Here is a 56538-nt window from a genome sequence, read left to right as displayed (position 1 = left end):
CGCGCGCGCGATCGTCGGCGCGATGGACAGCACCGTGATCTTGTCCAGTTCGAGCTCGTTCGGCGTCGGCAGCGTGTTGGTGAACACGAACTCGCTCACCTTGGAGTTCTTCAGCCGGTCCGCCGCGGGACCCGACAGCACACCGTGGGTCGCCGTCACGATCACGTCGTCCGCGCCGTGCGCGAACAGGGCGTCCGCCGCGGCGCAGATGGTGCCACCGGTGTCGATCATGTCGTCCACCAGGACGCAGATACGGCCCTTCACGTCACCGACGACCTCGTGCACGGTGACCTGGTTCGCCACGTCCTTGTCACGCCGCTTGTGCACGATCGCCAGCGGGGCGCCCAGCCGGTCGCACCAGCGGTCGGCCACCCGCACCCGGCCGGCGTCCGGGGACACCACCGTGAGCTTCGTACGGTCCACCTTGTTGCCCACGTAGTCCGCCAGCAGCGGCAGCGCGAACAGGTGGTCCACCGGCCCGTCGAAGAAGCCCTGGATCTGGTCCGTGTGCAGGTCCACGGTCAGGATGCGGTCGGCACCCGCGGTCTTCATCAGATCCGCGATCAGACGGGCCGAGATCGGTTCACGCCCCCGGTGCTTCTTGTCCTGCCGCGCGTAACCGTAGAACGGCACGATGACCGTGATGGAACGGGCCGACGCACGCTTCAGTGCGTCGATCATGATCAGCTGCTCCATGATCCACTTGTTGATCGGAGCGGTGTGGCTCTGGATCAGGAAGCAGTCCGCGCCGCGCGCCGACTCCTGATAACGCACGTAGATCTCGCCGTTCGCGAAGTCGAACGCTTTGGTCGGGACGACCCCGACACCCAGCTCGTGGGCGATTTCCTCGGCAAGCTCGGGGTGGGCGCGGCCGGAGAAGAACATCATCTTCTTCTCGCCGGTCGTCTTGATCCCGGTCACAGCAGTGTCTCCTCAGCGGGTGGTCGCAGCGGAATTGGGGGGCGTGTGCACTTATCACGGTACGCCGTCTTTGGCGTGCCGGTTTCCGGTCAGGCTTCGCCCTTTGGCTGTCCGGATACCGCCTCGGCGGCCTTCGCCGCCGCGCTTCCGGGACGCTTTCGAGCCACCCAGCCCTCGATATTCCGCTGCTGGCCACGGGCCACGGCCAGCGAACCGGGCGGCACGCTCTTGGTGATCACGGACCCGGCGGCGGTGTAGGCGCCGTCCCCGATCGTGACGGGAGCCACAAACATGTTGTCCGAACCGGTCTTGCAGTGCGAGCCGACCGTCGTGTGGTGCTTGCTCTCCCCGTCGTAGTTCACGAACACGCTCGCGGCGCCGATGTTCGTGTACTCGCCGATGGTGGCGTCACCGACGTACGACAGGTGGGGAACCTTGGTCCCCTCGCCGATCGAGGCGTTCTTCGTCTCGACGTACGTACCCACCTTGGACTTCACCCCGAGCCGCGTACCCGGCCGCAGGTACGCGTACGGCCCCACGGAGGCCTGCGGGCCCACCACGGCGCCGTCGGACACCGTGTTGTCCACCCGCGCCCCCGGGCCGACCCGGGTGTTGGTCAGCCGGCTGTTGGGGCCCACCTCGCAGCCCTCGCCGAGCCGGGTGGTCCCGTGGAGCTGCGTGCCCGGGTGCACGACGACGTCCTGCTCGAAGGTCACCGTCACGTCGATCCAGGTGGTCGCCGGGTCGACGACCGTGACACCGGCGAGCATCGCGTTCGTCAGGAGACGGTCGTTGAGGGTCCGCCGCGCCTCGGCCAGCTGCACCCGGTTGTTGATCCCGGCGATCTCCCGGTGGTCGCCGGCCACGCAGGCGCCGACCCGGTGCCCGGCCTCGCGCAGGATCCCGAGCACGTCGGTGAGGTACTCCTCATGCTGGCTGTTGTTCGTACGGACCTGGCCCAGCGCCTCGGCGAGCAGCCGCCCGTCGAACGCGAACACCCCGGAGTTGATCTCCCGGATCGCCCGCTGGTCCTCGGTGGCGTCCTTGTGCTCGACGATCGCGGTCACCGCGCCTGTGCCGGCGTCGCGCACGATCCGGCCGTAACCGGTCGCGTCCGGCACCTCCGCGCTGAGCACCGTGACGGCGTTGCCGTCCTCCTGGTGCGCGGTGGCCAGCCGCTGGAGGGTGTCGCCGGTGAGGAGTGGGGTGTCGCCGCAGACGACGATCACGGTCCCCTCGACGGGCCCGCCGAGCTCCTCCAGGCCCATCCGGACCGCGTGCCCGGTGCCCTTCTGCTTCTCCTGCACGGCGGTGCGGACCTCGGCGTCGACCTCGGCCAGGTGCGCGGTCACCCGCTCCCGCGCGTGCCCGACCACGACGACCAGGTTCTCCGGCTTCAACTCGCGTGCGGCGGCGAGCACATGACCCACCAGTGACCGGCCACAGATCTCATGCAGAACCTTCGGTGTGGCCGACTTCATACGGGTGCCCTCACCCGCTGCGAGAACGACGACGGCTGCCGGGCGAATGGCGCTCACGGGATGCCCTTCGGCTGTGGATGGGTGGGGGTGGACATCCGCAGGATACCGGGGCGGTTGTGGGGGGATATGAGATCGGGTCCCGACCCGTGGGGGCGGGACCCGGAATGAGACCTTCTGCGCCGGAGCTCCCCCGCAAGGATTCGAACCTTGTCCTGCTGGTACCAAAAACCAGTGTGCTGCCAGTTACACCACGGGGGACAGCGCTTCAGACCATACCGGAGACGTGCCCGGCTCAGGGCCACGAATCCGTTCCGCCCGCCCTAGGCGCCCGGGCCGCCGCCCGTAGGCTGGAGCCATGACCACGACGGGGGAAGACCACGAGGCGGTCCTGACCGGGCCGTGGTGGTGGGCGCGATGGCGCAGCGCGGCACTCGACGGGGGACTCGCGCTGGTGTCCGCCCTGGAGTGCGGTGCCGAGGGGGTGCCGTTCGCCCGGGACGCGGGGATTCCGGTGTCCCTGGGGATCGTGTTCGGGGTACTGGCGGGGGCCGTGCTGCTCATCCGGCGGCGGTGGCCGATCGCCGTGGTGCTGGTGGCGATCGCCATCACACCGGCCCAGATGGGCTTTCTGATGGGCATCGTCGGGCTGTACACCCTGGCCTCGTGCGAGCTGCCCCGCAGAGTGATCGCCGCGCTGGCCGGGATGTCCCTGGTCGGGACGATGATCGTGACGTTCGTGCGGGTGCACCAGGACATGGCGCGCGGGGATCTGACCCTCGGCAACTGGTTCGTGCCGTTCGCCGCGGTGACGACCTCGCTCGGGCTGACGGCCCCTCCTCTTCTTCTCGGCCTGTACGTCGGGGCCCGGCGGAGGCTGATGGAGAGCCTGCGGGAGCGCGCGGACAGCCTCGAGCGGGAGTTGCAGCTGCTCGCGGAGCGGGCGGAGGAGCGGGCCGAGTGGGCCCGCAACGAGGAGCGGACCCGGATCGCGCGGGAGATGCACGACGTGGTCGCGCACCGGGTGAGTCTGATGGTGGTCCATGCCGCCGCGCTGCAGGCCGTGGCCCGCAAGGACCCGGAGAAGGCGGTGAAGAACGCGGCCCTGGTGGGGGACATGGGGCGGCAGGCGCTGACCGAGCTGCGGGAGATGCTCGGGGTGCTGCGCAGCACGGAGCCCGCCCAGGCCCAGCCCCCGGTGCAGGGCCGGGTCCCGGAGCAGGGTGTGTCCCGTGCGGCGGACGACGTGCCGCTCGCCGCGGTGGGGGCCGCCGCGGCCGCCGCGGCCTCCCGCGCCGCCGGCGGCGCCCCCGAGGGGCCGTGCCTGAAGGAGCTGGACGAGCTGGTCGGGCAGTCGGCGGCGGCCGGGATGCCCGTGGACCTCTCGGTACAGGGCACGGTCCGCTCGTACGCGGCGGAGGTCGAGCAGACGGCGTACCGCGTGGTGCAGGAGGCACTGACCAACGTCCACAAGCACGCGGCGGGGGCGAAGACGTACGTACGGCTGGCGCACCGCACCGCGGAGATCGCGATGCAGGTGGAGAACGAGCCACCGCCCGAGCCCGCCTCGGCGTCGGCCGCGGGGTTGCCGTCGGGCGGGAACGGGCTGCTCGGGATGCGGGAGCGGGTCGCCGCGCTGGGCGGTGTGTTCGTGTCGGGGCCGACGGACGCGGGGGGCTTCCGGGTGTCGGCGGTGATCCCGGCGTCGTAGCGGCCCTTCCGCGCGTGCTCAGCCCGTGGTGAGCCGTACGGGTTCCGTGCCGGAGATGAGGGCCGACAGGGCCGTGTCGACGTCGGGGCCGAGGTACCAGTCGCCGGTGTGGTCGAGGGCGTAGGCACGGCCTTCGGCGTCGATGGCGAGCAGGGAACGGCTGTCGGTCTCCGTGCCCAGCGGGCAGACCTCGGTGTCCAGGGCGCGGCCGAGGTCGCCGAGGGTGCGGGCCATGTGGAGGCCGTGCAGCGGGTCCAGGTCGAGGACGGCGGGGGCGATCCGGCGGCCGGGTCCTGCGGGCGAGACGCGCAGGCCGCCGAACTCCGCCCAGGCCTCCACGGCGGCGGGGAACACGGCGTGGTGGTGGCCGGCGGGCGAGAGGTGCTCGCGCAGGGCGTCGGCCCACATCTCGGCCTGCTTTATGTCCCAGCGTCCCGGTTGCCAGCCGGCCGCGCGCAGCGCGGTCTCGACGGGCGCGGGGAAGCGTGCGGAGGTTCGCCCCTGTTCGTGGGGAGGAGCCGAGGGATGGGGGAAGGAGGCGCGGTCGGCGTGCATCTGCCCTTCGTTCGTGGATCGTGCCGCGGCGGCCGGCGCCGTGGCGTGGGTGCGGGTGGGGGGTCTCGCGGCGGCTGCGGCCGGCGGTTTCGAGGCCGGCGGGTCAGTTCTTGCCTGCGGTGGGGTCGACGATGCGGACGCCGAAGTGGGCGCTGAGCGCGGTGCAGGCCCGGCAGGGGCCGGCGAAGCTGCCGTGCAGGGGATCGCCGTCCTCACGGATGCGGCGGGTGGTGAGCTTGGCGTGCTTCAGGCTCTTGCGGGCCTCGCCGTTGCTCATGGGTTTGCGGGCGGCACGTTTGCTGCGCGCGGCGTCGGCGGCGGTGATGTGCCGGGAGATCAGGACGGTCTCCGCGCAGCGGCCCGTGAAGCGGTCGCGCTGGGCGCTGGTGAGGGCGTCGAGGAAGTCCTGGACGAGGGGGTGCAGGGCCGGCGGCTCCTCGCCCCGGGCGGCGGTGCCGGTGAGGGTGGCGCCGCGCACGGAGAGGGCGGCGGCGACGGTCGGCAGGATGCCGTCGCGGCGGTGGCGGAGTGCGGGCGCGTGCGGTGTCTCGGCGCTGCTCCAGCCGACTCTCGGGTCTCCGGAAGCGCTCGCATGCGGTCCTGTTTGCGTCGCGTTCATGATCGTCTTTCCCTCCCGTGCATCCCCCCGGAAACTCACAGAGTGCCAAATGGCGTGCCTGCTGCGGAAGCTGGGGCGGTGTGACGCACCCCGTCCGGGGCAGTGCGTCACTGGAGGGTGACGGCTGGTCACGGCATGGCGGGGCCGGTGGGTGGCGGCCCGGTGACCGGGGACGTCGTACCGCATAGGCTGTCGGCACGCCGCGGTGCGCGCGGTGGACGCGTTGGAGAGAAGTAGGGATACGGGCCTCGGCGGGGCGGAGCAGCGAGCCGGTCGCCGTGGGCCGTACAGAGTGCCGCAGGGGGCAACAGCCATGACGACAGGTCGGCTCGGGCTGGGAGTACCACCCGGCCGCCAGGCTGGGGGAGAGGCCGCGCCGCCGAACGCGGCCTATGCCGGGCAGGTCGTGCACTTTCCGGATCCGGTCCGGGCCGCACGTCACCCGAGAGGGGTGCGGGTGGACGACCGCGGTTTCCCCGACTTCTCGCCGTACGCGCGGGCCGCGGTGGAGATCGCGGAGCCGCCGCAGGGGTTCGGGGTCGACGAACTGCGGCTGACGGACTACGTGTCCGCGAACGCGGCGATGGCGGCGTCGGGGCACGAGCTGTGGGACACGGTGCCGAACGTGGCGACCCCGCACGGCTGGACGTGGCACCACGTGGCCGGCTCCCGGCGCCTGGAACTGGTCCCGGTCGAGGTGAAGGCGCTGCTGCGCCACCACGGCGGGATCGCGACCGCGAACGTCGACCAGAACAAGCGGGGCACCCGTCCGCTGCAGGAGACGCGGCCCGCGCACTTCCGGCTGCCGAAGTCGGGTGCCGCGGTGTCGGAGCAGCAGGTGCAGGGCGTCGAGGAGGACCTCGGGTACCGGCTGCCGGGCGCCTACCGCTCGTTCCTGAAGGCGGCGGGCGGCTGCGCGCCGGTCGGGACGGCCCTGGACGCGGAGTTGGGGCTGCTGGTCGACCAGCCGTTCTTCACGGTCCGCGAGGAGGCGGCGGTCAACGACCTGGTGTACGTCAACAAGTGCCTGCGCGACCATCTGACCAAGGACTACCTGGCCGTCGGCTTCGTCCAGGGCGGACTGCTCGCCGTGAAGGTGAAGGGCGAGCGGGCCGGTTCGGTGTGGTTCTGCGCGTACGACGACGCGCGGGACGCGGATCCGTCCTGGTCGCAGGAGGAGCGGGTGCAGCGGCTGCTGCTGCCGTGCGGTGAGGACTTCGACACGTTCCTGTCCCGGCTGGCGGGTTCGCCGCCGGAGCTGGAGACGGTGGCGAACCTGATGGTGGACGGCGGTTTCGCCCGTGCCGCGGCCGTCTCGTCGGTGGGGGAGTGAGTCGATCGATGGTGACGTTCGCGCAGGCGCAGGAGCGCGCGGAAGAGTGGATCAACGGTGACGTGCCCGCGTACCAGCACCGCGAGGTGCGGGTACGGGAGTTCGAGCTGGGCTTCGTCGTGTGGGCCGAGGACCGCGAGGACGGCCCGCGTCTGGACGGGGGCGCGCAGCGGCTGGTGATCGCCCGGGACAGCGGGGAGGCCACACTGTGGCCCGCGCTGCCGGTGGGCGAGCTGGTCCGCCGGTACGAGGAGGAGTACGGCCGGGTCGAGCCGGCCGCCGACACTCCCCCGCCGCCGGCGCGGGTGGACCTGAACCAGACGTCCTTCCTGCTGACCCCGCCGGAGTGGCTTCAGGAGGCGGCGGACCGGATGGGCATTCCGGACCGGCGCGGCGAGTCGGGCACGGGTGGCGGCGCGGGCGCCGCAGCCGCGTCGGCGGAGGCGGCCGGGAGTGGTCCGCTTCCCCGGACGCAGGCAGGGGTGCCGTTGGGTGCGCCGGGTGCGCCGGGTGCGCCGGCGGGGGCGACCCCGTGGGCCGGTACGGACACCAACGCCGACACCGGGGACGACCGTTCCGTGCCGCTGCCGGCGACCGTGTTCGCGCCGCCGCTGAGCGGCTCCGACGACGACACCCCGCCCCCCGTCGCTCCGCCGGACGCCAAGACGGCGCTGATGGCGGGCGGCAGCGCACTCCCGCACACGGCCGTCGCACCGGCGGTCGGCGGCCCCGACGGGCCGGTCCCGCCGGGCGGTTCGCCCGCGCCGGGCGGGCCGCAGGGCAGTACGCCGCCTCCGCCGGTTCCGGGCACTCCGCCGCCTCCGCCGGGTGGTACGCCGCCGTCCGGGGCCGTGGGCGGGGCGGACTACGGGTATCCGCAGGCGCCGGGCGTCCCGGCGGCTCCGGGTACTCCGCCGCCTCCGCCGGGTGGTACGCCGGCGCCGTCCGGGGCGGTCGGTGGCGCGGGCTACGGGTATCCGCAGGGGCCCGGCGGACCGGGCACGCCGCCTCCGCCGCCAATTCCGGGTGCGCAGGCGCCGGGTGGCGGTGCCTCTCACGGGCGGCCGCCGCTCGCGCCCGACGCCGGTGACATCGCCGACGCCGCGACCAGCAAGGCGGCGCCTCCGCCTCGCCGTGGGGGCGGTGCGTCCATGCCTCCGCCGCCGGGTGCTCCGGGCACGCCGGGTGCGCGGCCGGGCGGCCCGTCCATGCCTCCGCCGCCGGGTGCTCCGGGCACGCCGGGTGCGCGGCCGGGCGGCCCGTCCACGCCGCCCCCGCCGGGCGCCGGCGGGTACGTGCCGACCCAGATGGTGTCGTCGCTCGGCCCCGACGGCCCCGAGGGCCTCAACGGTCCGGGCGCGCCCGGCGGTACGCCCCCGGGCGGCGTCCACCACGCCGCCACGATGCTCGCCGACCCCGGGCAGAGCGGCGGTGGCGTCCCGCACCCGCCGGCCCCGCCCGGTGCTCCGGGCGCCTCCGGCGCGCCGCAGCCGCCGACGCCGCCGCCCGGCGCTCCCACGGCCCCGGGTGCCCCCGGTGTGCCGCCGGGTGCCCCGGGCATGCCCGCCGCCCCCGGCGCGCCGGGAGCCGTGCACCACGCGGAGACGATGCTGGCCGCGCCGCCCCCGGGCGGTCCCCACCCGCCTGTGCCGCCCCCGGGCGCCCCCGGCGTGCCGGGAGTGCCTCCGGGCACACCGCCGCCGATGCCACCGGGCGCGGTACCGCCGCCGGGCGCACCGCCCGTGCCCGGTCAGGCCGTACCTGGTCAGCCGCCCGTGCCGGGTCAGGCCATGCCCGGTCAGCCGCCCGCTCCCGGGCAGCATCCGCCGGCCTACGGCTACCCCCAGCAGGGCCTGCCGACCGTGGGGCCCGGTTACCAGGCCGTGTTGCGCTACCGCGCGCACGACGGTTCCGAGCAGCAGCTGATCCGGCGCTCCGCGCCCGGCACGCCGCACCCGGAGTGGCAGATCTTCCACGAGCTGCGGGCCATGAACGTGCCGCCGGACCGGGTCCTGGAGCTGCACACGGAGCTGGAGTCCTGCCAGTTGCCGGGCGCGTACTGCGCGCGGATGATTCGTGAGCAGTGGCCGCAGGCCCGCATCGCGTCCATCGCGCCGTACGGCACCGACCATGCCAGCCGCCAGCAGGGGATGCAGCAACTGCTCGCGCACCAGGGCGAGTTGCACCAGGTGGCGGACGGCCCGGCCCGTCCGGGACCGGTCCGCGCGCCGCTGCCGCCGGTGCAGCCGATGCCGCCGATCCCCCCGGAGGGGATCGCGCAGGAGCTCGCGGCGGCGTTCGGTCCCGGTGTCTTCCGGTTCGAGCAGGCGGCGGTCTCCCGGCAGGGCGTACCGCCGGTCGTGGCGCACACCCTGGTGGTGGCCGGTCTGCCCATGGAGATGGGCCCCTTCTTCTGGGCGCAGGCCCAACCGGGGCGCCCGGTGCCGACGCTGGCCGAACTGGCGGCCGAGCGCGGGGTGCAGCCGGCGTCGGACGCGGGCTCCTACCTCGTGATGGGCAGCGACTTCGGCAAGGCGGTCTGCGTGCAGTACGGCACGGCCAACATCGTGGCGGTGCCCGTTGAGGCGGGTCCCGGCGGTGTGCCCGTGGCGCCGCAGTTCGTGAACACCGGCCTGCCGGAGTTCGCGCGCTGCCTGGCGCTGCTCGGCCGGATGTGGCGGCTGCGGTTCGGCCTGAACCAGGAGCAGGCGGGCCGCTGGACCGTCGACTTCCAGTCGCAGTTGGCCGCACTCGACCCGGCGGCGCTCGGTTCGCCCGAGAGCTGGTGGTCGGTGCTGCTGGAGCAGATGTGGGACGGACTGCTTTGAGCGTGTGAACGCTCGCCTCAGGGGCCGGACCCGGTCGTGCGACCGGGTCCGGCCCTTTTGCGTTCGAGGTGGACCATCGGTTGTGCCCGGAGTGTCGCGTTATGAACATTTCCGCCCAATCCCCGAAGATGTGCGCGAAATCACCGTCGGCGAAGAGGGGTCCAGGATGGGCAGCGCACCGATGTCGCTCCACGGCTTCGTGGTCGTACGGGGACGCGGCTACCGCCCCGATCAGGTGAAGGCCTTCGCGGACGCCCTCTCCGACGACCGGGACGCCGCCTGGGAACGGGCCGCGCGGCTCACCGTCCTGGCCAGGAACATGGAGGGGGAACTCGCGTCCCTGCGCGAGAGGCTCGCCGGGCTCGGCGAGCAGTCCTACGAGTCGCTGGGCGAGAGCGCACGGCGGCTGTACGAACTGGGACTCGAGGAGGCGCGGACGGTCCGGGAGCGGGCCCGGCAGGAGGCGGACGAACTGCTGGAGGCGGCGCGGACGCACGCCGACGGTGTGCTCCAGGACGCGCGGGCGTACGCCGACGCCGTACGCGCCGAGGCCGACGAACGGGCCCGGCTGCGACTCCTGGCGGCGCAGGCGGCGGCCGAGGACATCCGGATCTCGGTGCGGCGCGAGGTGAAGGAGTCCCGAGGCGAGGCGCTGGCGGCCCTGCGGGAGATGCGGCAGCGCGCCTCCGGGATGCTCACCGAGCAGTCCCGCGAGCAGGCGGACGCGCTGGTCGACGCGGAGCGGGAGGCGGCCGGGCGTCAGGCCGAGCTGGAGGTGGAGCACACCGAACGGGTGGCGGCCGCCGGGAGAGCACTGTCCGAGGCGGAGCAGGCCCTCGTGGAGGCGCGAGAGGCGGCGCGGCGGGACCCGGAGGTGGCGCGCGTGCGGGCGGCGGAGCTGCTGGCCGAGGCGCGGCTGCGGGCCGACCGGATCGCCCACGAGACCGAGCAGGTGCTGCGGGAGCACGGCGAGGTGTGGGACGCGGTACGGGTCCAGATGGACACCGTGCAGGACAGCATCACGGCCCTGAAGGAAGGAGCGTGGGCCGAGTAGCGCGGCGCGGCCGGCCCTACTCCTACAGCACGGGGAAGCGGCGCGGCGCCAGGACCAGCAGCACAACGAACGCCAGCGCCGCCGCGCACCCCGCGCCCATGTACACCGCGTGGACCGCGTCCGCGATGGCCCGCCGGGTGGCCTCCGGGGCCGTGCCCGAACTCAGCGCCCGCGTCACCGAGTCCAGGTCGCCCGCGCCGCCGAGGCGGGTGGCCAGCACCCCGTTGGCGACCGCGCCGAAGACGGCGGCGCCGAGCGTCTGGCCGGTCTGGCGGCAGAAGAGGACGGAGGCGGTGGCGGTGCCCCGTTCCGACCACCCCACCGTCGACTGGACGCCCACGACGAGGGGGAGCTGGAACAGGCCGAGGGCCGCGCCCAGCACCAGCATCAGCGCGGTCGGCTGCCAGGCCGCGCCGGGATAGGGCAGCAAGGGGAAGGCGAACAGGGTCAGGGCCGCCGCGCCGATGCCGAGCATGGAGGTGTTGCGGAAGCCGATCCGCCGGTAGACGTGCTGGCTGAGCGCCGCCGACACCGGCCAGCTCAGCGTCCAGACCGACAGGACGAATCCGGCCGCCACCGGCGCCAGGCCGAGCACCGACTGGGCGTACGTCGGCAGGAAGACCGTGGGCGCGACCATCAGCAGGCCCAGGGCGCCCAGGGCGAGGTTCACCGCGGCGATCGTACGGCGGCGCCACACCCAGCCCGGCAGGATCGGCTCGGCCGCCCGCCGTTCGATGACGACCACGGCGGCGGCCAGCGCGAGCCCCGTACCGAACAGGGCGAGCGACGGCGCCGACAGCCACGGCCACGCCACCCCGCCCTGCACCACCGCGGTGAGCAGGGCGCCCGCGCACGCGAACACCGCCAGCGCGCCCGCCCAGTCGACGCGCGGGCGCCGCCGCCGCTCCCGCTCGGGCTCGCGGAGGTGGCGGACGATCAGCCACAGGGCGGCGGCGCCGATCGGCAGGTTGACCAGGAAGATCCAGCGCCAGTCGGCGTAGGCGGCCAGGACCCCGCCCAGCGCCGGTCCGGCGATCGCCGACACCGCCCACACCGTGGAGAGCTTCGCCTGGATCTTCGGGCGCTGCTCCAGCGGGTACAGGTCGGCGGCGAGCGTCTGGACCGTGCCCTGCAACGCCCCGCCGCCCAGGCCCTGGACGACGCGGAAGGCGATCAGCGCGCCCATGTTCCAGGCGCCGGCGCACAGCAGGGAGCCGAGGAGGAAGACGACCGCGCCCGCGACCAGCACCGGTTTGCGGCCGAAGGTGTCGGACAGCTTCCCGTAGACGGGCAGGCTCACCGTCACGGCCAGCAGATAGCCGGAGAACAGCCAGGAGAACACGGAGAAGCCGCCGAGGTCCCCGACGATCTGCGGCACGGCCGTCGACACGATCGTCGAGTCGAGCGCGGCCAGCGCCATGGCCAGCATGAGCGCGGCGACGACCGCGCCCCGCCGGTCGGCCGCGCCGGGTCGAGCCGCCTGCCGTGTCATGGGTTCGGTGGTGCCCACCCCGGATCCTTTCCCCCTGCATCCATCTGCCGCCGGACAGCTTCCCACTCGGCCACCGCCCGGCGGGAGGGTGGAGACCCAGGGGGCCGTGAGGTGGAGACAACCCTGAGAACGGCTCCTCCCGCGGACGGAGGCCCCCTAGGGGAAGCTCCGTACCCGGGGTCGGGGAGGGTTCGTACCGACGGAGGACGAGCCGCGAGGGGGCCGCTCCTTAACCTGGTCTTACGCCGCGGGGGGCGGTACACCACAGCGGCGGGGGTGGGGTTTTCCCCCGGAGAAGACTGCGCTGAGCACCAGCGCGCCGGACACCCCCCGTCGAGCAGACTCATCGGCGTAGCGCGGCGCACGACGCACATACCCACTTCGCACGTGACGCACCACCGGACGCTTCACCACCTGACCGACATAGGAGACTTGACGTGACAACGGCTGTGACCATTCCCAGGCACGGGGGTACTGGAGGGACTACGGCCGTCGCCGCGCGGGCGCGGCAGGTCGTGAAGGCGTACGGGGCCGGGGAGACCCGTGTCGTCGCCCTGGACCACGTCGACGTGGACATCGCCCGTGGCCGGTTCACCGCGATCATGGGGCCCTCGGGCTCCGGCAAGTCCACGCTGATGCACTGCCTCGCCGGTCTCGACACCGTGACGAGCGGCCAGATCTACCTGGACGAGACCGAGATCACCGGGCTGAAGGACAAGAAGCTCACGCAGCTGCGCCGGGACCGGATCGGCTTCATCTTCCAGGCGTTCAACCTGCTGCCCACGCTGAACGCACTGGAGAACATCACCCTGCCCATGGACATCGCCGGCCGCAAGCCCGACCGGAAGTGGCTGGACCAGGTGGTGGAGACCGTCGGTCTCGCGGGGCGGCTCAAGCACCGGCCCAACCAGCTCTCCGGCGGCCAGCAGCAGCGTGTCGCCGTGGCCCGGGCCCTGGCCGCCCGGCCCGAGATCATCTTCGGTGACGAGCCCACCGGAAACCTGGACTCCCGCGCGGGCGCCGAGGTGCTGGGCTTCCTGCGCCGGTCCGTGGACGACCTGGGCCAGACGATCGTGATGGTCACGCACGACCCGGTGGCCGCCTCCTACGCCGACCGCGTGCTGTACCTCGCCGACGGCCGGATCGTCGACGAGATGCACCAGCCGACGGCCGATCAGGTCCTGGACCGCATGAAGGACTTCGACGCCCGGGGGCGTACGTCATGACCGTCCTGAAGACCTCTCTGCGCAACTTCTTCGCGCACAAGGGACGCATGGCGCTGTCGGCCGTGGCGGTGCTGCTGTCGGTGGCCTTCGTGTGCGGCACGCTGGTGTTCACCGACACCATGAACACGACGTTCGACAAGCTGTTCCAGGCGACGTCCTCCGACGTGACGGTCAGCACCAAGGCCTCGTCCGACACCGGTGAGACCACCTCCCGCACCGGCAAGCCGCCGGTCCTGCCGGGCTCCGTGGTCGGCGAGGTGCGCCGGGCCGAGGGCGTGCGGGCGGCCGAGGGGACGGTGTTCTCCACCTCCGTGACCGTCGTCGACGCCGACAAGGACAAGCTGTCGCCCAGCAGCGGCGCTCCCACCATCGTCGGCAACTGGAACGACAACGACGCCCGCACCATGAAGATCACCTCCGGTGCGGCGCCCAAGGGCGCGGACCAGGTGATGGTCGACGCCGACACCGCCGACAAGCACCACCTGAAGCTCGGCGACGAGATCGGTCTGATCACCGCGGTCGGCACCCACCGCGCGCATGTGTCCGGCATCGCCGCCTTCACCGTCACCAACCCCGGTGCGGCGATCTTCTACCTGGACACCCCGACCGCCCAGCGGACCCTGGTCGGCCGGACCGGTGTGTACACGAACGTCAACGTCACCGCCGCCAAGGGCGTCACCGACGAGCAGCTGAAGAAGAACGTGTCCGCCGCGCTCGGCGCCGGCTACAAGGTGCAGACGGCCAAGGAGGTCGCCGACGCCAACCAGAAGGACATCGAGAGCTTCCTGAACGTCATGAAGTACGGGATGCTCGGCTTCGCCGGAATCGCCTTCCTCGTCGGCATCTTCCTGATCATCAACACCTTCTCGATGCTGGTCGCCCAGCGCACCCGGGAGATCGGCCTGATGCGCGCCATCGGCTCCTCCCGCCGCCAGGTCAACCGGTCGGTGCTGGTCGAGGCGCTGTTCCTCGGCGTGGTCGGCTCCGTGCTCGGCGTCGGGGCGGGCGTCGGCATCGCGGTCGGCCTGATGAAGCTCATGGGCCAGGCGGGCATGCACCTGTCCACGGACGATCTCACGGTCGCCTGGACCACCCCGGTGATCGGCCTGGTCCTCGGCGTGGTCGTCACCGTCCTCGCCGCCTACCTGCCCGCCCGGCGGGCCGGCAAGGTCTCCCCGATGGCCGCCCTGCGCGACGCGGGCACCCCGGCCGACGGCAGGGCGGGGACGATCCGCGCCGTCGTCGGCCTGGTCCTCACCGGCGCCGGCGCCGCGAGCCTGTACACCGCCGCCGAGGCCACGAAGGCCACTCAGGGCTCGGCGTGGCTGGGCCTGGGCGTGGTGCTCACCCTGATCGGCCTCGTCGTCGTCGGCCCGCTGCTCGTGGGCGGCCTGGTCCGCGTCCTCAGCGTGGTTCTGCTGCGGATCTTCGGCCCGATCGGGCGGATGGCCGAGCGCAACGCGCTGCGCAACCCGCGCCGCACCGGCGCCACCGGCGCCGCGCTGATGATCGGCCTGGCCCTGGTGGCCTGCCTGTCGGTGGTCGGCTCCTCGATGGTGGCCTCCGCCACCGACCAGCTCGAGAAGACCGTCGGCACGGACTTCATCATCCAGAGCGACAACGGCGAGGTCATCACCCCGCAGGCGGTGAAGGCCGTGAAGGGCGTGCCGGGTCTTGAGCGGATCACCGAGTACAAGCTCGTGGACGTCTCCCTGACGACGCCGGACGGCCGTACGTCCAAGAACGAGATGATCAACGCGGCCGACCCGACGTACGCCGAGGACCTGCGCGTCAAGACGGTCGACGGCACGCTCGCCGACGCCTACAGGGCCGACTCGATGTCGCTCCCCGAGGGCTTCGCCAAGAAGCACGGCGTCAAGCAGGGGTCCAAGGTCGAGGTCGGGTTCAAGGACGGCAGGACCGCACAGCTCACGGTCCGCGCGATCACCAGCGACGACGTCATGATCGACAACGGCGCGATGTACTTCTCGATCGCCACGGTCGCCAAGTACCTGCCCGCCGACCGTATGCCGCTCGACCAGCTCCTCTTCGCCACCGCCGAGGACGGCCAAGAGACCGCCGCGTACCAGGCGCTCAAGTCCGCGCTGCACGACTACCCGCAGTACAGCGTGCGCGACCAGACCGACTACAAGAAGGAGCTGGAGAACCAGATCGGCCAGCTGCTCGACATGGTCTACGGCCTGCTGGCCCTGGCGATCATCGTCGCCGTCCTGGGTGTGGTGAACACGTTGGCGCTGTCGGTGGTCGAGCGGACGAGGGAGATCGGCCTGATGCGGGCGATCGGCCTCTCCCGCCGCCAGCTGCGCCGCATGATCCGCCTGGAGTCCGTGGTGATCGCCCTGTTCGGCGCGCTGCTGGGGCTGGGGCTCGGCATGGGCTGGGGCGCGACCGCCCAGAAGCTCCTCGCCCTGGAGGGCCTGAACGTCCTGGAGATCCCCTGGGGCACGATCATCGGGGTCTTCGTCGGCTCGGCCTTCGTGGGCCTGTTCGCCGCCCTGATCCCGGCCTTCCGGGCAGGCCGGATGAACGTCCTGAACGCGATCGCGACCGAGTAGCGAGCGCGGCGTGATCCCTCCGCGGACGGGGGTCGCGGAGGAGCCCGGTGCCGGGAAGTCAGGGGGACTACCCGGCACCGGGCTTGTGCCGCAAGGGGCGGCTGGGGCGCGGCCGGGGTTGTCCACAGCCTCCGCGGACCGACTGCCCGGCGGCGTACGCTGAAGGAATCCCCGGCCCGCCGCACGAGTCGGGTCCTTCGCGTTGCCCACCCTCGGACGGATTCGGACGGAAAGCCCCCCATGAGCCTGCACGGTCTGCTCGACGCCGTCGTCAAGGACCCCGCCCTCGCGGAAGCGATCACCGCGGCGGCGGACGGCAACCGCATGCACGTGGACCTCGTCGGTCCCCCCGCCGCCCGTCCCTTCGCCGTCGCCGCGCTGGCGCGTGAGTCCGCCCGTCCCGTGCTCGCGGTGACGGCGACCGGCCGCGAGGCCGAGGACCTGGTCGCGGCCTTGCGTTCGCTGCTGCCCGCCGAGGGCGTCGTGGAGTACCCCTCCTGGGAGACGCTGCCGCACGAGCGGCTCAGCCCGCGCAGCGACACCGTCGGCCGCCGCCTCGCCGTGCTGCGCCGCCTGGCCCACCCGAGCCCCGACGATCCGGAGACCGGACCGGTCTCCGTCGTCGTCGCCCCCGTGCGCTCGGTGCTCCAGCCGCAGGTCAAGGGGTTGGGCGATCTGGTGCCCGTGGCCCTGCGGGCGGGGCAGACCGCCGATCTGAACAACGTGGTGGACGCCCTCGCCGCCGCCGCGTACTCCCGGGTGGAGCTGGTGGAGAAGCGCGGCGAGTTCGCCGTGCGCGGCGGCATCCTCGACGTCTTCCCGCCCACCGAGGAACACCCCCTGCGCATCGAGTTCTGGGGCGACGACGTCGAGGAGATCCGGTACTTCAAGGTCGCCGACCAGCGCTCCCTTGAGGTCGCCGAGCACGGGCTGTGGGCGCCGCCCTGCCGTGAGCTGCTGCTCACCGAGGACGTGCGCACGCGTGCGCACGTCCTGGCCGAGCGGCACCCGGAGCTCGGCGAACTGCTGGGCAGGATCGCCGAGGGCATCGCGGTGGAGGGCATGGAGTCCCTGGCCCCGGTCCTGGTCGACGACATGGAACTGCTGCTCGACGTGCTGCCCAAGGGCGCCATGACCGTGGTGTGCGACCCGGAGCGGGTGCGCACGCGCGCGGCGGACCTGGTGGCGACCTCCCAGGAGTTCCTCCAGGCGTCCTGGGCGGCGTCGGCCGGCGGGGGAGAGGCGCCCATCGACCTCGGCGCGGCCTCACTGTGGTCGATCGCCGACGTCCGGGACCGGGCGCGCGAGCTGGACATGATGTGGTGGTCGGTGTCGCCGTTCGCCGCGGACGAGACGGCGTACGACGGGGACGGGGACACGCTCAAGCTGGGCATGCACGCGCCCGAGACGTACCGCGGGGACATCGCCAAGGCGCTCGCCGACACCAAGGGCTGGCTCGCGGACGGCTGGCGCGCGGTCTACGTCACCGAGGGCCACGGCCCGGCCTCCCGCACCGTCGAGGTGCTGGGCGGGGAGGGCGTCGCGGCCCGCCTCGACGTGGACCTCGGCCGGCTGTCCCCGTCGGTCGTGCACGTGGCCTGCGGCGGCATCGACCACGGCTTCGTCGACGCCGCCCTGAAGCTGGCCGTGCTCACCGAGACCGACCTGACCGGCCAGCGGACGGCCGGCCGGGACGGCACGCGGATGCCGGTGCGGCGGCGCAAGACCATCGACCCGCTGACCCTGGAGGCGGGCGACTACATCGTCCACGAACAGCACGGCGTGGGCCGCTACATCGAGATGGTGCAGCGCACGGTGCAGGGCGCGACCCGCGAGTACCTGGTGGTGGAGTACGCCCCGGCCAAGCGCGGCCAGCCCGGCGACCGGCTGTACATCCCCACCGACCAGCTCGAACAGATCACCAAGTACGTCGGCGGCGAGGCGCCCACCCTGCACCGGCTCGGCGGCGCCGACTGGACGAAGACCAAGGCGCGGGCGAAGAAGGCGGTCAAGGAGATCGCCGCCGACCTGATCAAGCTCTACAGCGCGCGGATGGCGGCGCCCGGTCACGCCTTCGGCACGGACACCCCGTGGCAGCGCGAGCTGGAGGACGCCTTCCCGTACGTGGAGACCCCGGACCAGCTCACCACGATCGCCGAGGTCAAGGAGGACATGGAGAAGTCGGTCCCGATGGACCGCCTGATCTGCGGCGACGTCGGCTACGGCAAGACCGAGATCGCGGTCCGCGCCGCCTTCAAGGCCGTCCAGGACGGCAAGCAGGTCGCCGTCCTGGTCCCGACGACGCTGCTGGTGCAGCAGCACTTCGGCACGTTCTCCGAGCGGTACGCGCAGTTCCCGGTGAACGTCAGGGCGCTCTCCCGCTTCCAGACCGACACCGAGGCCAAGGCGGTCCTGGAGGGTCTCGGGGACGGCGCGGTGGACATCGTCATCGGCACCCACCGCCTGTTCTCCTCGGAGACGAAGTTCAAGGACCTCGGCCTGGTCGTCGTCGACGAGGAGCAGCGCTTCGGCGTCGAGCACAAGGAGCAGCTCAAGAAGCTCCGCGCGAACGTCGACGTCCTGACGATGTCGGCGACCCCGATCCCGCGCACGCTGGAGATGGCGGTGACCGGTATCCGGGAGATGTCGACGATCACCACGCCGCCCGAGGAGCGGCACCCGGTGCTGACGTTCGTCGGCCCGTACGAGGAGAAGCAGATCGGCGCGGCGATCCGCCGCGAACTGCTGCGCGAGGGCCAGGTCTTCTACATCCACAACCGGGTGGAGTCCATCGACCGCGCCGCGGCCCGGCTGCGGGAGATCGTCCCCGAGGCCCGCATCGCCACCGCTCACGGCCAGATGTCGGAGGCGGCCCTGGAGCAGGTCGTCGTCGACTTCTGGGAGAAGAAGTTCGACGTGCTGGTCTCGACGACGATCGTCGAGTCCGGCATCGACATCTCCAACGCCAACACCCTGATCGTGGAGCGCGGCGACAACTTCGGCCTGTCCCAGCTCCACCAGTTGCGCGGCCGGGTGGGCCGTGGCCGAGAACGCGGCTACGCCTACTTCCTGTACCCGCCGGAGAAGCCGCTCACGGAGACGGCCCACGAGCGCCTGGCGACCATCGCGCAGCACACCGAGATGGGCGCGGGCATGTACGTGGCGATGAAGGACCTGGAGATCCGCGGCGCCGGAAACCTGCTGGGCGGCGAGCAGTCCGGGCACATCGCGGGCGTCGGCTTCGACCTGTACGTGCGGATGGTGGGCGAGGCGGTCGCGGACTACCGGCGGCAGCTGGAGACGGGGGAGATCCAGGAGGAGCCGCCGCTCGAGGTCAAGATCGAGCTGCCGGTCGACGCGCACGTCCCGCACGACTACGCGCCCGGCGAGCGGCTGCGCCTCCAGGCCTACCGGTCCATCGCCTCCGCCGACTCCGAGGAGGACATCAAGGCCGTCCGCGAGGAACTCACCGACCGCTACGGCAAGGTGCCCGAGCCGGTGGAGAACCTGCTGCTGGTGGCCGGGCTGCGCATGCTCGCCCGCGCCTGCGGCGTCGGCGAGATCGTCCTCCAGGGCAACAACATCCGCTTCGCCCCGGTGGAACTGCGCGAGTCGCAGGAGCTGCGCGTCAAGCGCCTCTACCCGGGCTCGGTGATCAAGCCGGCCGTCCACCAGGTCCTCGTGCCCCGCCCCAAGACCGCGAAGATCGGCGGCAAGCCGCTGGTCGGGCGTGAACTGCTGGGCTGGGTCGGGGAGTTCCTGGCGTCCATCCTGGGGTCGTAGCCCGCGCGTTCCAGCGGGCCGCGGAGCGTCCGCGGTCCGCGTGTTCCCGCCCTGCGACCCCTGTACCCCCGTGTGGCCTGCGCATATCGCCCCGCTACGGTGGGCAGCAGGTGAAGGACGCCCGAACCGGGGGCGGGACCAGGCAGGTTAGGGGAGGGGCGCAGCGTGACGCGTCTGAGGGGCGGGGCGGTTGCGGCTGCCGTCGTGGCACTGTTGGCGACCGGATGCACGGAGCAGTTGGACGGGGGCGCGAGCGGACCCGAGCCGGTGAAGACCGGAGGCGAGGCCCTCGCCGCCGCCGAGTCACTGACCGTCAAGGCGCGTTCGCCGAAGACCGGTTACGTCCGGGAGAAGTTCGGCACCGCCTGGGCGGACACCGACTCCAACGGCTGTCCCACGCGCGACGACATCCTCAAGCGGGACCTGAAGCAGGTGCGGTTCACCGACGGGAACTGCAAGGTGTCGTACGGCGTGCTGGAGCGGGACCCGTACTCCGGCAAGGAGATCGTCTACCGGCGGGGGCGCAGCCTGGTCGACATCGACCATGTCGTCGCCCTCTCGGACGCCTGGCAGAAGGGCGCCGCGTACTGGGACGCCAGCAAGCGGATAGCGCTGGCCAACGACCCGCTCAACCTGATAGCCGTGGACGCGAGCGCCAACCGCTCCAAGGGCGACGGCGACGCGGCGACGTGGCTGCCGCCCGCCAAGGGCTACCGGTGCGCGTACGTCGCCGCGCAGGTCGCGGTGAAGAAGAAGTACCAGCTGTGGGTCACCGGGGCCGAGAAGGCGGCGATGAAGAAGGTCCTGTCCACCTGCCCCGGCCAGAAGCTCCCCGCGGGCGGCAACCCGACGAAGGCACCGGAGCGCTTCCACGCCCGCTGAGCGCGGTGGGCGGTAGGGCGTCACCGCCGGGCCGGCCCGGGCCCGTTGGGGAGGCGGACGGGCGGTGACGGGCGACGACAACGGTTCGGTACATCCCAGGCCGGTTGTCCGGGTTGACCGATACCCTCGGAACACGCTCGGAGCACCCTGGTTCCGCACCGTACCCACCGTCCCCGCAGACGCCCCACCGGGGCCTCGCCACTAGGAGCAGTCATGCACGGCCCCGGCTACGCGCCGCCGCAGCCTCCGCGCCCCTCGACCGCGCTGGTGGTCGGCCTCAGGGTGCTGTTCGTGGCCCTCTCGGTGCTGAGCATCGGCTTCCTGGCCTGGGGCACCATGCTGCGCGTCGCCTGCCTGACCCGTGCCCGGCGCGACTGGGTCCTGTTCGTGCTGTCGCTCGTCGTCCTGTTCACGGGCTGTGTGTTCATCGGCGTCGGCGGCACCGGCGAGGGCGCCCCGCAGACCTGGCACAGCGACGTCGGCGTGTCCCTGCTCCTGCTGTCCGCGTTCGGCAGCGTCGGCTATTTCCTGTACCGGGACCTCCGCCACCACGAGGCCCCCCTGACCGGCCAGGTCGCCCCGGGGCCCGCGGCCGCCACCGTGGCGTACGGCTACCCGCCGCCGCCCGCCCCGCACAGCTACGGCCCGCCGCCCGCCGCGTACGGCCCGCCGCAGCCCGCGCCCTACTCCCCGCCGCGCCCGGGCCCCTACTCCCCGCCGCAGCCGGCCTCCTACCCGTCCGCGCCGAACCCGGCGCCCGTGCCCGTCCCCGACGCGACGCCCCCGCAGCCGCAGCGTCCCGCGCCCGCCCGGATCGACCAGGTCCGCGCCGAACTGGACGAGCTGAGCGACTTCCTGCGCGGCCAGGACACCGGGCCCGATCACGGGGGCCGGTCCCGCCATGACGGCCGGTCCGGTCACGGCGGAGCCCCCGGCACCGGTGACGCCGGGTTCACCACGAGCTGGGGCCCGGAGGGCGGCCGGTGAGCGCACGCGTCGTCGCCGGACGCTACGAACTGTCCACGCTCATCGGCCAGGGCGGCATGGGTCAGGTGTGGACGGCCTACGACCAGCGGCTCGACCGCCGCGTCGCCGTCAAACTGCTGCGCCCCGACAAGGTCGCGGGATCCCACAGCCAGGACGCCGCCGACCTGCGCCGCCGCTTCGTCCGCGAGTGCCGCGTCACCGCGCAGGTCGACCACCCCGGCCTGGTGACCGTGCACGACGCGGGCAGCGAGGCCGAGAACCTGTACCTCGTCATGCAGTACGTCGACGGCGCTGACCTCGGCGACCACCTCGCCGAGAACGAGCCGTACCCCTGGCAGTGGGCGGTCGCCGTCGCCGCCCAGCTCTGCGCCGTGCTGTCCGCCGTGCACGCCGTACCGATCGTCCACCGCGACCTCAAACCGAGGAACGTGATGGTGAAGCCGGACGGCACCGTCACCGTCCTCGACCTCGGCGTCGCCTCCGTCCTCAACACCGAGACGACCCGGCTCACCCGCACCGGCTCACCCGTCGGCAGCCCCGCCTACATGGCCCCCGAACAGGCCATGGGCGGCGCCGTCGGCCCGTACACCGACCTGTACGCGCTCGGCGTGGTGCTGCACGAACTCCTCAGCGGGAACGTCCCGTTCGCCGCCTCCACCGCGGTCGGCGTGCTGCACCGCCACCTCCACGAGCCGCCGGTGCCCGTGCGCCGGCTGCGCCCCGAGGTCCCCGACGCCCTCGAATCCCTCGTGCTGCGGCTGCTCGCCAAGGACCCCCAGCACAGACCGGCCAGCGCCCAGGCGGTGTACGAGGACCTGCTGCCGCTGCTGCCGCCGCGCGGCCCGCACACCGGCGGTCCCCTCGACCCCACGCGCCCCTTCCTGCGCCCGCACGCCCCCTGGCCCGACCGCGCCGTCACACCCGCGCCGCGCCCCGAACCGTCCACCGCCGGGTCCGGCGGCCTGAGCGACGTCGCCACCGCCGTCGACGAGGTCAAGCGACTGCTCGGCGAGGGCCGCATCACCCAGGCCGTCGACATCCTCGGTGCGATCCTCCCGGCCGCCGCCGCCCAGCACGGCGAGCACTCCCCGGTGGTGCGCACCCTGCGCAAGCAGTACGCGGCCACGCTGATGGACGACGGCCAGTACCGGCGCGCCCTGCCCGAACTGCGGCGCCTCGCCGACGAACGGGCCACCGAGGCGGGCCCCGCCGACCCGCAGTCCCTCCGGTTCCGCCACGACGCGGCGCAGTGCCTCGAACAGCTCGGTGAACCGGCCGCGGCGCTCGCCGAGTACCGGGCCCTGCTGCCCTACTTCGAGCACCGGCTCGCGGAGAACCCGTACGCGGCCGCGGACCCCGACCTGCCCTTCGAGATCCGCCGCCGGATCGGGCACCTGCTGCTCGCCCTGGGCGACCGGACCGCCGCCCACGACACCCTGCTGCGCCTGCTGCACGACGCGGAGCGCCGGCACGGCCCCGCGCATCCCCTCCCGGCCGAGATCCAGCGCACCCTGCAGTGGCTGGGCCAGGTGCACGGCCGACCGGCGGGGCCGAGCAGGCCGTAGGGGGCGCGGTTCAGCGCCCGTACGGGTAGCCGTAGGGGCCCTGCTGCACCGTGGCCGCGGACGGGGCCGCGCCGTACCCGGCCGCCGCCATCGCCTGCGGCGTCCGCCGGTCGAACACGGCGAACAGCAGCATCCCCGTCGCCGCCAGCAGGCTCAGGAGCATCACCAGGCCGAGCACCGCGGAGCCGTCGCTGTCGTCGGGCACGAGGAACAGTCCCGGCATCACGGTGCACTCGTACACGACGAAGGCGGCGAAGGCGCCCCAGTCCGACCCGCGTCCGCGGCGGATCGCCACGTACAGGAACGGCACCCACACCAGCATGCCCAGCGAACCCCAGGCCAGGACGGACCAGACGATCCGCTGGAACCAGCCGGCCTCCAGCCGCTTGTCCATCTCCACCCCCAAGCGCTCCGCCATTCGGGGGACGGAGTCGTCAGGCAAGGTTAGGGCACCGGGCGGTGCGGACGGATCCCGTCAGGAACTCCGCTTCAAGGCCGTGACGATCCGCTCCGTCAGCTTCTTCGCCGTCGCCGCCCCGTTGTCGTGCCCGTCCGTCGACATGACGCTGACGACGTTCGTGCCGACGCGGGCCGCGATGAGGGTCGTGCCGTTCTCCCAGGCCGAGTCGGTGAGGGTGAGGGTGTAGGCGCCGTCGCCCAGGCCGGGCGTGGCGCGGCCGGTGACCTTGACCTTGGTGTGGGTCTGCGAGTCGGTGAAGCCCGTGCAGACCGTGGCCGCCTTCTCCACGGCCTCCAGGACGCGCTCCGCCGTGGTGCCCCGGTAGGCGTCGATCTCCTGGCCGATGTCCTCGGAGGTGTTCTTGTTGACGTAGTCGTTCTGCGCGAAGGACACGCCGGTGATCCCGGTGATGTCTATCCAGGCGGTGCCGCCGAGCCTGGCGCAGTCCGGCTTGGCCGCCGGGGCGGTCGACGGGGGCGTGTAGGTGTCGCCGGAGTCCCTGGCCCCGCTCGGGTCGACGGCGAAACCGGAGGCGAAGAACGACGCCGGGGCGAGTGCCTTCTTCAGCTGGGCGCCCGTCAGCAGACCGGCGTTGGGGTCGCCCGCGGACGCCGAGGGCGCGTGACCGGAGGAGCCGGAGGAACCGGAGCCGGAAGAACCGCCGCAGGCCGTCAGGGTCAGGGGGAGCGTGGCCAGGGCGAGGACACGGGCGGCGCGGAACGCGAAGTGCATGTGAGGTGCTTTCTCGGGCTGGGCCACAGAGTCGTGGCGAGCGGACCATATGACGCCCGAGGAGGCCGGACTGGTTGCCGTCGTGGACAACACGCACGATTTTGCAGTGCCTTGTGTGATTCTTGTGTCCTGCGAGGCGATCACTTTTCGGGCGGGAGGGGTTCCGTCGGCTAGCGTGCCTCCGCACACGCGCAACACGCGCGTACACGACAACAGGGGTGGGGATGGCCGAGCACCGGCAGTCGAAGAAGCGCAGGTACATCACATGGGCGGCGGCCGGAGCCGTCGTCGTCGCCGGCGCCGGGATCGCGGCCCAGACGTCCATGGCGGCCACCGCCTGGCCGGCCCAGAAGACCTTCACGGGCCGGGCCTTCGACACCTGCACGGCGCCTTCGCTGACCGCCATGAAGGCCTGGCGCGCCGACAAGTACTACGGCGCCGCGGCCGTCTACATCGGCGGCAAGAACCGTGGCTGCGCCCAGCCCAACCTGACCGCCTCCTGGGTGAAGTCCGTCAGCTCCCAGGGCTGGAAGCTCATCCCGCTGTACGTCGGCGCCCAGCCGCCCTGCCAGAAGAGCGCCAACCCCGAGCGGCTCACCGCCGCCACGGCCGCCTCCCTCGGCACCGCCGACGCCAAGGACGCGGTCGCCAAGGCCTCGGCGCTCGGCATGAAGGCGGGCAGCCCGGTCTACCTCGACATGGAGCCGTACGACATCACCGACAAGGCGTGCAACGACGCCGTGCTCACCTATGTCCGCGCCTTCGACAAGGTGCTGCGCGACAAGACCTACCGTGCCGGCTACTACGGCTTCACCAGCTCCAGCGCCAAGGCCATCGCCACCGCGACCAACAAGACCGACCTGCCGGGCAACCTCTGGTACGCCCTGTGGGACGGCAAGGAGACCACCACCACCGACTGGCCCTGGGGCGCGAGCCAGTTCACCGACCACAGCCGCGCCCACCAGTACATGGTCAACAGCAAGGAGACGCGCGGCGGCGTCACCATCACCGTCGACCGCGACTGGTGGGACGCCCCGGTGGCGATCACCGGCTGAGCCGGAACCGGGCGGTCCCGGTGGGCGACGGTGCCCGAAGTCGTGATGAATCGTTGGTCGAATGGGTTGGCCGGAGCCCGGCCGCTGCCTAATATCGATCACCGCAAGACTTTGTGCACCATCGCACAATCTCCACCCCGGGAGGTTTCCTTGCACCGCCGCCGTCGCACCGCGCTCGTCCTGTCCGCCACGATCCTCGCGGCGGCACCCCTGCTCACCGCCTGTGGAAGCGACGCGCATCCTGGCGCGGCGGCCGTGGTCGGCGGCCAGCGGATCACCTTCGGGCAGTTGCAGGGCCGGGTCGGCGAGGTGCGCGAGGCGCAGCGGGCCGCCGTGGCCGACGAGGCGCAGTACCAGCAGGCCGTCGCCTCGACCGGCACCCTCACCCGGGACACGCTGCACCAGATGGTGCTCGACCGCGTGCTGGACCGCGCCGCCCGGGACGCCGGACTCAGCGTCAGCCGCAGCGAGGTCCAGAAGCTGCGCACCGGTCTCGAGCAGCAGGCGGGCGGCGCCAAGGCGCTCGAGGACACGTGGCTCCAGCGGTACGGGGTGCCGCCGCAGCGCCTCGACGACAACCTCCGCCTCCAGGTGAAGGCGCAGAAACTCGCGGCCCATCTGCACACCGACGCCGGCCAGCCGGCCTTCTGGAAGGCGCTGTCCGAGGCCTCCGCCGACCTCCACGTCGACCTCAACCCGCGCTACGGCACGTGGGACGTCGAGAAGAGCACCCTCGTGAACGCCAGGACACCGTGGCTGCGGAACGTCTCGGCGTCACAGGAGCAGCAGCCGGCCTGACCGGACGCTCGGAGTGACCTGGACGGCGTGCGTTACGTTCGGAGCGTGAACCCCACCAGCGCGACCACCTCCGCAGCGGCCCCCGGCCGGATCGTTCTCCTCACCACCAGCCACCGGGTCGCCCCCGGACTGCTGTCCTGGCCCGCCTGGCAGGCGCTGCGGGCGGCCGACCGGGTGCTGTGCGCGGACGGCGCCCATCCGCAGTTGCCGTATCTGCGGGAGGCGGGCACAGCCGTGGACGAGGCGGCGCCGAGCGCCGAGGAACTGGTGGACGCGTGCGCCGGCGGGCGCACCGTCGTCGTCGTGGCCACCGGCGAGGGCGAGCCCGCCCTGACCGACGGCCTGGCCCGCCTGGCCGGGTCCGGCCGGGTGCGGATGCCGGAGCTGGAGCTGCTGCCCGCCTCCTACGACCTGCCCGGCGCCCGCCTGCTCGACCTCGTCCAGGTCATGGACCGCATCCGCGCCGAGTGCCCCTGGTCGTCCCGGCAGACCCACAAGGGCCTGGCCAAGTACGGCATCGAGGAGGCGTACGAGCTGGTCGAGGCGATCGAGGACGGCGACCGCGAGGAACTGCGCGAGGAACTGGGCGACGTCCTGCTCCAGGTGGTCTTCCACGCCCGTATCGCCGAGGAGGACCCCGAGGAGCCGTTCTCCATCGACGACGTGGCCGGCACCATCGTCGCCAAGCTGATCCACCGCCACCCGCACGTCTTCGGCGACGAGACCGCCACCACCCCGGAGGAGGTCAAGGCGCACTGGCTGCGCACCAAGGCCGAGGAGAAGCAGCGCACCTCCGTGACCGAGGGCGTCCCCCTCGGCCAGCCCGGTCTCGCCCTCGCCGCCAAGCTGGCCTCCCGGGTCCGCACGGCGGGCCTGGAGGTCCCCCTCCCGGCGGGCGAGGGCTTCGGGTACGAGCTGCTGGCCCTGGCCGCCCGTGCCGAGGCGGAGGGCGTCGACCCGGAGGCGGCCCTGCGCGCGGCGGCGCGCGCGTACCGGGACGTGATCATAAAGACGGAGCGCGACTGAAGGCCTGAGGGACGGCGCGCTACGCGACTCCACCTCGCGGACGCCCCGGCGCTAGGGTCGGCCCCATGCACGACCAGCCACCCACCCTGTTCACCTGGGAGTTCGCGAGCGACCCCTACCCGGCCTACGCCTGGCTGCGCGAGCACGCTCCCGTGCACAGGACCCGCCTCCCCAGCGGAGTCGAGGCCTGGCTGGTCACCCGGTACGCCGACGCCCGGCAGGCCCTGGCCGACCAGCGGCTGAGCAAGAACCCGGCGCACCACGCCGAGCCCGCGCACGCCAAGGGCAAGACCGGCATCCCCGGCGAGCGCAAGGCCGAGCTGATGACCCACCTGCTGAACATCGACCCGCCGGACCACACCCGGCTGCGCCGGCTGGTCAGCAAGGCGTTCACCCCGCGCCGCGTCGCCGAGTTCGCCCCGCGGGTGCAGGAACTGGCCGACGGACTCATCGACGGGTTCGCCGGGCGCGGTAGCGCCGACCTCATCCACGAGTTCGCCTTCCCGCTGCCCATTTACGCCATCTGCGACCTGCTCGGCGTCCCCCGCGAGGACCAGGACGACTTCCGGGACTGGGCGGCGATGATGATCCGGCACGGCAAGGGCCCCCGCGGCGGAGTCGCCCGCTCGGTGAAGAAGATGCGCGGCTATCTCGCGGAGCTCATCCACCGCAAGCGCGAGGCGCTGCCGGCCGAGCCCGGCCCCGGCGAGGACCTCATCTCCGCTCTGATCCGCGCCTCCGACCACGGCGAGCACCTCACCGAGAACGAGGCCGCCGCCATGGCCTTCATCCTCCTGTTCGCCGGTTTCGAGACCACCGTCAACCTCATCGGCAACGGCACCTTTGCGCTGCTCACCCACCCCGAGCAGCGGGACCGGCTCCAGCGGTCCCTCGCCGAGGGCGACGGCGGCCTGCTGGAGACGGGGGTGGAGGAACTCCTGCGCTACGACGGGCCGGTGGAACTGGCCACCTGGCGCTACGCCACCGAGCCGCTCACCATCGGCGGCCAGGACATCGCCCCCGGCGACCCGGTCCTCGTCGTGCTCGCCGCCGCCGACCGGGATCCGGAGAAGTTCGAAGGCCCCGACGTCCTCGATCTCGGCCGACGTGACAATCAACACCTCGGCTACGGACACGGCATCCACTACTGCCTCGGCGCGCCGCTCGCCCGTCTGGAGGGCCAGACCGCGCTCGCCACCCTGCTCACCCGGCTTCCGGACCTGCAACTGGGTGCGGATCCAGCCGACTTGCGCTGGCGCGGCGGGCTCATCATGCGCGGACTGCGGACGCTGCCGGTGCGGTTCACTCCCGGTCGGTAAGTCGGAGGGAAGCCGGACAAGGCCGGAAAAGGTGCCTGCCGCCGCATCACCCCTACCCACTGACCGCCTCGAAGATGACAGAGTCTCAACTGTGTGATCTTCACGTGATCTGTGCGGCATGAACTTGTGACAAGCGATCGTCAGCGGATACTTTCACCCATCAGCGTGGCGCCGAGTCGCGGTCGTCACGCCGGTCAGCGTTGTCGCACGAAAGGTCTCCGTATGCTCTCCGGGAACGGCCGTCACCGTCGGCCCCGTCAGGCTCCGGCCCTCCTCGTCGCCGCCGGAGTGACCGGATCCGCCATCGCCATTCCGCTGATGGCCGCCGGCGGCGCCAGCGCGGCCGACGGCAACACCTGGGACAAGGTGGCCAAGTGCGAGAGCGGCGGCGCCTGGAGCGCCAACGCCGGCAACGGCTACTACGGCGGCTTGCAGTTGACGCAGGACGACTGGGAGAAGTACGGCGGTCTCGACTACGCGTTGAGCGCCGACCAGGCGAGCCGGTCCCAGCAGATAGCCGTGGCCGAGAAGGTGCTCGCCGACAAGGGTCCCGGCGCCTGGCCGACGTGCGGGCTGCTCTCCGGTCTCGGCGAGAAGTCCGAGGCGGCGAAGGTCGACACCGGTGTGGGTGATACGTCCGGATCCTCCAACTCCTCCGGAAAGTCCCTCACCGACGACCTCGGTCTGTCGAACTCGTCACAGACGCCGTCCGATTCATCCGGCTCATCCGGCTCGTCGGACGCCGCACCCGGTTCGGCCGACTCCTCCGAGCCCTCCGACTCCGTGAGCACGCCCCCCGGCACGTCCACACCCTCGCCGTCCTCGCCCGCAAAGAAGGGCAAGCCCGGTAAGTCCGACACGTCCCCCGATGTCGCCGCGAGCGGGTCCCAGTCGCCCGACACCTCGCCCTCGGCCGCGCCGGAGTCCGGTGACACGGACAAGTCGTGGCAGGTCGGCGGCACTTCGGCCCTGGTCGACACCGGGGCGCTCGGCGGCGGACGCCACCGCGGCGGCAGCGCCGTCGAGGATCTGGCCGACCACCACACGGCCGCCTCCGCCGGCCGCCACGCCGCGCGCGCCGCCGACTCCTACACCGTCCGTGCCGGCGACTCCCTCGAGTCCATCGCCGACTCCCTTGACGTCCCCGGCGGATGGGACGCGCTGTATGCCGCGAACAAGGGGGCCATCGGGTCCGACCCGAACCACATCTCCGCCGGTCAGACCCTGAATGTCCCGACCGAAACGCCCCAAAAGTAGCGGGAGTTCACGTCACACTTCGCGCCGAATGTCCCATTCGGCCAAAGTGTGGGATGAGTCTCAGAAGCCCTGATCGTCTTTGGAATTCGGCGGAGCGCATGCCTACGGTCATGACTGCTCGTCACCGCGAGCCCCGGCTGCCGCAACGCCGAATCCTGCCAGCGGCCGTACGGGAACAGTCGTCGCGTCAAGCGCCGTGGGCAGGAGCGGGGGACCCAAGGTAAGTGCCGTGCCCGGCAGTTGACCGGAGCGGCTAGGGGTGGAGCCGTGCCTCATGCGTGAGGCACGGCCGGGCAACTCAACCGGCCCGAACCCGACAGCTCACCTCGCAGGCGTCGGTGAGGGGATCCTTCCATGCTGTTCTCCAGCAAGGGCAAGCACCGTCGTACGTCCAGGACCACCCGGGTCATCGCGCTCGCCGGTGTCGCCTCCGCCGCGGTCGCCGCCCCGCTGATGGCGGTCGGCGACGCCTCCGCCGCCACCGCCTCCCAGTGGGACGCGGTCGCGCAGTGCGAGTCCGGTGGCAACTGGTCCATCAACACTGGCAACGGCTTCTACGGCGGCCTCCAGTTCACCAACTCCACCTGGGCCGGCTATGGCGGCACCGCCTACGCGTCGCGCGCCGACCTGGCCTCCAAGTCGCAGCAGATAGCCGTCGCCGAGAAGGTCCTCGCGGGCCAGGGCAAGGGTGCCTGGCCGGTCTGCGGCAAGGGTCTGTCCGGCGCCGCCTACACCGGCAGCGCCCCCGCGTCGTCGTCTGCGTCCTCGTCGAACGGTGGCTCCGCCAAGAGCACCACCACCCGCTCGACCGAGCGGCAGGCCGCCAACCGCTCCGCGACGCGTCCGGCCCCGAGCAGGACCGTCACCACGCCGACCGGCAAGAAGGTCAAGAAGGGCGACGGCGAGTACAAGGTGGTCTCCGGCGACACCCTCAGCTCCATCGCCGCCCGGCACGGCGTCCAGGGCGGCTGGCAGAAGCTGTTCGAGCTGAACAAGGACATCGTCGACAACGCCGACCTCATCTACCCGGGCCAGCAGCTCCACCTGAAGTAAAGGCCCGTCCCCGCCCTCCCTGGGCTCCCCGCCCCGGCGCGTTCCCCCCTACGCGTCGGGGCGGGGTTTTTTCGCCTCGCGCACGCCGGGGCGTTCCCGAACCTTCCCCTCCCCTTTGTTCCGGACGGGAACAATGGATACCGTCATCCTGTCCACGAGGCGGTCGGTCGGCCGGTCGCCACCGCGGGACGGTTAGGCTCTAGTCGCAGGGCTCACGCCCCGCACTTTCAGCGTCACATCCCAGAAGGAGATGCTCGTGCCGTCCATCGACGTCGTCGTAGCCCGGGAAATCCTGGACTCCCGAGGCAACCCCACGGTCGAGGTCGAGGTCGGCCTCGACGACGGCAGCACCGGTCGTGCCGCCGTCCCCTCCGGCGCCTCCACCGGCGCCTTCGAGGCCATCGAGCTCCGTGACGGCGACCCCAACCGCTACCAGGGCAAGGGCGTCGAGAAGGCCGTCCTCGCCGTGATCGAGCAGATCGGCCCGGAGCTCGTCGGTTACGACGCCACCGAGCAGCGTCTGATCGACCAGGCCATGTTCGACCTGGACGCCACCGACAACAAGGGCTCGCTGGGCGCCAACGCCATCCTCGGTGTCTCCCTCGCCGTCGCGCACGCCGCCTCCGAGGCCTCGGACCTCCCCCTCTTCCGCTACCTGGGCGGTCCGAACGCGCACCTGCTGCCGGTGCCGATGATGAACATCCTGAACGGCGGCTCGCACGCCGACTCCAACGTGGACATCCAGGAGTTCATGATCGCCCCGATCGGCGCGGAGTCCTTCTCCGAGGCCCTGCGCTGGGGCACCGAGGTCTACCACACCCTGAAGAAGGTCCTGAAGAGCAAGGGCCTGTCCACCGGCCTCGGCGACGAGGGCGGCTTCGCCCCGAACCTCGGCTCCAACCGCGAGGCCCTCGACCTCATCCTCGAAGCGATCAAGGAAGCCGGCTACGCGCCCGGCGAGCAGATCGCCCTCGCGCTCGACGTCGCCGCCTCCGAGTTCTACAAGGACGGCAAGTACCTCTTCGAGGGCAAGGACCGCTCCGCGGCGGAGATGACCGAGTACTACGAGGAGCTGGTGGCCGCCTACCCGCTCGTCTCCATCGAGGACCCGCTGTTCGAGGACGACTGGGCCGGCTGGAAGGTCATCACCGACAAGCTCGGCGACAAGGTCCAGCTCGTCGGCGACGACCTGTTCGTCACCAACCCCGAGCGCCTCGCCCGCGGCATCGAGGACGGCGCCGCCAACGCGCTGCTCGTGAAGGTGAACCAGATCGGTTCGCTCACCGAGACCCTGGACGCCGTCGAGCTGGCCCAGCGCAACGGCTTCAAGTGCATGATGTCCCACCGTTCCGGCGAGACCGAGGACGTCACCATCGCCGACCTGGCCGTCGCCACCAACTGCGGCCAGATCAAGACCGGCGCCCCGGCCCGCTCCGAGCGCGTCGCCAAGTACAACCAGCTGCTGCGCATCGAGGAGATCCTCGACGACGCCGCGGTGTACGCCGGCCGCTCGGCCTTCCCGCGGTTCCGCTCCGCGAACCAGTAGGCACGGCAGGGGCTCGGCCGCCACGGCGGCTGAGCCGCACAGCGTACGGCTTCGCCCGTCGCACGTACGTCCCCGTACCCGGTCCCGTACCGTGTCCGGGGACGTACGCACGTGTGTGCGCGGGCACGAACGGGAGGCGGGACGATGGCCGTCAAGGACCGGGACCGGTTCTCCACCACGACCAGGCTCAGGCTGCTCGGTGAGCAGACCGCGGCCCGTGTCTACCGTTCGCAGACCCGGCGCCAGGCCCGCCGCTCCCGCCTCACCGGCCGCGCGGCGCTGCTCGCGCTGGTGCTGTGCTCGATGGTGGTCGCCCTCGCGTACCCGATGCGGCAGTACGTCTCCCAGCGCGCCGACATCGCCGACCTGCAACGGCAGAAGCGGCAGGCCCAGCAGCGGGTGGAACAACTGCGCGACCTCAAGGCACGCTGGCAGGACGACACCTACGCCGAACAGCAGATCCGGCGGCGGCTGCACTACGTGAAGCCCGGGGAGACCGGCTACGTCGTGGTCGAACCGGGCCGGGCCGAGCGGTCCCGCGCCGAGCGGGGGACGGCCCGCCGCCCCTGGTACGCCAACGTCTGGGACGGGGTCGACAAGTCCGACGCCTCCGACCAGTGAACTGACAGAGAGATGTACGCAAGGCATGGAAACCCCACCGCCGTCCACTGAGCGCACCGAGCCCACCGAGGCGGACATCGAGGCCTTCGAGCAGCAGCTCGGGCGGCCGCCGCGCGGGCTGCGCGCGATCGCGCACCGCTGCCCCTGCGGGCAGCCCGACGTCGTGGAGACGGCCCCGCGGCTGCCCGACGGCACGCCCTTCCCCACGCTGTACTACCTGACGTGCCCGCGCGCCGCCTCGGCCATCGGCACGCTGGAGGCCGACGGCGTGATGAAGGAGATGACGGAGCGGCTGGCCACCGACCCGGAGCTCGCGGCCGCGTACCGGGCCGCGCACGAGGACTACATCCGGCGCCGGGACGAGATCGAGGAGCTGACGGGCTTCCCCAGCGCGGGCGGCATGCCGGACCGGGTGAAGTGCCTGCACGTCCTGGTCGCCCACTCGCTGGCCGCGGGTCCCGGGGTGAACCCGCTCGGCGACGAGGCGATCGCGATGCTGCCCGAGTGGTGGCGCAAGGGCCCGTGCGTGACGCCCGCGGGGCCCGTCGGCATCGAGGAGGGCGGCGCATGACCCGGGTCGCCGCCGTCGACTGCGGTACGAACTCCATCCGTCTGCTGGTCGCGGACGCCGACCCGGCGACGGGCGAACTGCGCGAGCTGGACCGGCGCATGACCATCGTGCGGCTCGGCCAGGGCGTGGACCGCACCGGCCGGCTCGCCCCCGAGGCCCTGGAGCGGACCTTCGCGGCCTGCCGGGAGTACGCCGGGGCCATCAAGGAGCACGGCGCCGAGCGGCTGCGTTTCGTGGCCACCTCCGCCTCCCGGGACGCCGAGAACCGGGACGAGTTCGTGCGCGGGGTGATGGACATCCTCGGCGTCGAGCCCGAGGTGATCTCCGGTGACCAGGAGGCGGAGTTCTCCTTCACCGGCGCGACGAAGGAGCTGACGGGCCGTACGGACCTCGCCCGGCCCTTCCTGGTGGTGGACATCGGCGGCGGCTCGACGGAGTTCGTCGTGGGCGACGACCACGTCCGCGCGGCCCGCTCGGTGGACGTGGGCTGCGTCCGCATGACGGAACGTCACCTGGTGCGGGACGGAGTCGTCACGGACCCGCCGACCGAGGAGCAGATCGCCGCCGTACGGGCCGACATCGAGACCGCGCTCGACCTCGCCGAGAAGACGGTCCCGCTGCGCGAGGCGCGCACCCTGGTGGGCCTGGCCGGCTCGGTGACGACGGTGTCGGCGATCGCGCAGGAACTGCCCGCCTACGACTCGGCGGCCATCCACCACTCCCGGGTCTCCCGCGAGCGCGTCCGCGAGATCAGCGACCGCCTGCTGCGCTCCACGCACGCCGAGCGCGCGGCGATCCCCTCCATGCACCCGGGCCGCGTCGACGTCATCGGCGCGGGCGCCCTGGTCCTGCTGGCCGTCATGGAGCGGATCGGCGCGAAGGAGGTCGTCGTCAGCGAGCACGACATCCTGGACGGGATCGGATGGTCTTTGGCCTGACCGCCTACAGGTTGCGGTACACGTCCCGGCGGTCGCCCACCTTGACGACGAGGATGACGAGTTCACCATCGTTGATCTGGTAGGCGACCCGGTAGCTTCCGACCCGGAGCCGGTAGAGCCCGGACGGGCCGGTGAGCTTCTTGACGTCGGCGTCCTCGCGGTACGGGTCGTCACCGAGCGCGGTCAGCGCGGTCAGGATGCGCATGGCGTCGGGCCGACTGATGGCCCGGAGTTGCCGCTGCGCCGCCGTGGTGAACCGGAAGGCGTACTTCACGCCGCCTGGCCGTCCTGCTCGGTGAACAGGTCCGCCAGCAGTTCCGCCATCGTCACTGTGGGGCCGCCCTCGGCCAGGACCGCTTCGGCTTCGCGCGCCAGCATGACGTCGGCCGCTTCCTCCAGCGCTTCGAAGTCCGCGATCGGGACCACGGCTGCCACCGGAGCGCCGTTGCGCGTGATGACGGTCGGAACGCCTTCCTCGGCCCGGTTGATGTGGTCGGCGAGGTGCGCGCGGGCTTCCCGTACGGTCACGATGTTCTCAGTCATGAGATTAGTGTACGCGCTCGCGTGTACACGCGCCCGGTTCGGGAGTCGCGTTCGTGAGCGATGCTCGACGGCATCGCGTGGTCGGTGGCGTAGGCTCGTTCGGCCTGGATCTTACTGGCCAGTAGTATCCCGTTGAGCAGTCCGTATGCCGTGTGAGCGCGTTCGGGGGGCCGTTGGGGGTCCCTCGGTGACGCTCCGCCAGGAAAACTTCGTGAAGTTCTTCACAAGGAATTGGGCCATGTCAAGGGCCGAACGGGCCTCCGGGGGCCTTTTTGGGGTCTCAGCAGGCAGGAAACGGTGCTCGGGTGAGCGTCGGGAAGTGCTTCTGGAAGGGCCGCACGGCCCCTCCGCGGAGGACCTTCTTCGGTCAGAGGAGCAGCTCACGCGGCCTTGACAACGGTCCGAACCGGACGGCGGCCGCCTGCTGCCGCCAGGGACCGCCGAATAGGGGGCGCGGAGTCTAGCACAGGGGGTGCCCAACCTTGTGAAGGGGCGCACGAGCGACCCCCCTGGGGCAGGTGGATACTCGATGCCATGAGCACCACGGAGCGTCCCAGGATCCTCGTAGTAGGCGGTGGGTACGTAGGCCTGTACGCAGCTCGGCGCATCCTCAAGAAGATGCGCTACGGAGAGGCGACCGTCACGGTCGTCGACCCCCGTTCGTACATGACCTACCAGCCCTTCCTCCCCGAAGCCGCAGCCGGCAGCATCTCCCCCCGGCACGTCGTCGTCCCGCTGCGACGCGTGCTGCCGAAGGCGGAGGTCCTCACCGGCCGGGTCACCACCATCGACCAGGACCGCAAGGTCGCCACGGTCGCCCCGCTGGTCGGCGAGGCGTACGAGCTGCCCTTCGACTACCTGGTCATCGCGATGGGCGCGGTGTCCCGCACCTTCCCGATCCCCGGCCTCGCCGAGCAGGGCATCGGCATGAAGGGCATCGAGGAGTCCATCGGACTGCGCAACCACGTCCTGGAGCAGCTCGACAAGGCCGACTCCACCACCGACGAGGAGATCCGCCGCAAGGCGCTCACCTTCGTCTTCATCGGCGGTGGCTTCGCCGGCGCCGAGACCATCGGTGAGGTCGAGGACATGGCCCGGGATGCGGCCAAGTACTACAACAACGTGTCCCGCGAGGACATGCGCTTCATCCTCGTCGACGCCGCCGACAAGATCCTCCCCGAGGTAGGCCCTAAGCTCGGCCAGTACGGCAGGGAGCACCTCGAGGGCCGCGGTGTGGAGGTCTACCTCTCCACCTCCATGGACTCCTGCGTCGACGGCCACGTGGTGCTCAAGAACGGCCTCGAGGTCGACTCCAACACCATCGTGTGGACCGCGGGCGTCAAGCCCAACCCCGTGCTGTCCCGCTTCGGCCTGCCGCTCGGCCCGCGCGGTCACGTCGACTGCGCGCCCACCCTCCAGGTGCAGGGCACGGACTACATTTGGGCCGCCGGTGACAACGCGCAGGTGCCCGACCTCGTCGGCCGCCGGGCGGGCAACGAGAACGCCTGGTGCCCGCCGAACGCCCAGCACGCGCTGCGCCAGGCCAAGGTGCTCGGCGACAACGTGATCTCCCAGATGCGGGGCTTCCCGCAGAAGGACTACGAGCACGCCAACAAGGGCGCGGTAGCGGGTCTCGGCCTGCACAAGGGCGTCGCGATGATCGTCATGGGCAAGATGAAGATCAAGCTCAAGGGACGCCTCGCCTGGTACATGCACCGCGGCTACCACGGTATGGCCATGCCGACCTGGAACCGGAAGATCCGCATCTTCGCCGACTGGACCCTCGGCATGTTCCTCAAGCGCGAGGTCGTCTCCCTCGGCGCCATGGAGAACCCCCGCGAGGAGTTCTACGAGGCCGCCAAGCCCGCGCCGGTGCCCGCCGCGAGCAAGACCGAGGAGAAGGCCAAGGCCTCCTGACCCGGGCCTCCTGACCCGGAACTCCGGGCGTTGTGGCCTCCCGGTCCGACGAACGAACCGAAGGACCTCCCGCCATCCGTGGTGCGGGAGGTCCTTCGGCGTTCCGCGGGGCGTGACGCGGAGCCGTTGCGGTGGAACGGTGGTATTTGCCCAGTCGTAACTCCATTGCGGGACTGCGCCCGGCGCGTCCCGGTGTTTACGTGGTGGATGACATTCCGGCGTTCGTCGTCATGGAGGTGTGCACCATGCCCGATGCCGCGCTGCGGCTCACACGACTCCTCGAACAACTGGTGGGAACCCCGCTTCCCGTGCGCGTCCGCGCCTGGGACGATTCCGAGGCGGGGCCGCCGGGCGCACCGATGCTCGTCGTACGCAACCGCCGGGCCCTGCGGCGGCTGCTGTTCAAGCCGGGTGAACTCGGCCTGGCCCGTGCGTGGGTGGCCGGTGACCTCACCGTCGAGGGCGATCTCTACACCGCCCTGGAACTGCTTTCGGGCCTGATCTGGGAGCGCGGCGAGGACGCCCGCGGGCTCGCCGAGACGCTGCGCGACCCGGAGGCCCGCGCCGCCGTCCGCGGCCTGGTAAGGCTGAGCGGCCCGCCCCTCCCGCCGGCTCCGCCCCGCGAGGAGGTCCGCAGGCGCCGCGGCCACCTGCACACCAAGCGCAGCGACAAGCGCGCCATCAGCCACCACTACGACGTCGGCAACGACTTCTACGAGCTCGTCCTCGGCCCCTCCATGGTGTACTCCTGCGCCTACTGGCCGGCCCCCGAACCCCGCGCCACCCTCGAACAGGCCCAGCACGACAAGCTCGAACTGATCTCCCGCAAGCTGGACCTGAGGCCCGGTCAGCGCCTCCTCGACGTCGGCTGCGGCTGGGGGTCCATGGCGGTCCACGCGGCCCGCGAGCACGGTGTGGCCGTCGTCGGCGTCACGCTGTCCCAGGAGCAGGCGGCGTACGCCCGCAAGCGCGTCGCCGAAGAGGGGCTCACCGACCGGGTGGAGATCCGCGTCCAGGACTACCGGGACGTGGACGACGGCCCCTATGACGCGATCTCCTCCATCGGCATGGCCGAACACGTCGGCGCCGCACGCTACCTGGACTACGCGCGTGATCTGCACGCCCTGCTGAAGCCGGGCGGGCGGCTGCTCAACCACCAGATCGGACGCCGGCCGCAGCGGGACGAATCGGCGTACCACGTGAACGAGTTCATCGACGCCTACGTCTTCCCGGACGGCGAACTCGCGCCCCTCGGGACCACGGTCACCCAGTTGGAGCGGGCCGGCTTCGAGGTGCGCGACGTGGAGTCGATCCGCGAGCACTACGCGCTCACCCTGCGCCGCTGGGTGGCCAACCTGGAGGCGGACTGGGCCCGGGCGGTGCGCCTCACCAGTCCCGGACGCGCCCGCGTCTGGCTCCTGTACATGGCGGCCTCCGCGCTCGCCTTCGAACGCAACCGCATCGGGGTCAACCAGGTGCTGGCCGTGCGGACCCCCGTGTCCGGTGACTCGGGGATGCCGCTGCGGTCCCGCACCTGGGGGGCGCCGCAGCACTAGCGCCCACCGCCTGGCGCATACGCCGGAGGGGCCCGTTCCGTGACGGAACGGGCCCCTCCGGCGTGCAGGTCGCAGCGGTGCCGCTACTCCGACTTGATGGCCTGGAGCATGTTCAGCCGTGCCGCGCGCCGGGCCGGCCACAGGGCCGCCAGCACGCCGACCGCCGCCGCGAGCAGCAGGAAGACGACCAGCCGCGACCAGGGCAGGATCAGCTCGTACGTCGACAGGCTGGATCCCAGCAGCTCACCGGCCGCCCAGCCGAAGAAGACGCCGAGCCCGATGCCGAGGACTCCGCCGAACAGGGAGATCACCAGGGACTCCAGGCGGACCATCCGCTTGATGCCCTTGCGGTCCAGGCCGATGGCGCGGAGCATGCCGATCTCCTGGGAGCGCTCGAACACCGACATCGCCAGGGTGTTGATGACTCCGAGGACCGCGACGATCACCGCCATGGCGAGCAGGCCGTAGAGCAGGTTCAGCATCAGGGTGAACACCTGCGCGATGCCGTTGGAGATGTCCTTCTTGTCCTGGATCTTGATCGCCGGGTTGGAGCCGAGGGCCTTCACCAGCCGGTCCTTGGTCGCGTCGGACGCCCCGTCGGAGGTCTTGACCATGACCTGCATGTCGTTCGGGCGGGACTGGTGCGGCGTGAGGGTGGCGTTGTCCAGCATGATCCCGCGGATCATCTCGTTGCCCTCGTAGATCCCGGCGACGGTCAGACGCTGCTTCTTGCCGTCCTCGAAGGAGGCGGTGAAGACCGAACCGGTCTTCCAGTCGTGCGACTTGGCGGTCTTGTCGTCCACGACGACCTTCGTGCCGGCGACCGTGAAGGAGCCGTGGTCGACCCTGAGGTCGGTGAGTTCGCCGATCGCCTTGCCGTTCACCCCGGTGAGGAACTCGGTCTCGCCGTCGATGCGGGAGGGCGCGTTGCGCAGCGGGCTGGTGGCCGTCACGCCCTCGGTGTCGCGCAGCCTGCTGTCGACGTCCGGGGAGAGGAAGTTGCCGTTCGCCATCGACACCACGTAGTCGGCGCGGATCGCGGACGAGGCCATCTTGTCGATCGCGTGCTGGAGGCTGCCCGCCATCACGGTCATGCCGGTGATGAGGGTCAGGCCGATCATCAGCGCGGACGCGGTGGCCGCCGTGCGGCGCGGGTTGCGCACCGAGTTCTGCCGGGCGAGCTTGCCGGAGACGCCGAAGGCGCGCAATACGGGGGCCGCGGCGGCGATCAGCGGACGGGACAGCAGCGGGGTCAGGATGAACACGCCGATGATCAGCAGTACCGCGCCGATGCCCATGGGCGCCTGGGCGGACTCGACGTCGTCCATCGTCGTGGCCACCAGGACCGTGGCGACACCGGCGGCCGAGAACAGGGCGCCGATGGTGTTGCGCAGGACCAGCGACTTGGTGGTGGCCTGCGCGTGCAGGCTGCTCATCGCCGCCACCGGCGGGATCTTGGCGGCCCGGCGGCCGGGCAGCCACGCGGCCAGCATGGTCACCAGGACACCGACCACGAGGGCGGCGGCGACGGTGCCGGGCGTGACGACCAGCGGCCCGTCGGGCACGGTGGCGCCCATCGAGCCCAGCAGGGACTTCAGTCCTGCGCCGATGCCGATGCCCGCGACCAGACCGGTCACGGCGGCCACCGTGCCCACCAGGAACGCCTCGATCAGCACGGACCGGGTGACCTGACGGCGGGAGGCGCCGACCGCGCGGAGCAGCGCCAACTCCTTGGTGCGCTGGGCGACCAGCATGGTGAAGGTGTTGGCGATGATGAAGGTGCCCACGAACAGCGCGATGCCGGCGAAGACCAGCAGGCCCTGACGCAGTCCGCTCATCGAGTCCGAGATCATCCGCGCCTGGTCGTCGGCGAGCTTCGCGGCGGTGGTCGTCTCGGTCTTCCCCTTCGGCAGCACCCGGTCGAGCTGCGACTTCAGCGCCGCCTGGCTGGTGCCCGCCTTCGCCCGCACGTCGATCTCGTCGTACGTGCCCGGCTTGCCGAACAGCTTCTGGGCGGTCGCCGTGTCGAACAGGGCGAGGCTGCCACCGGCGGCGACGTTGCCGTCGTCGGTGGTGAAGATGCCGCTCACGGTGGGCTTCAGGACGGGGCCGTCGACGGAGACGCGGATGGTGTCGCCGACCTTGTACCCGGCGCGCCGGGCGGTCTCGGCGTCGATGAGGACCTGGTTCTCGCCGTGCGGGGCGGCACCGGACTTCAGCGGGTACCGGGGGTCCTTCGTGCCCCAGTAGTTGCCGCCCTGGGACTGGAAGCCGCCGCCGATCAGCTTGCCGTCCTTGTCGGCGATCGCGGTGAAGCCGTGCACGACGCCGATGACGGAGCCGGCGCCGGGGACGCGGGCGCTCTCGTCCAGCAGCGCCTGGGTCAGTTCGGGCCGCTTGCCGACCTGGTCGCCCTTGCTCTGCTGGAACTTGGACCGCACGGCCACGTCGACATGGTCGAAGCCCTTGGCGGAACTCTTCTGGAACGCGTCCGAGATGGTGTTGGTGAAGACCAGGGTCCCCGACACGAAGGCGACGCCGAGCATCACGGCGAGCACAGTCATGAGGAGCCGGGCCTTGTGCGCGAGTACGTTGCGCAAGGCTGTGCGGAACATGGGTTCGTCTCAGTCCAGGGTGTACGAGGGGGCGGGGGGAGGGAGGCGGGAGGTCAGCTGGTGCGGCCCTTGCCGTCGAACTGCTTCATACGGTCGAGGACCGAGTCCGCCGTGGGGTCGTACACCTCGTCCACGATCCGCCCGTCCGCGAGGAACACCACACGGTCCGCGTACGCCGCGGCCACCGGGTCGTGGGTCACCATCACCACCGTCTGGCCCAGATCGCGCACAGAGTTGCGCAGGAAGCCGAGCACCTCGGCGCCGGAGCGCGAGTCGAGGTTTCCGGTGGGCTCGTCACCGAAGATGATCTCCGGCTTGGCGGCCAGCGCCCGGGCGACGGCGACGCGCTGCTGCTGACCGCCGGAGAGCTGGGAGGGCCGGTGGCCCAGCCGGTCGGCGAGCCCGATCATCTGGATCACGGAGTCGAGCCACTCCCGGTCCGGCTTGCGGCCGGCGATGTCCATCGGAAGCGTGATGTTCTCCAGGGCCGTGAGCGTCGGCAGCAGGTTGAACGCCTGGAAGATGAAGCCGATCTTGTCCCGGCGCAACCGGGTGAGCTGCTTGTCCTTCAGCGAGCCGAGCTCGGTGTCGCCGATGCGCACCGAACCGGAGGAGAACGTGTCCAGGCCCGCGACGCAGTGCATCAGGGTGGACTTGCCGGACCCGGAGGGGCCCATGATCGCGGTGAACTCGGCCTGACGGAAGTCGACGGAGACCCGGTCGAGGGCGACCACCTGGGTCTCGCCCTGTCCGTAGATCTTCGACAGATCCGTGGCACGCGCGGCCACGGCGGTGGTCCGGCCGGCGATGGAAGAGGTGGTCACGGGTGGGTGCTCCTGACGGGGACGACGACGTTCGCGGGACGTGGACCATCGTCTCGGCCGATCGGGCCCGTGCAGTCAGCCGCTGTTCCCGTTCCGGGGGCCGACTGGGGTCGGAGGGAGGCCGGGCACGTCATACCTGGGGATGAGGGCCGTCCCTGACACCTGGGGATGAGCTGCGTCTTTCCGGACGGCCGTGAAGAACAGGGGGAGCGCCCCGGTTCGGACGGTGAAATTCCGTCATTCCCTGTGCACGTCCGGTCCTCGCCCGCAAGGCTGCTGGCAAGTGCCGATGGCCACCCCCGAGCGCTGATGCTCCCTCAGTTGCCAATAAAATCAGACAACATGAGTCCACCCGGCCGCTGTTCGGGGAAGTGGCCCCGATAGGGTCGGAGCCGCAGCGCGGAGCCCATGGCCTGCCCGGATGGTGGAAAGCAGACACGGCGAGCTTAAACCTCGCTGCCCCTTCGCGGGCGTGCCGGTTCAAGTCCGGCTCCGGGCACCACCACGTCGCAGACGGCGACACCGGCATGCCGTGCCGTGCGGCACGAGAGCGGGTCCGAGCAGGTCTCCCCGCGCCCGCGCGCCCCTCACCTCACCCGTCCCGCCTGCTCCGGCGTCGGCGCGCGGTGACGCGAACCCCCGTTGACGCGGACAACCATTGACATCGGACGGGCCCCGACGGAGACTCAGGGGCGCATCAAAGTGAAAGAAACTTCACCAGGCGAACCCCCTGTGGTGGCGACGCCCGTCCGAAGGGAACGACCGATGCGCACCACCGTCGGCATCATCGGAGCCGGACCGGCCGGCCTGCTCCTCGCCCGGCTGCTCCACAACGCCGGGATCGACTCGGTCGTCCTGGAGAGCCGCGACCGCGCCTACGTCGAGCACCGGCAGCGGGCCGGGATCCTGGAACAGGGCACCGTGGACGTGCTGCGCGCGGCCGGGGCCGGGGAGCGGATGGACCGCGAGGGGCTGCGGCACGACGGGATCGAGCTGCGCTTCGACCGGCGCCGGCACCGTGTCGACTTCCCCGCGCTCACCGGCGGCCGGTCGGTGACGGTCTACGCCCAGACCGAGGTCTGCAAGGACCTCATCGCCCTCCAGCTCGCCGACGGCGGCCCGCTGCTCTTCGAGGCGGAGGCGCTGGCCGTGGAGGGGGCGGAGAGCGACCGCCCCGCCGTGCGGTTCCGCCACCAGGGGCGCGAGGACGTCCTCCGGTGCGACTACGTCGTCGGCTGCGACGGCTTCTGGGGCGTGGCCCGCAAGGCCGTCCCGGCCCCGCTCTCCCAGGTGTTCGAGCGGACGTACCCCTTCGGCTGGCTCGGCATCCTCGCCGACGTGGCACCCTCGCACGACGAACTGGTCTACGCCCGCCACGACCGCGGTTTCGCCCTGCTGTCCATGCGCTCCCCGTCCGTCTCCCGCCTCTACCTCCAGGTGCCCGCGGACACCGACGCCGGGGCATGGAGCGACGAGGGGATCTGGGACGAGCTCGAACGGCGGCTGGAGACCGCCGACGACTGGACCCTGCGCCGCGGCCCGATCACCCAGAAGTCGGTGACCCCGATGCGCTCCTACGTCCACGAGCCCATGCGCCACGGCCGCCTGTTCCTGGCCGGGGACGCCGCCCACATCGTGCCGCCGACCGGGGCCAAGGGACTGAACCTCGCCGTCGGCGACGTCGTCACCTTCGCGCGGGCCCTCGTCCACGAGAAGTACACGGGGTCCGCCGCACTCCTCGACGCCTACTCGGAGACCTGCCTGCGGCGCGTCTGGCAGGCCGAGCGCTTCAGCTACGACATGACGACGATGCTGCACCGCGACCCGGACGCCATCGCCTTCGAGGGACGCCTGCAACGGGCCCGCCTGGACCGGATCAGCTCCTGCCGGGCCGCCGAGACCGACCTCGCCGAGGGCTACACCGGGTTCCCGATCGGCTGACCGGCACCCGGGCGGTCTCCGGCCGGTTCCGGACGTGTTCCGTATCGGTCATGATCGGGGCCCTCCCTGGCCGGGAATCAGTCGGCGACGTAGCGTGTTCCGCAGCAGGCGAGGGAAAGATCCTTCCGAGGTACGAGGGTCAGTCCTTTGCCTTTCCATTACTCTTGAGGCCAAGGCCGCGCCGCGCGGCCATGGAGGAGTGAGATGAGGAGCAGAAACCCGGTCTTCTCGCGACGGGGGTTCAGCCGCGACAACGGCTACGCGGGCAACGCCGCGCCGCAGGCCGGGGGTCCCGCTGTCGGCACGCAGGGCAATCCGTACGCGCAGGGCAATCCGTACGCCCAGCCGAGCGGCAACCCCTACGCGCAGAACCCTTACGCTCAGAACGCCTACACCCAGCAGGACCTTCAGCAGGGCGCGCCGCCGCAGGCCCCGGCCACCACCGGCCGGATGACGATGGACGACGTCGTCCTGCGCACCGCGTCCACGCTCGGCACGCTGGTCGTGACGGCCGCGCTCGCCTGGGCGCTGCTGCCGGTCGACAGCGCCAACATCAACCGTTCCTACGGGATCGGCATCGGCGCCATGGTGATCGGCATGGTCCTGGCCCTGGTGCAGTCCTTCAAGCGCAAGGCCTCGCCCGCGCTGATCCTGACCTACGCCGCGGTCGAGGGCGTGTTCCTCGGCGTCGTCTCCAACATCGTCGACACCCATGTCGCCAGCGGCGCGGCCATGCAGGCCGTGATCGGCACCATGGCCGTCTTCGTCGGCGTCCTGCTGGCGTACAAGGCGGGCTGGATCCGCGTCACCCGCCGGTTCTACGGCTTCGTGATGGCGGCGGCGCTCGGCTTCGTGCTGCTGATGATGGTCAACCTGCTGTTCGCGGTGTTCGGCGGCGGTGACGGCCTCGGCTTCCGCAGCGGACCGCTCGGCATCCTCTTCGGCGTCATCGGCATCATCCTCGGCGCCTGCTTCCTCGCCCTGGACTTCAAGCAGGTCGAGGACGGCATCGCCTACGGCGCGCCCCGCGAGGAGGCCTGGCTCGCGGCTTTCGGCCTCACGTTGACGCTGGTGTGGATCTACATGGAGTTCCTGCGCCTCATCGCGATCCTCAACCAGAGCGACTAGCCCACAGGGCAGGACACCCACAGCACAGGACAAGGGCCCCGGGTCTTCCCGGGGCCCTTCGTCGTTCCGGCACCGTGTCCGCCCGGCGCCGGCGTGCGCGCCGCGTGCCTAGAGCAGCTTGCGCGCGGCCCTCCTCAGGTCGTACTCGTGGATGAGCGCCTTGGCGTGGCCGTACGCGAGGTCGTGTTCGTGGCGGAGCCAGCTGACCTTCTCCTCGAAGCAGAGCGCGGGGCCATCTTCGACGGTGCGCAGCCAGTCGGAGATATCACGACCGGTGCAGTGGGGGATGCGGGCGAGCAGGTTGCGATGGGTCTCTTCGGAGAAGACTTGGGACATCGGCGCCTCCGGACGCACTCGAAGCCGGTCCTTCACGTCACCGTGCCTGAGGGTTCGCGTATTGGCAACAGTCGTGCCGCGACGCGTACTCTCGCGGCGTGGTTGACACGACATCTCTGACCAAGGCAGTGGATCACTTCGCCGACCGCCTCAGGGCGGCGCCGCAGAGCCGGCTGCAACGGGCGGGCGCGGCGGAGGCGCTGGCGCTGGCCAGGGAGTTCGCCCGGCGGGCCCAGCTCGCCGAAAGCCCCGGGTGCGAGCCGCGACAGATGCCGGACGCGGGGATGTTCGCCGCCGCCGACCAGGTCACGGTCGCGGGGCACGACCTGGCGCTCGTACTCAAGAGCGACGCCGAGGTCGAGGAGGCCGTCGGTCTGGTCCAGGAGGCACTGAAACGCGCCGGGGTCTGAGACGCGGACCGGCTCGGGGCCGGCGCGTTCGCTACAGCGACGCGATGACCCGGTCGGCCAGGATGTACACCTGCTCCGTGCCGCAGGTGAAGGTGAGGGTGTAGGCGCCGGAGACGCCGGAACCGCCGAGCAGTACCGGGGTCTCGCCCGCGCGCAGCGCGTCGGCCAGGCGTTCCGCGGTCTCGCGGTGCCCCGGGGTCATGCACAGGGTCGTGCCGTCGGCGAAGACGTAGACGTCGAGGGTGCCCAGCGGGCCCGGGCGGACGTCGGCGAGTTCCACGCCGGCCTCGGCCAGGTCCTCCAGCGTGGCGAGCGTCTGCTCGTGGTCGCCGCCGACGGGCGAGGGGTGCGGGGTGAAGTCCGGGTGCGAGGGGTGCCTGCGGCGGGCCGCGGCCAGCTCGGGGGACTCACCGGAGGCGCCGCCCTGGACGCAGTCCTTGCCGGAGAGCTCGTCGGCCTCCTGGCCGGACTCGGTCACCGGCTCCAGGTGTTCGAGGCCGGTCAGATCGGCCTGGCGGGGCAGGAACAGCTCGCTGTCGGGCAGCCCCAGCAGGGAGGGCGCGTCGGCGGCGTCCCGGGCCTCCTGCGCGGCCCAGAAGGCGCGCGCCTCGGCCAGCTCCCGCTCCCGCTCCTCGGCGAGCGCCTCCACCACGGCGGCACGTATCTGCTCCGTGTCCGCGTGACCGCGGGCGGCGGGCAGCAGTGCGCGCGCGGTGGCCGCGTGGTTCTCCGCGAGCTGCGTGTGCAGCGCCGCAACCTGGCGGCGCAGCACCCACAGCACACGCAGGACGGCGACGCCCACGGCGCCGGTGGCGGCCGTGGTGAGCAGCAAGGCGATGGGCATGGCGCTCACTGACGTACTCCCGGGTTCAAGGTCGACCCCCGACTTCCTACATCAGCTTGAAGGGCGGACTATCCAAGTGTCAGTGCGTAATGTCACGAAACGGACAGAATTATGGCCCGATGCAGCCCCAGAACCCCCAGAGGTGAAGCGCTGACCTGCGTAAACCTCTCCGCCAAGGGAGATAGGTCACATCCTGAGGGAGATTGGATCACAAAACGGCCCGGAACCAAGGGGTTTCTTGGATTCCGGGCCATTCGGTCACAGCGGGTGGTAAGGCGGCCACTGACGGTCTCTCATGAGGCCGTTGTGACGCGGTGATTCAGCTGAGGCGTTCGAGGACCATCGCCATTCCCTGACCGCCGCCGACACACATCGTCTCCAGGCCGAACTGCTTGTCGTGGAACTGGAGGGAGTTGACGAGCGTGCCGGTGATGCGCGCGCCGGTCATACCGAAGGGGTGGCCCACGGCGATCGCGCCGCCGTTGACGTTCAGCCGGTCCAGGTCGATGCCGAGGTCGCGGTAGGACGGGATCACCTGGGCGGCGAAGGCCTCGTTGATCTCGACCAGGTCGATGTCGCCGACGGTCAGCCCGGCCCGCTTCAGGGCCTGCCGGGACGCCTCGACCGGACCGAGCCCCATGATCTCCGGGGACAGGGCGGACACGCCGGTGGAGACGATCCGGGCGAGCGGGGTGAGGCCCAGCTCGCGGGCCTTGGTGTCGGACATGATGACGACCGCGGCGGCGCCGTCGTTGAGCGGGCAGCAGTTGCCGGCCGTGACCAGGCCGTCCGGGCGGAAGACGGGCTTGAGGCCGGCCACGCCCTCCATGGTCACGCCGGGGCGCGGGCCGTCGTCCTTGCCGACCACCGTGCCGTCGGGCAGCGTCACCGGGGTGATCTCCCGCTCCCAGAAGCCGTTCTTGAGGGCCTGCTCGGCGAGGTTCTGCGAACGCACGCCGAACTCGTCCATCTCCTGGCGGGTGACGCCCTTGAGGCGGGCCAGGTTCTCCGCGGTCTGGCCCATCGCGATGTAGGCGTCCGGGACCAGGCCGTCCTCGCGCGGGTCGTGCCAGGACGAGCCGCCCTGCTCGGCCCGGGCCGCGGTGCGGGCCTCCGCCTCGGCGAACAGCGGGTTGTGCGTGTCCGGCAGGCTGTCGGAGTTGCCCTTGGTGAACCGGGAGACCATCTCGACGCCGGCCGAGACGAACACGTCGCCCTCGCCGGCCCTGATCGCGTGCAGGGCCATCCGGGAGGTCTGGAGCGAGGAGGAGCAGTAGCGGGTGATCGTGCAGCCGGGCAGGTGGTCCATGCCCATCTGCACGGCGACGATCCGGCCGAGGTTGTTGCCCTGCTCGCCGCCGGGCAGTCCGCAGCCGAGCATCAGGTCGTCGATGTCCCGGGGGTCCAGCTCGGGGATCTTCGCGAGCGCCGCCTGGACGATCGTGGCGGTGAGGTCGTCGGGGCGCAGGTCCTTGAGGGAGCCCTTGAAGGCGCGGCCGATGGGGGAGCGGGCAGTCGAGACGATGACGGCTTCGGGCATCACGACTCCATGTCGATAGGGCGGCGCGCTGCGCTCGTGGAGGGCGGTGGTCGGGCGACCGGGCGGCCGTGTGGTCGATTGCGTGCGGCTGCTTGGAAGTTACCCGCCCGTACGGCCAGGGTCACTCCTGCCGCGGTGTGACCCTGACCGCACTTCTCTAAGCGCTTGCTTTTCCAGCTCGGCCGGGGTGGCTCTCAGACCGCCCGGAGACCGCCGCCGGGCTCCTCCCAGCCCGTCCGGGTGAGGGGCTCGTCGGACGGGCCGGAAGAGGCCGGCTCGGGCTCGGGTACCCGGCGCCGCCGGCGCCGCTTGAGCAGGGCCCAGGGGCCCCGCGGACCGGTCGGCAGGGCCGCCGTGACCTCGGTGCCCGCCTGCGACGCGGCCTCGGCCGCCGCACGGGCCACCGGCAGGAAGCCCTCGCTCCGCGACACGTCCGGACGCTCTTCTTCAGCCGGCCACAGGCCCAGCGCCGCGCACACCGTCGGCAGCACCGCCATCGCCGCCGTCGCGTACCCCTCCGCCGAGGGGTGGTAGTTGTCCGGACCGAACAGCTCCCGCGGGTTCGCCGCGAACTCCGGACCCAGCAGGTCGCCCAGCGACACGGTCCGGCCCCCCTGCTCCACCGCCCCGATCGTCTGCGCCGCCGCGAGCTGGCGCGAGGCCCGCCGGGCCAGCCACCGCAGCGGCTGCTGGACCGGCTCGATCGTGCCGAGGTCCGGGCAGGTGCCCACGACGACCTCCGCGCCCGCCGTGCGCAGCCGCCGCACCGCCGCCGACAGATGGCGCACCGAGCGCGTCGGCGGCATCCGGTGGGTCACGTCGTTCGCACCGACCATGATCACGCAGATGTCCGGCACCCGCTCCGGGTCGCCGAGCAGCAGCGTCACCTGGCGGTCCAGGTCGTCCGACCGGGCACCGGGCAGCGCCACGTTGCGCAACCGCACCGGGCGCTCCGCCACCGCCGCCAGACCCGACGCCAGCAGCGCGCCCGGCGTCTGCCCGGCCCGGTGCACTCCCTGCCCCGCGGCCGTGGAGTCGCCGAGCATGACCAGACTCAGGGGCGGTTCGCCGGGCGTGTCGTAGCCGCGGCCGTACAGGCCGTCCGCGACCGGCACGTGGTTGTCCGTGCCGTTGCCCACGTGGCGCTTGGCCATCTGCACCTCGGCCAGCAGCAGGCCGACGGCCGCGGCACCGACCAGACCGAGTCCGCCGCCGCCGTACGCGGCGCCGGCCGCGATCCGCCGGGCCACTCTCGCCCTCGACATGTTCGTCATGCCCGCCGACACCTCCTCGTAGCCGTACATCCACTCCTTGCCCCGTACGGACCGTCGTCCAATCTCGACGGGGAGTGAACGCCCACCCCCGGGCAGTCCCCCTGGCCTTAGGCTGGCGGCACACTACGACCACATCTTTTGCAGCAACCGGAGACAACGGTGCAATTCCACGACTCGATGATCAGCCTCGTCGGCAACACCCCGCTGGTTCGGCTCAACAACGTCACCCAGGGGATCAAGGCGACCGTCCTGGCGAAGGTCGAGTACTTCAACCCCGGCGGCTCCGTGAAGGACCGCATCGCCCTGCGCATGATCGAGGCGGCCGAGCAGAGCGGGGAGCTCAAGCCCGGTGGCACGATCGTCGAGCCGACCAGTGGGAACACCGGCGTGGGACTGGCCATCGTGGCCCAGCAGAAGGGCTACAAGTGCATCTTCGTGTGCCCCGACAAGGTCTCCATGGACAAGATCAACGTGCTGCGCGCGTACGGCGCCGAAGTCGTCGTGTGCCCGACGGCCGTCGCGCCGGAGCACCCCGACTCGTACTACAACGTCTCCGACCGGCTGGTCCGTGAGACCCCCGGAGCCTGGAAGCCCGACCAGTACTCGAACCCGAACAACCCGCTGTCGCACTACCACTCCACCGGTCCCGAGGTGTGGGAGCAGACCGAGGGCAGGATCACGCACTTCGTGGCCGGCGTCGGCACCGGCGGCACCATCTCCGGCACCGGGCGCTATCTGAAGGACGCCAGCGACGGCAAGGTCCAGGTCGTCGGCGCCGACCCGGAGGGCTCGGTGTACTCCGGCGGCTCGGGGCGGCCCTACCTCGTCGAGGGCGTCGGTGAGGACTTCTGGCCGACCGCCTACGACCGGTCCGTGGCCGACGAGATCGTCGCCGTCTCCGACAAGGACTCCTTCCAGATGACCCGCCGCCTCGCCAAGGAGGAGGGCCTGCTGGTCGGCGGCTCCTGCGGCATGGCCGTCGTCGCCGCGCTGCGCGTGGCCGAGCGGCTCGGCCCGGACGACGTCGTGGTGGTCCTGCTGCCGGACAGCGGGCGCGGGTACCTGTCGAAGATCTTCAACGACGAGTGGATGGCCGACTACGGCTTCCTGGACGACGAGGGCCCGAACGCCCGCGTCGGCGACGTGCTGAGCGACAAGGCGGGCGGCTCCATCCCCTCCCTGGTCCACATGCACCCGGACGAGACCGTCGGCGAGGCCATCGAGGTGCTGCGCGAGTACGGCGTCTCGCAGATGCCGATCGTGAAGCCGGGCGCCGGCCACCCGGACGTCATGGCGGCCGAGGTGGTCGGCTCGGTGGTGGAGCGGGAACTGCTGGACGCGCTGTTCACCAAGCGGGCCGCGCTGGAGGACCCGCTGGAGAAGCACATGTCGGCCCCGCTGCCCCAGGTCGGTTCCGGCGAGCCGGTCGCCGACCTGATGTCGGTGCTGGGCTCGGCGGACGCGGCGATCGTGCTGGTGGAGGGCAAGCCGACCGGCGTCGTCAGCCGTCAGGACCTGCTCTCCTTCCTGGCCAAGGGCGGAAAGCACTGACGCTCCCGCGCCGCGGCCGGTGTGCCGGCGCGCCGGCGGGGAACGTGCGGTGACCCGCGGCTGAGGGGCAGTCGTGGAAACGGTACGCGCGTGTCACGTGCACGCAGCACCCGCTTAACACGCGTCCGGCACATTGGTGGGCGTCGGAAGGGGCGGGGACCGCCTCCCGGGCGCCGGGCGCCCGGGGGAGGCCGTCTGCCCCGGCCGGCGCCGTGCGGCGTCGCGGACCTCCGGAGCGGCTCCCGGACCTCCATGGACGCCACGGACGCGAAGCCCGGGTCCTGACCCGGCTCGCGTCCCTCGCGGGGACCGCCGTCGTCCCGCCCCCCGTTCGACGGGGGTGCGGCGGTCCCCGCGCATGACGCTTCGGCCCCGCGCGGCCATCCATGGACGGCGGAAGCCGCGGGAGTCGAACGGCCCCGGGTGTCGTCCTCCGCGCGGCGGCTCAGTCCTGCCAGGTGTCGTCCTCGGCGTGGTCGTGGCGCCGGGCGGTGAACAGGCCCGGGGTGGTGCGGGCGGCCTGGACGACGTTGACGCCCACGATCCCGATCCAGGCGACGATCAGGCCGGGCAGGTTCGCGACCGCACCGCCGATCGCGGACAGCGGCACCGCCAGGACCAGCGAGACGATGCCGAAGCCGAAGCGCTCGCCCCAGGAGTCGGTGGCCTTCGGCGAGCGGGAGCCCCGCGCCGCCGTCATCTGCTGCTCGGCGAACTGCCGGCGCATCCGGCGCTCGACGGCCCCGTCGATGCGCTGGTCGACCTTCTCCAGGAACGAGTCGACCAGCGCCGACTCGTACTCCTCGCCCAGCTCCCTGCGGGCTTGCAGGGAGGCGTTGAGGTCCTTCTTCAGGTCCGTGTCCCGCGCGTCCATTCCGCTCATGCGGACCAGGCTAGGGAGCCGGGCCGCCCACCGCACTGGGGATAGCCCCCCTCTCGGGGCGGGGGAGGGCCGCCGTCGGCGTCACCGGGGCTGCGGCCGGCGACACCGACGGGGCCTGCTCACACTAAGCACGAGGATTGTCACGTTCTGCGCATTTATGGCCGGGTTTAATGACACTTGGCCGTTCCCTTGCCCTGGCTGTATGGCCTCATGCAGAGTTCTTGGTGTCTGAATAGAAACTGGTCGGGGAGATACCCTCCCGGGGCGTCGACGACATCTGGAGGGGGAGCACGTCATGAGCGTGACCGACAGCCCTGCCGCACGGCTGCAGGCGCTCTTCGAGGGGCACCGGCTCACACCGACCCAGCGGCGCATCGCGCACAGCATGGTGCGGAGGGCCGCCGACGTGCCCTTCCTCTCCAGCGTCGAACTGGCCGAACTCGCCGGGGTCAGCCAGCCGTCGGTGACCCGCTTCGCGGTCGCCCTGGGCTTCGACGGCTATCCGGCGCTGCGCCGTCACCTGCGCGAGGTCGCGCCCGCCGAACCGGCGGCCCAGCCGGCCTCGTACAACGAGTACCAGCAGGCCGTCGAGGCCGAGATCGAGAATCTGAGGCACCTGGCGGAGGTGCTGGCCGATCCGCGCCCGGTGCGCAGGGCGGGACAGGTGCTCGCCGCCTCGCGTCCGCTGCCGGTCCTCGGCCTGCGGGCGGCCGCCGCCCAGGCCTACGGCTTCGCCTACTTCGCCGCCAAGGTCCACCCGGACGTACGGCTGCTCGAGGAGGGCGGCACGATGATCCAGGACCGCATCGACGGCGCCGTACGCGCCGGTGCCTCGGCACTGCTGTGCTTCGCGCTGCCGCGCCACCCGCGCGAGGTGGTGGACACCCTCGCCTACGCCAAGGACGCGGGTCTGACCGTCGTCACGGTCGCCGACTCGGCCTTCGCGCCGGTCGCCAAGCACACCGACCTGCTGCTGCCCGCCGCCGTGGGCACCGGGCTCGCCTTCGACACCGCGTGCGCGCCGATGCTGCTCGGCCGGGTGCTCCTGGAGGCGATGTGCGACGACCTGCCCGACGCGCAGGCGCGCCTGGAGGAGTTCGACGGGAAGGCGGCGGCGCGGGGGCTCTTCGTGGACTGACATCCCGTGACGCCCGGGGCCGGGTGCTCCCGGAGGGGCTCTCAGACTCGTCTCACCAACGCTCGCTAGCCTGCCCGCCCGAACGAGGATGCCAGGACGACGAGGAGGCAGAGCATGGCGCGGGCGGGTCGCACAGGTCGGGGAGGTCAGGGCCTGGCCCGGGTGGCCGTCGTGGTGCGGGCCGGAGCCGCGCCGCTGTGGTGGCTCGGGGTGTTCGCGGCGGGGATCGGCGTGCTGGTGCCGGGGCTGACCGGGCGCCGGATCGGTGTGCTGGCGGGGGCCGCCCTGTTCCTGGTGACGGCGGCCCTCGTGGCCTGCGCCCGGCGCCGGCGCTACCGGGCCCTGGCCCGCGGCGCCGCCCGGGCCGGACGGCACGACGTCCTCCAGGACCGGGCGGTGAGCGTGCGCGTCTGGCGCCGGGGGCACCGCTGGTGGCTCGCGCCGGCCTTCCTGGCCGCGCTGGGCAGCTCCTTCGTCCTGCCCGCGGCCGGCGGCCTGCTGCTGGCCGGCGCCGGGGTGGGACTGTGGCTCAAGGCCGGCTGGCTCGGGCGGCTGGAACGGGCCGAGGACACACTGCTGTGGGTGCGCGTCGACTGGCTGGGCAAGCGCGGCGGACACCCCGCGGGCAAGGCGGTGCGGGGCTACCGCGGTACCGGCCTCGCGGCCGGCGACGCGGCTCCGGGCGGAGCACGCCGCCGCACCGCGGCGCTCGGCCGGGGCGGAGCCTGACGGCCGGTCCGGCGGGGCCGGGGTCAGACCTCCAGGTCCTCCTCGATCCGCTTCAGCTGGTGGCGGGCCATCGCCAGGTTGGCCCGCTTGGCGTCCAGGACGAGGTAGAGGAACAGGCCGTTCCCGCCGCGCCCGCTGATCAGGCGGATCAGGTGGTACTGGTCGGTCAGGGTGATCAGGATGTCCTCGATCTGCGCCTTGAGGCCGAGGTGCTCCATCGTGCGCATCTTGGCCCGTACGACGTCGGTGTTGCCCGCGGCGGCGACGTTCAGGTCGAAGCTCTTGCTGCCGCCCATCGTGCCCAGCGCCATGCCGCTGGTGTAGTCGACGAGCGCGACGCCTGTCGCTCCCTCGATGGAGGCGAGCGCTTCCTTCAGGCAGGTCTCGGTGTTGGCCATGGCCAGGGTCTCCTTGTTCTGTCAACTTTCGGTGGTGGTGCGCGCGTTGGTGGCGCTGGTGCGCGGCGCGCGGGTGGTTCTGGTCCGTGCGGTGCCGGTCCTGGTGGCCGGTTTCACGGCCTTCGCGGGCGTCCTGCCGGGAGCCTTGGCCGCCTCGGCGTCGACCAGTTCCCCGATGCGGGCGCCCGCCCGGCGGCCCTCCAGGTGCAGACGGCCGACGTTGACGCGGTCCTCGGCGAGCAGGGTCAGCACCGCGGTGCGGCCCGCCGCGTAGGTCGCGACATAGCCGTGGACGCCCCGCACGAGCAGCTCGCGCAGATCGCCCTGGCCGGTCATGTCCGCCATGCGCACGGCGACGCCGAGCGCGGTAGCGGTGAGCGCGGCCACGCTCTCCGGCTCCACGCCGGGGGTGTCGTGGGCCAGTACGAGGCCGTCGACGCTGGCGGCGAGGGCGCCGGTGAGCTGGGGTACCCGGGCTCTGAGCCGACGCAGCTCGTCCAGGATTTCGGGCTCGGCTGCCATCCGGTGTCTCCTCTCAAAGGGCCTCCAGCGCATCCCTGAGCCTCTTCAGCAGCGTGATGTGGGGGTCGGTGGTGTACGCCGGCCGGTCGGCGAGCGTGTGGGTCTGCCCGGCGCCGTCCGGTACGGGCGCGTCCTCCGGTGCGACGGCCGGCGCGACGAGCCCCGCGGCCGCCAGACGCCGTACGTCCACCAGGGTGTGGAACGCCTGCCGGCCCAGTTCCCTGGCCAGGTCCGTGGCCGTGCGGGTGCCGTCGATCCGCTCCAGGAGCGTCTGCTGGCGGGGCGTCAGTTTCGGTGCCGCGGTGGTGTGCGTCCGCACCAGCGGGGCGCTGTCCGGCGCGGCGTCGGGCCAGACGCGGTGCAGCAACTCGCGGCGGCGCAGGATCTCGCGCTCCAGGGCGGCCAACGGGACCGGCAGGACGGGGCCGAGCGGGTGGGCGATGCCGTAGCGGAACCGGCCCGGGGTGCTGCTCGGGGCGAGCGCGAAGTAGGCGGCGTCGTGGAGCGCGCCCAGGTGGCACAGCTCCAGGGCGCCCTCGGTCAGATGGCCGCCGGCCAGCAGCAGGTGTGCGGCGCCGTGCCGGTCGTCGGCCTGGGCGACCGCGTCCCGCCACGCCTCGGCCGTCAGCGTGCCGTGGGCGGTGAGCAGCAGGTCGAGGCCGGGGCTCAGGGGGCTCTCGGCGTGCGCGACGCGGCCCTCGGTCAGGTAGAGCGTGCCGTGTTCGCGGACCAGGACGCCGGTGGCCTGCTCGGCGGCGAGCCGGGTCAGCATCGGCGAGAGGCCGCCCCAGGCCCGGTCGGCCTCGGCCGGCTTGCTGCGCATCGGCAGTTGGGGCGGGGATGGAATGTCGACCACGGTCATCCCAGCACCAGCCGCTCGGCCATCTCGCCCAGGCGTATGCGGGCCAGGGCGAGGTTGCCTTCGGCGCGGGTCAGCCACAGGTGCAGGAAGACGCTGCTGTCGAAGGACGTGTCCACGAACCGCAGCAGGTGGTAGCTGTCGCGGTTGCTGACGATCAGGTCCTCCACCGGAGGAAGCTCGCCGTCGGGGTCCTCGGCGGCGGCGAAGGCGCCGTGCTCGGCGGCCAGCCGGGCCAGTTCGGCGGCCTCCGCCGCGGTGGTCTCGTGGTCGCCGCCCGGGGACTCCCCGACGGTGCCCAGGGCAAGTCCGCTCGTCCAGTCGACCAGCGCGGCGCCTCTGGCACCGGGCAGCCGCATGGCTTCCAGTAGGCACTCGTCGATTCCGGGCACCGTTGTTCCTCTCCCACCGGGGGTTCGGCTGAGTGATGCCGAGGCTACGCAGGGTGTACGCCGGTGGTGAGGGTTACGGCATTTTCCGGTGGAACATGCGACCGAGGGGCTAACGTGGGTCGACTGAACCGGGTTTCGGGCGGGTCGTGCCGTATCTCCGGTGCGCCGCAAGGCATTTGACGTGCCTCGATGTTGTGGACCTCCCCCTGGCTTCCTGGACTGCCTTGAGGCCCTGGGCGTTCCTCAGGCGCGCTCGGGTGCGCGCAAGGTGGTGAGCGCCGAGGCGTGCGCCCCTCCGGACTCGGTCACGATCTCCTCGACCGGCTGCGGCTCGCGCACGAGGGCGAAGGCGACACCTCCGGAGCCGTCCGGGACGTAGCCGTGGACCCCAGGCCGGGGCAGGGAGTTGTAGGCGTAGTGGTGGGCGAAGTAGTAGGCCCCGGTGTCCAGCGCCGCCACGTGGTCGCCCGGTTCGAGCGCGGCGAGCGCGCGGGCCTCGGCGAGCAGGTCCCCCGCGAAGCAGGCGGGCCCGGCCACGTCCTGCACCACCTCGGGGCCGGGCTTGGGCCGCCCCTTCGCGTCGTACGCGGCCAGACGCAGCGGCCAGGCCTCCGGCACGTAGACGGTGCGGGTCGCGACCTGCACGCCCGCGTGGGTCACGGCGACCGGCCGCCCCCCGGCGCTCTTGGTGTACTCCACCCGCGCCACCATCGTGCCCTGCTTGGCCAGCAGCGAGCGCCCGAACTCGGTCA

At 71.9% G+C, this 56538-nt stretch carries 49 protein-coding genes, 2 tRNA genes and 1 riboswitch (2 of these 52 only partly in view); of the genes, 29 read left to right on the top strand and 22 right to left on the bottom strand.

What is annotated here, in order from left to right:
* From ACF09J_RS13255 to ACF09J_RS13245, 3 genes are all read right to left on the bottom strand, one after another.
* Window positions 1–921, bottom strand: the 5' portion of a protein-coding gene (locus ACF09J_RS13255) for a ribose-phosphate diphosphokinase (RefSeq protein ID WP_392305516.1). Its footprint begins 54 nt before the window's first position; the window shows 921 of its 975 coding nt (coding positions 1–921); the start codon lies at window positions 919–921; its stop codon lies off the left edge, out of view.
* Between the two features lie 89 nt (window positions 922–1010).
* Window positions 1011–2459 (bottom strand): bifunctional UDP-N-acetylglucosamine diphosphorylase/glucosamine-1-phosphate N-acetyltransferase GlmU, encoded by a 1449-nt coding sequence (glmU, locus tag ACF09J_RS13250; protein WP_392305515.1) that lies wholly within the window; start codon window positions 2457–2459, stop codon window positions 1011–1013.
* Window positions 2460–2587: 128 nt separating this feature from the next.
* Window positions 2588–2660: transfer RNA gene (locus ACF09J_RS13245), tRNA-Gln, on the bottom strand.
* A 97-nt stretch (window positions 2661–2757) separates the two neighbouring features.
* Here ACF09J_RS13245 and ACF09J_RS13240 point away from each other — a divergent pair.
* Window positions 2758–4110, top strand: coding sequence for a sensor histidine kinase (locus ACF09J_RS13240; RefSeq protein ID WP_392305514.1), 1353 nt, complete (start codon window positions 2758–2760; stop codon window positions 4108–4110).
* Window positions 4111–4128: 18 nt separating this feature from the next.
* Here ACF09J_RS13240 and ACF09J_RS13235 read toward each other — a convergent pair whose 3' ends face one another.
* Window positions 4129–4665 (bottom strand): SUKH-3 domain-containing protein, encoded by a 537-nt coding sequence (locus tag ACF09J_RS13235; protein ID WP_392305513.1) that lies wholly within the window; start codon window positions 4663–4665, stop codon window positions 4129–4131.
* Between the two features lie 103 nt (window positions 4666–4768).
* The gene (locus ACF09J_RS13230; RefSeq protein ID WP_392305512.1) at window positions 4769–5284 is read right to left on the bottom strand and encodes a YwqJ-related putative deaminase; all 516 of its coding nucleotides are present in this window, start codon (window positions 5282–5284) and stop codon (window positions 4769–4771) included.
* 313 nt (window positions 5285–5597) lie between these two features.
* On the opposite strand from ACF09J_RS13230, the gene ACF09J_RS13225 reads away from it, so the two are divergent.
* The 3 genes from ACF09J_RS13225 (at window position 5598) to ACF09J_RS13215 (ending at window position 10499) form a co-directional block, all read left to right on the top strand.
* Window positions 5598–6617: an SMI1/KNR4 family protein gene (locus tag ACF09J_RS13225; RefSeq protein WP_392305511.1), complete on the top strand. Its 1020-nt coding sequence runs from the start codon at window positions 5598–5600 to the stop codon at window positions 6615–6617.
* An 8-nt stretch (window positions 6618–6625) separates the two neighbouring features.
* Window positions 6626–9445 carry an SUKH-4 family immunity protein gene (locus ACF09J_RS13220; protein ID WP_392305510.1) on the top strand — a complete coding sequence of 940 codons (2820 nt, stop codon included), beginning with the start codon at window positions 6626–6628 and terminating at the stop codon, window positions 9443–9445.
* Between the two features lie 166 nt (window positions 9446–9611).
* Window positions 9612–10499: a cellulose-binding protein gene (locus ACF09J_RS13215; RefSeq protein WP_392305509.1), complete on the top strand. Its 888-nt coding sequence runs from the start codon at window positions 9612–9614 to the stop codon at window positions 10497–10499.
* 22 nt (window positions 10500–10521) lie between these two features.
* Here the strand turns inward: ACF09J_RS13215 and ACF09J_RS13210 are convergent, their stop codons facing one another.
* Window positions 10522–11991 (bottom strand): MFS transporter, encoded by a 1470-nt coding sequence (locus ACF09J_RS13210; RefSeq protein WP_392305831.1) that lies wholly within the window; start codon window positions 11989–11991, stop codon window positions 10522–10524.
* Between the two features lie 437 nt (window positions 11992–12428).
* On the opposite strand from ACF09J_RS13210, the gene ACF09J_RS13205 reads away from it, so the two are divergent.
* The 6 genes from ACF09J_RS13205 (at window position 12429) to ACF09J_RS13180 (ending at window position 23010) form a co-directional block, all read left to right on the top strand.
* Window positions 12429–13217: an ABC transporter ATP-binding protein gene (locus ACF09J_RS13205; RefSeq protein WP_392305508.1), complete on the top strand. Its 789-nt coding sequence runs from the start codon at window positions 12429–12431 to the stop codon at window positions 13215–13217.
* Window positions 13214–15793, top strand: coding sequence for an ABC transporter permease (locus tag ACF09J_RS13200; RefSeq protein WP_392305507.1), 2580 nt, complete (start codon window positions 13214–13216; stop codon window positions 15791–15793). Before ACF09J_RS13205 ends, ACF09J_RS13200 begins: the two co-directional genes overlap by 4 nt.
* Window positions 15794–16033: 240 nt before the next feature.
* Window positions 16034–19576, top strand: a complete 3543-nt coding sequence (mfd, locus tag ACF09J_RS13195; RefSeq protein WP_392305506.1) for a transcription-repair coupling factor — start codon at window positions 16034–16036, stop codon at window positions 19574–19576.
* A gap of 165 nt (window positions 19577–19741) precedes the next feature.
* The gene (locus ACF09J_RS13190) at window positions 19742–20458 is read left to right on the top strand and encodes an HNH endonuclease family protein (protein ID WP_392305505.1); all 717 of its coding nucleotides are present in this window, start codon (window positions 19742–19744) and stop codon (window positions 20456–20458) included.
* A gap of 213 nt (window positions 20459–20671) precedes the next feature.
* Complete coding sequence (locus ACF09J_RS13185) at window positions 20672–21445, top strand: hypothetical protein (RefSeq protein WP_392305504.1); 774 nt, start codon at window positions 20672–20674, stop codon at window positions 21443–21445.
* Window positions 21442–23010, top strand: a complete 1569-nt coding sequence (locus ACF09J_RS13180; protein WP_392305503.1) for a protein kinase — start codon at window positions 21442–21444, stop codon at window positions 23008–23010. The genes ACF09J_RS13185 and ACF09J_RS13180 overlap by 4 nt, the downstream gene beginning before the upstream one ends.
* A 10-nt stretch (window positions 23011–23020) precedes the next feature.
* Here the strand turns inward: ACF09J_RS13180 and ACF09J_RS13175 are convergent, their stop codons facing one another.
* Together ACF09J_RS13175 and ACF09J_RS13170 are read right to left on the bottom strand one after the other, a co-directional pair.
* A complete protein-coding gene (locus ACF09J_RS13175; protein WP_392305502.1) occupies window positions 23021–23428 on the bottom strand; it encodes a hypothetical protein in 408 nt (135 codons plus the stop codon).
* Window positions 23429–23485: 57 nt separating this feature from the next.
* Window positions 23486–24202, bottom strand: a complete 717-nt coding sequence (locus tag ACF09J_RS13170) for a hypothetical protein (RefSeq protein ID WP_392305501.1) — start codon at window positions 24200–24202, stop codon at window positions 23486–23488.
* A gap of 224 nt (window positions 24203–24426) precedes the next feature.
* Here ACF09J_RS13170 and ACF09J_RS13165 point away from each other — a divergent pair, with 224 nt between their 5' ends.
* From ACF09J_RS13165 to ACF09J_RS13120, 10 genes are all read left to right on the top strand, one after another.
* Window positions 24427–25257, top strand: coding sequence for a glycoside hydrolase domain-containing protein (locus tag ACF09J_RS13165; protein ID WP_392305500.1), 831 nt, complete (start codon window positions 24427–24429; stop codon window positions 25255–25257).
* Between the two features lie 150 nt (window positions 25258–25407).
* The gene (locus ACF09J_RS13160) at window positions 25408–26055 is read left to right on the top strand and encodes a SurA N-terminal domain-containing protein (protein WP_392305499.1); all 648 of its coding nucleotides are present in this window, start codon (window positions 25408–25410) and stop codon (window positions 26053–26055) included.
* Between the two features lie 45 nt (window positions 26056–26100).
* The gene (locus ACF09J_RS13155; RefSeq protein WP_392305498.1) at window positions 26101–27081 is read left to right on the top strand and encodes a nucleoside triphosphate pyrophosphohydrolase; all 981 of its coding nucleotides are present in this window, start codon (window positions 26101–26103) and stop codon (window positions 27079–27081) included.
* A 65-nt stretch (window positions 27082–27146) separates the two neighbouring features.
* On the top strand, window positions 27147–28400 hold the full coding sequence (locus tag ACF09J_RS13150; protein WP_392305497.1) for a cytochrome P450: 1254 nt from the start codon (window positions 27147–27149) through the stop codon (window positions 28398–28400).
* A gap of 222 nt (window positions 28401–28622) precedes the next feature.
* Entirely contained in the window at window positions 28623–29657 is a 1035-nt protein-coding gene (locus tag ACF09J_RS13145) for a transglycosylase family protein (RefSeq protein ID WP_392305496.1), read from the top strand.
* Window positions 29658–29839: 182 nt separating this feature from the next.
* Window positions 29840–30007, top strand: a riboswitch (cyclic di-AMP (ydaO/yuaA leader).
* A 4-nt stretch (window positions 30008–30011) separates the two neighbouring features.
* Window positions 30012–30710 (top strand): transglycosylase family protein, encoded by a 699-nt coding sequence (locus ACF09J_RS13140; protein WP_392305495.1) that lies wholly within the window; start codon window positions 30012–30014, stop codon window positions 30708–30710.
* A gap of 256 nt (window positions 30711–30966) precedes the next feature.
* Window positions 30967–32256 carry a phosphopyruvate hydratase gene (eno, locus tag ACF09J_RS13135; RefSeq protein WP_392305494.1) on the top strand — a complete coding sequence of 430 codons (1290 nt, stop codon included), beginning with the start codon at window positions 30967–30969 and terminating at the stop codon, window positions 32254–32256.
* Between the two features lie 144 nt (window positions 32257–32400).
* Window positions 32401–32877 carry a septum formation initiator family protein gene (locus tag ACF09J_RS13130; protein WP_392305493.1) on the top strand — a complete coding sequence of 159 codons (477 nt, stop codon included), beginning with the start codon at window positions 32401–32403 and terminating at the stop codon, window positions 32875–32877.
* A gap of 25 nt (window positions 32878–32902) precedes the next feature.
* Entirely contained in the window at window positions 32903–33448 is a 546-nt protein-coding gene (locus ACF09J_RS13125; RefSeq protein ID WP_392305492.1) for a DUF501 domain-containing protein, read from the top strand.
* Window positions 33445–34386, top strand: a complete 942-nt coding sequence (locus tag ACF09J_RS13120) for an exopolyphosphatase (RefSeq protein ID WP_392305491.1) — start codon at window positions 33445–33447, stop codon at window positions 34384–34386. The genes ACF09J_RS13125 and ACF09J_RS13120 overlap by 4 nt, the downstream gene beginning before the upstream one ends.
* A 4-nt stretch (window positions 34387–34390) precedes the next feature.
* On the opposite strand, the gene ACF09J_RS13115 is transcribed toward ACF09J_RS13120, so the two are convergent.
* Window positions 34391–34660, bottom strand: coding sequence for a type II toxin-antitoxin system RelE/ParE family toxin (locus ACF09J_RS13115; protein WP_199210820.1), 270 nt, complete (start codon window positions 34658–34660; stop codon window positions 34391–34393).
* Window positions 34657–34929 (bottom strand): type II toxin-antitoxin system Phd/YefM family antitoxin, encoded by a 273-nt coding sequence (locus ACF09J_RS13110; protein ID WP_392305490.1) that lies wholly within the window; start codon window positions 34927–34929, stop codon window positions 34657–34659. The genes ACF09J_RS13115 and ACF09J_RS13110 overlap by 4 nt, the downstream gene beginning before the upstream one ends.
* A gap of 534 nt (window positions 34930–35463) precedes the next feature.
* Between ACF09J_RS13110 and ACF09J_RS13105 the strand changes: the two genes are divergently transcribed.
* Together ACF09J_RS13105 and ACF09J_RS13100 are read left to right on the top strand one after the other, a co-directional pair.
* On the top strand, window positions 35464–36846 hold the full coding sequence (locus ACF09J_RS13105; RefSeq protein WP_392305489.1) for an NAD(P)/FAD-dependent oxidoreductase: 1383 nt from the start codon (window positions 35464–35466) through the stop codon (window positions 36844–36846).
* Between the two features lie 245 nt (window positions 36847–37091).
* Window positions 37092–38402, top strand: a complete 1311-nt coding sequence (locus tag ACF09J_RS13100) for a class I SAM-dependent methyltransferase (RefSeq protein WP_392305830.1) — start codon at window positions 37092–37094, stop codon at window positions 38400–38402.
* A gap of 83 nt (window positions 38403–38485) precedes the next feature.
* Here ACF09J_RS13100 and ACF09J_RS13095 read toward each other — a convergent pair whose 3' ends face one another.
* Together ACF09J_RS13095 and ACF09J_RS13090 are read right to left on the bottom strand one after the other, a co-directional pair.
* Entirely contained in the window at window positions 38486–41017 is a 2532-nt protein-coding gene (locus ACF09J_RS13095; protein WP_392305488.1) for an ABC transporter permease, read from the bottom strand.
* Between the two features lie 53 nt (window positions 41018–41070).
* Window positions 41071–41841 (bottom strand): ABC transporter ATP-binding protein, encoded by a 771-nt coding sequence (locus ACF09J_RS13090; RefSeq protein ID WP_392305487.1) that lies wholly within the window; start codon window positions 41839–41841, stop codon window positions 41071–41073.
* A gap of 415 nt (window positions 41842–42256) precedes the next feature.
* Here ACF09J_RS13090 and ACF09J_RS13085 point away from each other — a divergent pair.
* The 3 genes from ACF09J_RS13085 to ACF09J_RS13075 all read left to right on the top strand — a co-directional run bounded on the left by ACF09J_RS13085 (window position 42257) and on the right by ACF09J_RS13075 (window position 44910).
* A tRNA-Leu gene (locus ACF09J_RS13085) sits at window positions 42257–42343 on the top strand.
* 263 nt (window positions 42344–42606) lie between these two features.
* Window positions 42607–43782 (top strand): 4-hydroxybenzoate 3-monooxygenase, encoded by a 1176-nt coding sequence (locus ACF09J_RS13080; protein WP_392305486.1) that lies wholly within the window; start codon window positions 42607–42609, stop codon window positions 43780–43782.
* A gap of 204 nt (window positions 43783–43986) precedes the next feature.
* Window positions 43987–44910, top strand: a complete 924-nt coding sequence (locus ACF09J_RS13075; RefSeq protein WP_392305485.1) for a Bax inhibitor-1/YccA family protein — start codon at window positions 43987–43989, stop codon at window positions 44908–44910.
* A gap of 108 nt (window positions 44911–45018) precedes the next feature.
* On the opposite strand, the gene ACF09J_RS13070 is transcribed toward ACF09J_RS13075, so the two are convergent.
* Complete coding sequence (locus ACF09J_RS13070) at window positions 45019–45246, bottom strand: DUF4287 domain-containing protein (RefSeq protein WP_392305484.1); 228 nt, start codon at window positions 45244–45246, stop codon at window positions 45019–45021.
* A 98-nt stretch (window positions 45247–45344) separates the two neighbouring features.
* Here ACF09J_RS13070 and ACF09J_RS13065 point away from each other — a divergent pair, with 98 nt between their 5' ends.
* Window positions 45345–45656, top strand: coding sequence for a hypothetical protein (locus tag ACF09J_RS13065; protein ID WP_392305483.1), 312 nt, complete (start codon window positions 45345–45347; stop codon window positions 45654–45656).
* 31 nt (window positions 45657–45687) lie between these two features.
* On the opposite strand, the gene ACF09J_RS13060 is transcribed toward ACF09J_RS13065, so the two are convergent.
* From ACF09J_RS13060 to ACF09J_RS13050, 3 genes are all read right to left on the bottom strand, one after another.
* Window positions 45688–46500 carry a hypothetical protein gene (locus ACF09J_RS13060; RefSeq protein ID WP_392305482.1) on the bottom strand — a complete coding sequence of 271 codons (813 nt, stop codon included), beginning with the start codon at window positions 46498–46500 and terminating at the stop codon, window positions 45688–45690.
* Window positions 46501–46819: 319 nt separating this feature from the next.
* Window positions 46820–48040, bottom strand: a complete 1221-nt coding sequence (locus ACF09J_RS13055) for an acetyl-CoA C-acetyltransferase (protein WP_392305481.1) — start codon at window positions 48038–48040, stop codon at window positions 46820–46822.
* 194 nt (window positions 48041–48234) lie between these two features.
* Complete coding sequence (locus tag ACF09J_RS13050) at window positions 48235–49314, bottom strand: SGNH/GDSL hydrolase family protein (RefSeq protein ID WP_392305829.1); 1080 nt, start codon at window positions 49312–49314, stop codon at window positions 48235–48237.
* Window positions 49315–49473: 159 nt separating this feature from the next.
* Here ACF09J_RS13050 and ACF09J_RS13045 point away from each other — a divergent pair, with 159 nt between their 5' ends.
* Entirely contained in the window at window positions 49474–50865 is a 1392-nt protein-coding gene (locus ACF09J_RS13045; RefSeq protein WP_392305480.1) for a cystathionine beta-synthase, read from the top strand.
* A 445-nt stretch (window positions 50866–51310) separates the two neighbouring features.
* Here the strand turns inward: ACF09J_RS13045 and ACF09J_RS13040 are convergent, their stop codons facing one another.
* The gene (locus tag ACF09J_RS13040; protein WP_392305828.1) at window positions 51311–51739 is read right to left on the bottom strand and encodes a hypothetical protein; all 429 of its coding nucleotides are present in this window, start codon (window positions 51737–51739) and stop codon (window positions 51311–51313) included.
* Between the two features lie 304 nt (window positions 51740–52043).
* On the opposite strand from ACF09J_RS13040, the gene ACF09J_RS13035 reads away from it, so the two are divergent.
* Both ACF09J_RS13035 and ACF09J_RS13030 read left to right on the top strand, forming a co-directional pair.
* Entirely contained in the window at window positions 52044–52886 is an 843-nt protein-coding gene (locus tag ACF09J_RS13035) for a MurR/RpiR family transcriptional regulator (RefSeq protein ID WP_392305479.1), read from the top strand.
* 114 nt (window positions 52887–53000) lie between these two features.
* Window positions 53001–53615, top strand: coding sequence for a hypothetical protein (locus ACF09J_RS13030; RefSeq protein WP_392305478.1), 615 nt, complete (start codon window positions 53001–53003; stop codon window positions 53613–53615).
* A gap of 23 nt (window positions 53616–53638) precedes the next feature.
* On the opposite strand, the gene ACF09J_RS13025 is transcribed toward ACF09J_RS13030, so the two are convergent.
* The 5 genes from ACF09J_RS13025 to ACF09J_RS13005 form a co-directional block, all read right to left on the bottom strand.
* On the bottom strand, window positions 53639–54013 hold the full coding sequence (locus tag ACF09J_RS13025) for a hypothetical protein (protein WP_376401016.1): 375 nt from the start codon (window positions 54011–54013) through the stop codon (window positions 53639–53641).
* A 21-nt stretch (window positions 54014–54034) separates the two neighbouring features.
* Entirely contained in the window at window positions 54035–54535 is a 501-nt protein-coding gene (locus ACF09J_RS13020; protein ID WP_392305477.1) for a roadblock/LC7 domain-containing protein, read from the bottom strand.
* A 13-nt stretch (window positions 54536–54548) separates the two neighbouring features.
* A complete protein-coding gene (locus ACF09J_RS13015; RefSeq protein ID WP_392305476.1) occupies window positions 54549–55397 on the bottom strand; it encodes a transcriptional regulator in 849 nt (282 codons plus the stop codon).
* Window positions 55394–55786, bottom strand: a complete 393-nt coding sequence (locus ACF09J_RS13010; RefSeq protein ID WP_392305475.1) for a hypothetical protein — start codon at window positions 55784–55786, stop codon at window positions 55394–55396. The genes ACF09J_RS13015 and ACF09J_RS13010 overlap by 4 nt, the downstream gene beginning before the upstream one ends.
* A 243-nt stretch (window positions 55787–56029) precedes the next feature.
* Window positions 56030–56538, bottom strand: partial view of a diaminopimelate decarboxylase gene (locus ACF09J_RS13005; protein ID WP_392305474.1) — the 3' end only. The gene runs 913 nt beyond the window's last position; only the last 509 of its 1422 coding nucleotides appear in the window; its start codon lies beyond the right edge, outside the window — the gene reads right to left on this strand; its stop codon occupies window positions 56030–56032.

The sequence above is a fragment of the Streptomyces sp. NPDC014889 genome, from assembly GCF_043081205.1.
Lineage (GTDB): Bacteria > Actinomycetota > Actinomycetes > Streptomycetales > Streptomycetaceae > Streptomyces.
The sequence above is the reverse complement of the archived record's forward strand: the minus strand, read 5'-3'. Positions and strand labels throughout refer to the sequence as shown.

Bases quoted from the DNA above. Each gene is read 5' to 3' on its own strand.
- ACF09J_RS13070 (WP_392305484.1), bottom strand. From the start codon at position 45,246: ATGTCCCAAGTCTTCTCCGAAGAGACCCATCGCAACCTGCTCGCCCGC.
- mfd (WP_392305506.1), top strand. From the start codon at position 16,034: ATGAGCCTGCACGGTCTGCTCGACGCCGTCGTCAAGGACCCCGCCCTC.
- ACF09J_RS13075 (WP_392305485.1), top strand. From the start codon at position 43,987: ATGAGGAGCAGAAACCCGGTCTTCTCGCGACGGGGGTTCAGCCGCGAC.
- ACF09J_RS13185 (WP_392305504.1), top strand. From the start codon at position 20,672: ATGCACGGCCCCGGCTACGCGCCGCCGCAGCCTCCGCGCCCCTCGACC.
- ACF09J_RS13170 (WP_392305501.1), bottom strand. From the start codon at position 24,202: ATGCACTTCGCGTTCCGCGCCGCCCGTGTCCTCGCCCTGGCCACGCTC.
- ACF09J_RS13130 (WP_392305493.1), top strand. From the start codon at position 32,401: ATGGCCGTCAAGGACCGGGACCGGTTCTCCACCACGACCAGGCTCAGG.
- ACF09J_RS13230 (WP_392305512.1), bottom strand. From the start codon at position 5,284: ATGAACGCGACGCAAACAGGACCGCATGCGAGCGCTTCCGGAGACCCG.
- ACF09J_RS13215 (WP_392305509.1), top strand. From the start codon at position 9,612: ATGGGCAGCGCACCGATGTCGCTCCACGGCTTCGTGGTCGTACGGGGA.
- ACF09J_RS13030 (WP_392305478.1), top strand. From the start codon at position 53,001: ATGGCGCGGGCGGGTCGCACAGGTCGGGGAGGTCAGGGCCTGGCCCGG.
- ACF09J_RS13235 (WP_392305513.1), bottom strand. From the start codon at position 4,665: ATGCACGCCGACCGCGCCTCCTTCCCCCATCCCTCGGCTCCTCCCCAC.
- ACF09J_RS13050 (WP_392305829.1), bottom strand. From the start codon at position 49,314: ATGACGAACATGTCGAGGGCGAGAGTGGCCCGGCGGATCGCGGCCGGC.
- ACF09J_RS13125 (WP_392305492.1), top strand. From the start codon at position 32,903: ATGGAAACCCCACCGCCGTCCACTGAGCGCACCGAGCCCACCGAGGCG.
- ACF09J_RS13080 (WP_392305486.1), top strand. From the start codon at position 42,607: ATGCGCACCACCGTCGGCATCATCGGAGCCGGACCGGCCGGCCTGCTC.
- ACF09J_RS13025 (WP_376401016.1), bottom strand. From the start codon at position 54,013: ATGGCCAACACCGAGACCTGCCTGAAGGAAGCGCTCGCCTCCATCGAG.
- ACF09J_RS13095 (WP_392305488.1), bottom strand. From the start codon at position 41,017: ATGTTCCGCACAGCCTTGCGCAACGTACTCGCGCACAAGGCCCGGCTC.
- ACF09J_RS13140 (WP_392305495.1), top strand. From the start codon at position 30,012: ATGCTGTTCTCCAGCAAGGGCAAGCACCGTCGTACGTCCAGGACCACC.
- ACF09J_RS13055 (WP_392305481.1), bottom strand. From the start codon at position 48,040: ATGCCCGAAGCCGTCATCGTCTCGACTGCCCGCTCCCCCATCGGCCGC.
- ACF09J_RS13220 (WP_392305510.1), top strand. From the start codon at position 6,626: ATGGTGACGTTCGCGCAGGCGCAGGAGCGCGCGGAAGAGTGGATCAAC.
- ACF09J_RS13175 (WP_392305502.1), bottom strand. From the start codon at position 23,428: ATGGCGGAGCGCTTGGGGGTGGAGATGGACAAGCGGCTGGAGGCCGGC.
- ACF09J_RS13145 (WP_392305496.1), top strand. From the start codon at position 28,623: ATGCTCTCCGGGAACGGCCGTCACCGTCGGCCCCGTCAGGCTCCGGCC.
- ACF09J_RS13240 (WP_392305514.1), top strand. From the start codon at position 2,758: ATGACCACGACGGGGGAAGACCACGAGGCGGTCCTGACCGGGCCGTGG.
- ACF09J_RS13020 (WP_392305477.1), bottom strand. From the start codon at position 54,535: ATGGCAGCCGAGCCCGAAATCCTGGACGAGCTGCGTCGGCTCAGAGCC.
- ACF09J_RS13225 (WP_392305511.1), top strand. From the start codon at position 5,598: ATGACGACAGGTCGGCTCGGGCTGGGAGTACCACCCGGCCGCCAGGCT.
- ACF09J_RS13200 (WP_392305507.1), top strand. From the start codon at position 13,214: ATGACCGTCCTGAAGACCTCTCTGCGCAACTTCTTCGCGCACAAGGGA.
- ACF09J_RS13165 (WP_392305500.1), top strand. From the start codon at position 24,427: ATGGCCGAGCACCGGCAGTCGAAGAAGCGCAGGTACATCACATGGGCG.
- ACF09J_RS13060 (WP_392305482.1), bottom strand. From the start codon at position 46,500: ATGCCCATCGCCTTGCTGCTCACCACGGCCGCCACCGGCGCCGTGGGC.
- ACF09J_RS13040 (WP_392305828.1), bottom strand. From the start codon at position 51,739: ATGGACGCGCGGGACACGGACCTGAAGAAGGACCTCAACGCCTCCCTG.
- ACF09J_RS13035 (WP_392305479.1), top strand. From the start codon at position 52,044: ATGAGCGTGACCGACAGCCCTGCCGCACGGCTGCAGGCGCTCTTCGAG.
- ACF09J_RS13015 (WP_392305476.1), bottom strand. From the start codon at position 55,397: ATGACCGTGGTCGACATTCCATCCCCGCCCCAACTGCCGATGCGCAGC.
- ACF09J_RS13150 (WP_392305497.1), top strand. From the start codon at position 27,147: ATGCACGACCAGCCACCCACCCTGTTCACCTGGGAGTTCGCGAGCGAC.
- ACF09J_RS13105 (WP_392305489.1), top strand. From the start codon at position 35,464: ATGAGCACCACGGAGCGTCCCAGGATCCTCGTAGTAGGCGGTGGGTAC.
- ACF09J_RS13120 (WP_392305491.1), top strand. From the start codon at position 33,445: ATGACCCGGGTCGCCGCCGTCGACTGCGGTACGAACTCCATCCGTCTG.
- ACF09J_RS13110 (WP_392305490.1), bottom strand. From the start codon at position 34,929: ATGACTGAGAACATCGTGACCGTACGGGAAGCCCGCGCGCACCTCGCC.
- ACF09J_RS13210 (WP_392305831.1), bottom strand. From the start codon at position 11,991: ATGACACGGCAGGCGGCTCGACCCGGCGCGGCCGACCGGCGGGGCGCG.
- ACF09J_RS13100 (WP_392305830.1), top strand. From the start codon at position 37,092: ATGCCCGATGCCGCGCTGCGGCTCACACGACTCCTCGAACAACTGGTG.